The 57671-nt window shown below is 35.3% G+C and carries 31 protein-coding genes and 2 rRNA genes (2 of these 33 running past the window's edge); 16 read left to right on the top strand and 17 right to left on the bottom strand.

The window, feature by feature from the left end:
* The 5 genes from argS to QYS48_RS09695 form a co-directional block, all read left to right on the top strand.
* Positions 1-867, top strand: partial view of an arginine--tRNA ligase gene (gene argS / locus QYS48_RS09715; protein ID WP_308355735.1) — the 3' portion only. The gene continues 924 nt to the left of window position 1, outside the view; the window shows 867 of its 1791 coding nt (coding positions 925-1791); its start codon lies off the left edge, out of view; it ends in the stop codon at positions 865-867.
* Between the two features lie 101 nt (positions 868-968).
* Positions 969-1415, top strand: a complete 447-nt coding sequence (locus QYS48_RS09710; protein WP_302104042.1) for a glutathione peroxidase — start codon at positions 969-971, stop codon at positions 1413-1415.
* 1 nt (position 1416) lies between these two features.
* Positions 1417-2313, top strand: coding sequence for a 1,4-dihydroxy-2-naphthoate polyprenyltransferase (locus tag QYS48_RS09705; RefSeq protein ID WP_308355734.1), 897 nt, complete (start codon positions 1417-1419; stop codon positions 2311-2313).
* Between the two features lie 82 nt (positions 2314-2395).
* Positions 2396-3241, top strand: coding sequence for a universal stress protein (locus tag QYS48_RS09700; protein ID WP_308355733.1), 846 nt, complete (start codon positions 2396-2398; stop codon positions 3239-3241).
* A gap of 116 nt (positions 3242-3357) precedes the next feature.
* Positions 3358-4782, top strand: a complete 1425-nt coding sequence (locus QYS48_RS09695) for a hypothetical protein (RefSeq protein ID WP_308355732.1) — start codon at positions 3358-3360, stop codon at positions 4780-4782.
* Between the two features lie 37 nt (positions 4783-4819).
* On the opposite strand, the gene QYS48_RS09690 is transcribed toward QYS48_RS09695, so the two are convergent.
* From QYS48_RS09690 to QYS48_RS09680, 3 genes are all read right to left on the bottom strand, one after another.
* On the bottom strand, positions 4820-5629 hold the full coding sequence (locus QYS48_RS09690) for a hypothetical protein (protein WP_308355731.1): 810 nt from the start codon (positions 5627-5629) through the stop codon (positions 4820-4822).
* 107 nt (positions 5630-5736) lie between these two features.
* Positions 5737-6345, bottom strand: a complete 609-nt coding sequence (recR, locus tag QYS48_RS09685; protein ID WP_308355730.1) for a recombination mediator RecR — start codon at positions 6343-6345, stop codon at positions 5737-5739.
* Position 6346: 1 nt separating this feature from the next.
* Positions 6347-6643: an ATP-dependent Clp protease adaptor ClpS gene (locus QYS48_RS09680; protein ID WP_302122854.1), complete on the bottom strand. Its 297-nt coding sequence runs from the start codon at positions 6641-6643 to the stop codon at positions 6347-6349.
* 198 nt (positions 6644-6841) lie between these two features.
* On the opposite strand from QYS48_RS09680, the gene QYS48_RS09675 reads away from it, so the two are divergent.
* On the top strand, positions 6842-8302 hold the full coding sequence (locus tag QYS48_RS09675; protein ID WP_308355729.1) for a sodium:solute symporter: 1461 nt from the start codon (positions 6842-6844) through the stop codon (positions 8300-8302).
* On the opposite strand, the gene QYS48_RS09670 is transcribed toward QYS48_RS09675, so the two are convergent.
* A complete protein-coding gene (locus tag QYS48_RS09670) occupies positions 8282-8617 on the bottom strand; it encodes an MGMT family protein (protein ID WP_302102132.1) in 336 nt (111 codons plus the stop codon). The two genes, QYS48_RS09675 and QYS48_RS09670, sit on opposite strands and share 21 nt — an antisense overlap.
* A 45-nt stretch (positions 8618-8662) precedes the next feature.
* On the opposite strand from QYS48_RS09670, the gene QYS48_RS09665 reads away from it, so the two are divergent.
* From QYS48_RS09665 to QYS48_RS09620, 10 genes are all read left to right on the top strand, one after another.
* A complete protein-coding gene (locus tag QYS48_RS09665; RefSeq protein ID WP_308355728.1) occupies positions 8663-10912 on the top strand; it encodes a WG repeat-containing protein in 2250 nt (749 codons plus the stop codon).
* Positions 10913-11103: 191 nt separating this feature from the next.
* Positions 11104-12798 (top strand): HAMP domain-containing sensor histidine kinase, encoded by a 1695-nt coding sequence (locus tag QYS48_RS09660; protein WP_308355727.1) that lies wholly within the window; start codon positions 11104-11106, stop codon positions 12796-12798.
* A gap of 96 nt (positions 12799-12894) precedes the next feature.
* Positions 12895-14121, top strand: a complete 1227-nt coding sequence (locus QYS48_RS09655; protein WP_308355726.1) for a TlpA disulfide reductase family protein — start codon at positions 12895-12897, stop codon at positions 14119-14121.
* A complete protein-coding gene (locus QYS48_RS09650) occupies positions 14122-14757 on the top strand; it encodes a hypothetical protein (RefSeq protein WP_308355725.1) in 636 nt (211 codons plus the stop codon).
* Positions 14738-15430, top strand: a complete 693-nt coding sequence (locus tag QYS48_RS09645; RefSeq protein WP_308355724.1) for a DUF2490 domain-containing protein — start codon at positions 14738-14740, stop codon at positions 15428-15430. Before QYS48_RS09650 ends, QYS48_RS09645 begins: the two co-directional genes overlap by 20 nt.
* A 511-nt stretch (positions 15431-15941) precedes the next feature.
* Entirely contained in the window at positions 15942-17294 is a 1353-nt protein-coding gene (locus tag QYS48_RS09640; protein ID WP_308355723.1) for a M28 family peptidase, read from the top strand.
* A 163-nt stretch (positions 17295-17457) separates the two neighbouring features.
* On the top strand, positions 17458-18195 hold the full coding sequence (locus QYS48_RS09635) for a head GIN domain-containing protein (protein ID WP_302102144.1): 738 nt from the start codon (positions 17458-17460) through the stop codon (positions 18193-18195).
* 126 nt (positions 18196-18321) lie between these two features.
* Complete coding sequence (locus QYS48_RS09630) at positions 18322-18534, top strand: hypothetical protein (RefSeq protein WP_302102145.1); 213 nt, start codon at positions 18322-18324, stop codon at positions 18532-18534.
* A gap of 245 nt (positions 18535-18779) precedes the next feature.
* Complete coding sequence (locus QYS48_RS09625; RefSeq protein ID WP_308355722.1) at positions 18780-20441, top strand: proton-conducting transporter membrane subunit; 1662 nt, start codon at positions 18780-18782, stop codon at positions 20439-20441.
* Between the two features lie 46 nt (positions 20442-20487).
* Entirely contained in the window at positions 20488-22965 is a 2478-nt protein-coding gene (locus tag QYS48_RS09620; RefSeq protein WP_308355721.1) for a DUF2309 domain-containing protein, read from the top strand.
* Positions 22966-22984: 19 nt separating this feature from the next.
* Here the strand turns inward: QYS48_RS09620 and QYS48_RS09615 are convergent, their stop codons facing one another.
* The 13 genes from QYS48_RS09615 to QYS48_RS09555 all read right to left on the bottom strand — a co-directional run.
* Positions 22985-23287, bottom strand: a complete 303-nt coding sequence (locus QYS48_RS09615; protein ID WP_302102148.1) for a hypothetical protein — start codon at positions 23285-23287, stop codon at positions 22985-22987.
* Positions 23284-24225, bottom strand: a complete 942-nt coding sequence (locus QYS48_RS09610; RefSeq protein WP_308355720.1) for a hypothetical protein — start codon at positions 24223-24225, stop codon at positions 23284-23286. Before QYS48_RS09610 ends, QYS48_RS09615 begins: the two co-directional genes overlap by 4 nt.
* 148 nt (positions 24226-24373) lie before the next feature.
* Positions 24374-24799, bottom strand: a complete 426-nt coding sequence (locus QYS48_RS09605) for a hypothetical protein (protein WP_308355719.1) — start codon at positions 24797-24799, stop codon at positions 24374-24376.
* The gene (locus tag QYS48_RS09600; RefSeq protein WP_308355718.1) at positions 24796-28740 is read right to left on the bottom strand and encodes a fibronectin type III domain-containing protein; all 3945 of its coding nucleotides are present in this window, start codon (positions 28738-28740) and stop codon (positions 24796-24798) included. Before QYS48_RS09600 ends, QYS48_RS09605 begins: the two co-directional genes overlap by 4 nt.
* Positions 28741-29163: 423 nt before the next feature.
* Positions 29164-29709 carry a transposase gene (locus tag QYS48_RS09595; protein ID WP_308355717.1) on the bottom strand — a complete coding sequence of 182 codons (546 nt, stop codon included), beginning with the start codon at positions 29707-29709 and terminating at the stop codon, positions 29164-29166.
* Positions 29710-29866: 157 nt separating this feature from the next.
* Positions 29867-31591: a hypothetical protein gene (locus QYS48_RS09590; RefSeq protein WP_308355716.1), complete on the bottom strand. Its 1725-nt coding sequence runs from the start codon at positions 31589-31591 to the stop codon at positions 29867-29869.
* Positions 31575-33080 (bottom strand): PorP/SprF family type IX secretion system membrane protein, encoded by a 1506-nt coding sequence (locus QYS48_RS09585; protein WP_308355715.1) that lies wholly within the window; start codon positions 33078-33080, stop codon positions 31575-31577. Before QYS48_RS09585 ends, QYS48_RS09590 begins: the two co-directional genes overlap by 17 nt.
* Before the next feature lie 6 nt (positions 33081-33086).
* Positions 33087-40079 carry an FG-GAP-like repeat-containing protein gene (locus tag QYS48_RS09580; RefSeq protein WP_308355714.1) on the bottom strand — a complete coding sequence of 2331 codons (6993 nt, stop codon included), beginning with the start codon at positions 40077-40079 and terminating at the stop codon, positions 33087-33089.
* Positions 40079-48922 (bottom strand): T9SS type A sorting domain-containing protein, encoded by an 8844-nt coding sequence (locus QYS48_RS09575; protein ID WP_308355713.1) that lies wholly within the window; start codon positions 48920-48922, stop codon positions 40079-40081. The genes QYS48_RS09580 and QYS48_RS09575 overlap by 1 nt, the downstream gene beginning before the upstream one ends.
* A gap of 54 nt (positions 48923-48976) precedes the next feature.
* Positions 48977-50956, bottom strand: a complete 1980-nt coding sequence (locus tag QYS48_RS09570) for a hypothetical protein (RefSeq protein WP_308355712.1) — start codon at positions 50954-50956, stop codon at positions 48977-48979.
* A complete protein-coding gene (locus tag QYS48_RS09565) occupies positions 50953-55647 on the bottom strand; it encodes a hypothetical protein (RefSeq protein WP_308355711.1) in 4695 nt (1564 codons plus the stop codon). Before QYS48_RS09565 ends, QYS48_RS09570 begins: the two co-directional genes overlap by 4 nt.
* Before the next feature lie 212 nt (positions 55648-55859).
* Positions 55860-55971, bottom strand: a 5S ribosomal RNA gene (gene rrf / locus QYS48_RS09560).
* A 138-nt stretch (positions 55972-56109) separates the two neighbouring features.
* A 23S ribosomal RNA gene (locus QYS48_RS09555) occupies positions 56110-57671 on the bottom strand; it runs 1322 nt beyond the window's last position.

Raw genomic sequence — 57671 nt, 5'->3', positions numbered from 1 at the left:
ATTGATCTTACTGAGGATGGACTAGATGAAAAACTGCTATTAAGAAAAGACGGGACTTCTGTTTATATGACTCAAGATATTGGAACTGCAATTCTTAGATACAGAGAATTCCCTAAAATTGAGCAGCAAATCTATACAGTAGGAAACGAGCAGGAATATCACTTCAAAGTACTCTTCATTATTCTAGATAAATTAGGATACGAGTGGGCGAAAAGCTGTTACCATTTATCATACGGTATGGTTGATTTACCAACCGGTAAAATGAAGTCAAGAGAAGGAACAGTGGTGGATGCTGATGATTTGATGGAAGATATGTTTGCTACTGCCAAAAGCAGAACTGACGAGTTAGGTAAAATTGATGGCTTCAATAAAGAAGAAGCAGAAGAACTTTACAGACAGCTAGGTTTGGGGGCATTGAAGTATTACTTATTAAAGGTAGACCCTGTAAAAAGAATGATGTTCAATCCTGAAGAATCAATTGATTTTCAGGGAAATACCGGGCCTTTTATTCAATACGTTCACGCAAGAATCTGTGCCATCTTAAGAAAAGCCAATCAGCTAGAAGTAACGCCTGAGGTTAGCGAAAAAAGGGATTCATTAGAACCTACTGAAAGAAATGTATTACAACTTATAGTTGATTTTCCTGCAAAAGTTGATGAGGCCGCTAAAGAATATGCACCATCAATTATTGCAAACTATGTATATGAAGTAGCTAAAGCTTATAATAAATTCTATTCTGAAGTTTCAATTTTTAATGAATCAGATCAGGACGCTTTAGCTTTTAGAATTGCTTTCTCTAAAATTGTGGCTGAAACCATAGAAAAAGCAATGAATTTATTAGGAATAGAGGTTCCTCAAAAAATGTAGATTATTGATAAAAAGTTAATTTTAATGACATGAACAAAGCTTTCTATTTTCTGTTTCTTTTTGTGAGTCTGATTAGTTTAACATCATTAAAACAAAACAATATGTCGATATACGATTTTCAAATAGAATCTTTAGAAGGTGAAAAAATAGATTTCTCAAAATATAAAGGTAAGAAATTACTAATAGTAAATACAGCCAGTGAATGCGGGTATACTCCACAATATGCTGATTTACAAGAATTGCATGAAAACTTTGGAGATCAAATTGAAATTCTAGGCTTTCCGGCTAATAACTTCGGTGGTCAGGAACCAGGCTCAAATCAGGAAATAGCTCAATTTTGTGAAAAAAATTATGGAGTAAGCTTTCAAATGTTTGCAAAAATAAATGCAATTGGCCCTAAACAGCATCCACTATATAAACTTTTAAAAGAGAAAACTGGGAAAGAACCAAACTGGAATTTCTGTAAATATTTAGTTTCGGAAGATGGAGAAGAAATCAGTTTTTACCCGTCTTCAGTTAATCCTGGTGAGATAGCTGAAAAATTATAAAATGATTAAAAATTGGATAGAAGCATTTAGGTTAAGAACTCTTCCCTTAGCCTTGTCTTGTATTGGAATGGGTAGTTTTTTAGCTGCTTACTTTGGTGAATTCAACCTAGCCGTGTGTATACTAAGTTTAACTACCACCCTATTTTTACAAATCCTTTCAAATTTGGCTAATGATTATGGTGATAGTATTCATGGAGCCGATAGTGAGCATAGAGAAGGGCCTCAAAGAAGTGTGCAAAGAGGGAGTATTTCATCAAAAGCAATGTTTAATTCTATCATTGTTTTTGTCATCCTATCTTTTACCAGTGGTATACTACTTTTACATTACGCTGTTGGAATCGGTAGCACTACTTTTTATGTATTCTTAGGTTTTGGATTAGCCGCTATAGCTGCTGCTATTGCCTACACTAATGGAAAAAGACCTTATGGTTACAGCGGTTTAGGTGATATATCAGTATTAATATTTTTTGGGCTTTTAGGGGTTTGCGGAACTTATTTTTTACATGCTGAAAGTTTCGAACCTTTTATTCTTTTGCCAGCTATAAGTTGCGGATTCTTTGCAACTGGTGTTCTGAATGTAAACAACATTAGAGATATAAAATCAGATAAACTAGCAGGAAAAAACAGTATACCAGTAAGAATCGGTAAGCAAAAGGCACTTCGATACCATATTGCACTTATTTCTTTAGGATGTTTAAGTACTATTATATTTCTAGTTTTTCAGGACAAAATAAGAAGTATTTTTTTACTAGCTCCTGCATTTTTCTTTTTTGGGAAACATCTTCAAGAAATGATGCAAGCTGACAGTTCATCAAAATTTGACCCGCAATTAAAGCAATTGTCACTCAGCACCTTGTTATTCGTAGTTTTATTTGGATTATCGATATTAGGCTTATAATTCACATTTTATAGTGCTTTTCTCATCATTTTATAATAAGATTCGTATATTCAAATGAACAATAATTGAAAACTATATCACTATGAAAAAAATACTGGTACCAACCGACTTTTCAGATCAGGCTAAATATGCATTGAAGCTAGCTACTGAGATCGCAAAAAAGACAGATGCTGAACTTATTTTACTTCATGTAGTGGAAATACCAGGTCAACAATCATTCAATACAACTGGAGAAGCTAATCATGCTGATGGTATGGAAGGGGTGTATATTATGAAAATGATTGAATTGGGCAAAAAGAAACTTCATGCGCTAAAGGATGATGAAATTCTTGAAGGGTTAAATGTTCATGCTAAATTAGAAGCAGGTAATACATTCTATAATATTTCTTCAATCGTAAATGAACACAATCCAGACATGATTATTATGGGTACTAGTGGTAGCAGCGGTGTTGATGAAATACTTATTGGTTCCAATGCTGAGAAAGTAGTAAGAAATGCAAAATGCCCAGTACTTACATTAAAAGAAGAAATCAGCTTAGCTAGTATTGATAATATTGTATTTGCAAGCTCTTTGAAAAACGATGATAAAGAATTAGCGAATAAGCTCAAAGAAATTGCAAAGCTATCCTATGCTAAAATCCATTTATTAAAAGTAAATACTCCTAATAATTTTGAATCTAGTACTAATACTAACAAAAGAATGGATGAGTATATGAAAAATAATGGATTAGAAGCCGAAAAGCATATCCATAATGGTATTAATGAAGAGGAAGGTATTCTTGAGTTTGCAAAAGAAAATAATATCGATTTAATAGCAATGGGAACACATGGTAGAAAAGGTTTAATGCATTTATTAAGCGGCAGTATAGCTGAAGATGTGGTGAACCATTCAAAAAGACCTGTTCTTACTTTAAAACTAGGAGATTAATATTACGGTTGATTTCAATAAAATTAAGCCTCTTGATTACTCAAGAGGTTTTTTTATAACTAATTTTAAAAATTACTAATTCAACCTACTATCATTTATTCATTTTTAGAAAGATTATGAGGTTTACTCTACTCATTAGTTTTTATCTATTTTTTAGTATATCTACTTTTAGTCAGATAAATAACAGTTATGCAAATGAGCTTCATAAGAAAACAACTAATTACATTTCAAAGTCATTAAACTACTTAAAAAGTAGTCAACTAAAAGAAAACGATTCAATCTTTAAGTTTAAAGGTGAATGGGAAACACAAATGAGTATGAACTTTTGGTTTCCGATGTTAGGAAATGAAACTAGTGCTTATGACTCTAATTGCTTCTCAACGGCTACTATTCACAATATTCTAGCTGAAATTTATTTGAATTATCCAGAATATGAGCAAATTCCATTAATGCTAGATTTAGCTTTCCAGAGGATTTTAGCTTATAAAACAGGATATACTTTCAACTTCTGGAACGAACTACCTGATTTAAAAAGCTATAGAAAGAATAAAGAAATTGAGTATGTAAGGAGACCAAACAATTTTTCATTACCCGTTAGGTACATTCAAAAAGCAGCAAATGTAGCAGATGATGCAGATGATACAGCTGCCGGACTAATGGCTATTTATTATCAGAATAAAATAAATGATCAAAATATACCAGACAGCTTAAATGATATACATAAAATATTTGACCAATATATTGATTACAATAGGAATAACCGAAACTGGTATAACGTATGGCAAGGACAAGGAATAAACACTAAAGCCTATTTGACTTGGTTTGGAGAAGAACATTCTGAAACACGACCTTGGAATATACTTCGTGAATTTTTACATCAGATTTCTTTGTTAACCCCACTAAGTAAAATGTATCCTCATGCAGGCGAACCTTATATTCCATACGGAAGTAATGATATTGATATTGTGGTAAATATGAATATTTTAAGAATGTTTAGCCTATATGATAATAATGAAAGTTTAGTGAAACACTATTCCGCTGCATTTGTGGAAGATCAAATTTTGAAAGAAAAATTTGATTATAAAGCAGTGTATTATCCAAACCAATTTCATATTCCGTATTATGTTACTAAAGCTTATCATTCAGGAGTTAAAGAACTTGAGAAAAGCAGTAAAATTGTTGAGAAGTTTATTCTACAAGAATTTGAAGAAAACGGTCATTGGGTATCTAGAAGTGGTATTAACAAAGGAGACAGTTTGCAATCTACCATTTATGCAGTAAGTGCTCTTTTAAATTCTGGTGGTTTAAATTCTGCAAAATCTGAAAAGGCTATTGTAGCCGGATTAGATTCTATACTTTCAAAATCAATTGAAACTGACAATGAGATTCATTGGACAGGTGGAGTGTTTTTTTCTGGTGGAACTGTGGTGCGGGATGTTCTTCATTGGAAATCTGATGCAGTAACTACAGCATTAGTGCTTGAATTATTGGTTAATTTGAGAAACCATCTTGAAAATAAATACCCAGAATTAAAGGATTAAAAAGAGCCACCTAATTCAAATCAGGTGGCTCTTTTGATTATTTATTTGGTCTGTTTCTTACCATTGCTACTGAGCTTGATCCTCTACTACTATTAGAGGAGCTGGAGCTTCTTGAAGAATACCTGGCATTATTCGATCCAGCGTTATTACTTCTTGGCTTCACTGATGAACCTTTCCCATTTCTATTTGAAATGTTCGAATTTCTACTTCTAGAATTCATAACTACCTCATTTCTACTATGAGATGATCTGTTATTACCTCTATTATACTCTCTAGAGTTTCCCCTATTGTCATTTTTATACTTATTATGACCATGACCTCCTCTATTATTTGGATGACTTCTATAAACCTGTCTATTACCAGCACTACTTCTAGCAGCATAGGAATTATAATTTCTATTACTTCTATACGCTATGTGGTTATGACCTAGGTGGTTTACGTGTCCATGCCCATGACCTCTATGATTACAAGCTACTCTATAGTTTCTATAAAAATTACCGTGGAAACCACAATGACCTGTACAGATATGTTGAACTAAAGGATAATTTATAAAGTGGTTGATATCCAAAATCACAGCGTTTCTATTGAAAAACACTTCCACAAATCGGCCCCTTCTTTCTAACAATACATTGAAGAATAGATTTCTTCCTCTTCTTTCTCTATTGATATGAACGATCTGATGATAAGGATAATAGTAATCTATTTCATATAGTATTGCATTCGGAACTGCCCAATTATGTGCTGTACCAAAAGAAGCAACTATTTGAAAATTTTGAGACTTGGTAGAATTAGAGTAAAAGAAAATTCCTAATCCTAACATTAACGAAAGTAGTATGTGCTTCTTCATAACTTTAAATGTTTAGTGTTATGAAGAATTAACCAATGATTGTGCCAAAATCACAATACTTGAATTAATGCGCTGTATATCAGAAACTTATAAACATAGTAAAATAGCTATTCGTAAGCAGTTCTACTTACAATACTTCTTCCCAAAGTTATTTCATCAGCGTATTCTAATTCACCGCCAATTGGAATTCCCCTAGCTATAGTGCTAGTCTTTATTCCTAAAGGTTTAACTTTTTTACTGATGTAAAAAGCAGTGGTATCTCCTTCCATTGTAGGTGATAAACCAAAAATAATTTCTTTTACTTCGGTATCTTTATCAGAAACTCTTTCCATCAAACTATCAATGGTTAAATCTTCAGGGCCTACACCCTCAATAGGTGAAATGATACCACCTAAAACATGATACAAACCGTTGTATTGAGAAGTGTTTTCAATAGCCAAAACATCTCGAGTATCTTCTACTAAACAAATTATGGAAGTATCTCTTTTATGACTTTTACAAATGTTGCAAATTTCATCATCAGAGATATTGTGGCATTTTTCACAATATTTGATATTTTGACGCATGTCAATTAATGACTGTGCAATATCAGTAGTTAAGCTTTCTTCTTGTTTTAATAGGTGTAATACTAGTCTTAAAGCCGTTTTTTTTCCTATACCTGGAAGTTTTGAAAATTCATTAACCGCAGATTCAATCAGTTTTGAAGAAAACTCCATATTATTCTATCTCAGCATTGATTCCAGCATCCACAACTCCTTGTCTGTAAGGAATAAGGTCAACATATGATCCTTTTTTAACAGCACATTTGCCTTTATAGTGAACTAATAATGTACACTGTTCAGCTTGCTCAGGTGTGTGCTTGCAAACTTTGACAAGAGTATTAATGACATGCTCAAAAGTATTCACATCATCATTGTATACAACTAAATCATTAATGTCCTCATCTGAGGTAGTTTCTACTACCTCTTCTCTTTTATCTTCTTGAAATTGAAAATATCTTTTTAATTCACTCATCACGTCACAATAACTTTATAGAACAAATAATGTTACATCTTCAGAATTATCACTCACAAATTTACGAAAATTTAACCAAATTCGGATTTATTATTCTTAACTCGGTTTATAATAATTAATGAAAAGTTACATTAAAACGAGCATTCATTACTAATTTAGGCCTTAATTTATTAAAAAATTAACATTTAACTCCTTTGCATGAATCCAATATTGGTAATTTCTGTAATCGCAATATACTTCTTAGTATTGATGGGAATATCCTATTTCACATCTCAGAATAATGATAATTTAACTTTTTTCACAGCTAATCGTCAATCCCCTTGGTATCTAGTGGCTTTTGGTATGATTGGAGCTTCTTTATCTGGTGTTACCTTTATAAGCGTACCTGGTGAAGTTGGCAATACTGCCTTTGCCTATTTTCAAGTTGTATTGGGATATTTGGTGGGTTATTTTGTAATTGCTACTGTTTTATTACCACTCTACTACAAACTAAATCTGATCAGCATTTATACTTATCTGGAGCAAAGATTTGGCTTCTATTCTTATAAAAGCGGAGCCTTTTTCTTCCTATTATCAAGGATTGTAGGTTCATCGTTCCGATTATTTTTAGTTGCTGGAGTGTTACAATTAGCAATTTTCGATGCTTACGATTGGCCTTTTTCTATTACAGTAGCTGTAACCATTGCTTTAATCTGGCTATATACATTCAGAGGTGGGATAAAGACTATTGTTTGGACTGACACTTTACAAACTCTATTTATGATTTCAGCCGTTGCGATAAGTATTTATTTAATAAAAGATGCTTTAGATGTATCGTGGCTACAATTAAGTGATAAGATTTCCAATTCAGGCTATTCAAAGATTTTTATTTGGGATTGGCAAAGTGGTCAAAACTTCTTCAAGCAATTTATTAGCGGGGCTTTTATTGCCATTGTAATGACAGGATTAGATCAGGATATGATGCAAAAAAACTTAACCTGCAGAAGCTTGAAAGATGCTCAAAAAAATATGTTCTGGTTTTGTGTAGTGTTGGTGATTGTAAATTTTATGTTCCTGTCAATGGGTGCACTTTTGTATGTATATGCTGCTGAAATGAATATTTCAATACCAGCAAGAACGGATGACTTATATCCTTTATTAGCTTTGGAACATTTTCCATTAGTTGCAGGAATAGTTTTTTTATTAGGAATAACTGCTGCAGCCTATTCTAGTGCTGATTCTGCCTTAACGGCTTTAACTACTTCCTTTTGTGTTGACTTTCTAGGTTTGGGTAATAATGACAAACCAATTTCAAAGAAAATTAGAATTCGAGTTCACCTAGTTTTCTCAGTCATATTATTTTTAGTAATTCTTGGCTTTAAAGCAATTAACGATCAAAGTGTAATCACTGCAGTATTTGTGGCCGCTGGATATACTTACGGTCCTATTTTAGGATTATTTACATTTGGATTAATCACGAAATATAGTCTAAAAGATAAATGGGTTCCATTAGTGGCGGTCTTGTCTCCCATAATATCCTACATAATCAATTTAAACTCTGAAGCTTGGCTTTACGGCTACAAATTTGGTTTTGAAATTCTAGTAGTGAATGGTTTATTAACCTTCCTTGGGTTATTCTTAATACGAAAAAAAGATTCGCTACAGGCTCAATTCAATTGATGGATCCCAGAAAATTTTATTGAAATTTTTGATTTGGTCTTTTTCAACTTTAATACCTTCTGCTTCCAGAGCATTTTGCATAGCATTTGGAGTTTCAAAATGCATTTTGCCTGTTAATAATCCATTACGATTTACAACTCTGTGAGCAGGGATATCATCCATTGTATGGGAAGCATTCATAGCATAACCCACTACTCTTGAACTTTTTGCTGCTCCTAAATATTTAGCTATTGCCCCATATGATGTAACTCTGCCATGAGGGATTAATCGAACTACTTGATATACCTGATCGAAAAAATCTTTCTTTTCATTCATATTATGTGTTTCGTATTTATAGATTTATAATTTTGGAGTTTATTTATGACGAAATTACTCTATATTTTCTTAATCCCCTGGACTTTGTTTGCATACGCTAGCCAAGGGCAAGCTTATGCTGAATTCCCTTATGATAGCACTTTAGAAATTTTTTCTCAAAGTGGAAAAAAAGGAATTAAAAATAAAAAGGGTAGCATTATACTTAAACCAGAATATCAGGATTTCGGCTGGTCGAATGGTTATAAAAAAGCAATAGGAAATTCTTTAGGATACCAGCAAAATGATTTATGGGGTTTGATGGATAATGAACTCAACATTATCACCAAACCACAATTTAAAAGCTTAACACCTTTTACGAATGACCTTTTTATAACAGCAGAAAAAAGTAAATATTCAAAAGTTATTTTTTATGGCTTGATTAAGCCAAATGGTCGATCAAAAATTAAATCAATTTATAGAAATCTTTATCCTGCGGCTAATTATTTAATCGCAGCTAATAAGGATAAGCAAACTATTTATTTTGGTGTTTTAGATGCAGATGGTAAAACCGTAATTCCTTTTAAATATTTCCATATTGAATATTTAAATAAAAATAATTTTATAGTTACTAAAAATAACGGATCAAAAGAACTCATTAAGTTGAATCCGAAACCAGAGCTTTTACTTTCAAATATTGATAGTGTTTCAACATTTAAAGATGGGGTTGCCGTTGTATTCAAAAACGGAAAACAAGGTTTAATTAGGCAAGATGGGAAATTATTACTACCCATTGAATATAAAAAGATAGAATGGAATGAGGGAAAACAGATATATGTAACACCCTTAGATGAATGGACTGCTTACAAAAGCAATGGTATAAAACTGTCCAAATTCTATGCTGATTCCGTATTCTATCTCAATGATAGCCTATTAGTGAAAAACACTTCTTCATTTGCTCAAATATCAAATATTGTCAGAAATGAGAACCACCAAGTATTTCATGCTAAAATAAAGGGGGTATTCGGAGAGAAATTTATACTTGAGAAATCTAATCAAATATTTTTAGCCAAAGATAGTAGTGAAATTCACCTCAAGAAATTTAGTACTAAAACAAGCTGGACGGATGATTTATTTATCGCTCAAAGAAAAACCTATGAAGGTTATGAAAATGTCATCTATAACAAGTCAGGAAAATCAATTATAGCAGATTCTGCATATGCATTGGGACAATATTTAGCACTAAAAAAAGGTAACTACTGGGGGCTTTTTAATCATAATTTACAAGAAGTTATTGCCCCATTGTACAATCATATTAGTCAGAATGGGAATCACTTTATAGTTAATTTTAAAAATCAATACGGTGTTATTGACAAAGAAAACAACTGGATAATACCACCTTTATATAAATCAATTTATCCAATTGATGATTCGCATTATAAGTTAGTAGATAATTACTTAATGGAATTTATATCAGACGGTAGTCAAAAAAATGAAGCCGATCTTTATTATGATTTTTATGATGAATATGGCATTGAAATTAATACAGAAAATCAGTCACGGTTAATCTCAATTAATGGGGATCCTTTTACGAATTATAAAAACGGAGTTTATAATGGACACGGAAATTTAGGATTGCTATTGAAAAACAATAGCCAACACTTATTACTGAATAAATCTGGAGATGAATTATTTAGGATAAACGACTACGACACCATTATTTTCACAAATGATGAATACCTGATTATTCAAAAAAATAATCAATGGGGCTTTATAAATGAAGAAGGGATATTAAGAATTGCTAATCGATATGACTCTGTCAGACCATTTTTTAATAATCGATCAGCCATAAAAATTCGAAATTCATGGGGTTTTATTAATAAACAAGAAGAAATCGTAATTCAACCCTATTTTCAAAAAGTATCCGACTTTGAAAATGAAACTGCTTATGTTCTTTTTAATGGAAAATATGGAGTGATTGACCTGGAAGGAAATTATATCATTGAAGCTGAGTATGACGAAATCAAAAAAGAAAATGGGTTTTACCTTTTAAGAAAAGCTTCGAAATGGGGACTAGCTAATAAGAATGGTAAAATGCTGAGTTACCCAAGCTATGATGATATAACCGTTGAGGAAAATCATTTAAGAGTTAAAAAATATAATACAATTAGAATTTTAAACTTGGCTGGAAATAATCTGATTGATGAGCAGTACGAATCCATTTATTATGATCAGGATCAGAATATCTTTTTGGCTAAGAAGAAATCAAAAAGAGAACAAGTTTATCTTACTGATATCCTTAGTGGAAAATACCCTTGAGTCATTCAATCTAATATTTTGGAATAATTTTCACTGAAACTTACACATACTTTATCATTATATGATTTTCTAAAACAAGCAATTATAAAAATATTGATAATTGTTTTTTTCGATAAAATGTGATTTTTAGCGTATATTTACTTTGTTTTTAAAGATGAAAAAAAATAATTTCATTTTTATAATCGGTTTATATGGCCTACAAATTAGAAAATACCGCAGAAATAGCATCTGAGCTTTCAAGTGACTTGTTGTTTAGAATTATGAAGGAAAGTTCATTGGTTGAGACAGATGGCATTCCCTTGAAATCATTAAACAATTTGCTTCAATTTATTTCTGAGGAGTTTTGTGCCAATGAACATTGGGTAGTTGAAGAAAGTAAAAAGGATAATTGCTTAAAATGGGATTTACAAAACCCACTAGTAAAGGAAATTATCCCTTTTAATAAAGAATTGAAAGAAAGAAAAAAGAGCCCTTTTTTCACACTTGAAATTTCAAAACCCTTTCTTTTTTATAAGCATCACCTCATTTTTCCTATTAACTTAAAAAATAAGGAAATCTATATTGGCTTTTCTGCAAGAAAAGAGTTTGAGCTTTCTTCTGAAGATAATAAATCATTTTTTGTTATTTCTGAAAGATTAAAAGAGTTAATCCTTTTGGTAAATAACGAAAGAAGTGAAAAATCTAGAAGCCAGAAATTGGAGACTATTCTTGATCGTTTACCTCAAGCTATTGTTTTCACAGAAAATAATAATGGAGACACCTGGCTTAATAAAGAAGCCTTAGAAGTATTTAATTTAGAAAAGAATCAAAAAAATATCTCGTCTGATTTATTTTCTAAAAAGCTGGCCGATTTAAAGGTTAAAGTAACCAATAGGGAAGAGGTTGAGCTTGTAGGAAATAATATGATCAGTTTAAATGCACTTCCTTCTAGCTTTGGTGAAGATTGGATCTGGAAATTCGAAAACTCAGTTTTAAAAGTTATCAGAAAAAATGCCTATATCGCTGGTAAAGAAGGCGAATTATGGGTATTCGATAATGTAAGTGAATTATATTTTGCCAATGAAAGATTAAACTCATTGTTCAGAAAACTAAATGTAGCTTACAATGAGATTAATGCCAACTTAACTGAATTCCAATCTAAGTCAAGTTCTAAAAGCATAACAGATCTTGAAGCTGAAGAATCAAGAATTATTCAGCAATATGACAATAATGATATATTAGGAAAGGTAACACATGATTTAAGAACACCTTTTGCAAAAGTTTATACTATAGTTCAATTACTGCTTACTGATAATCAAGAAAATTTAAGCGAACAACAAGTTGAAAGAATTAATTTGATCAAGCAAGTAGTAGCTGATGGACTACAAATTGTGAAAGGATTCTTAGATACAGGCAATATGGTATTGGATGAGAAAAAATTCAACCCAGAAATTATTGACCTGCAAGCATTTGTTGATGACAGCTTAATGCCTTACGAGCTTCTTTCTGCTAAGAAAAACATCATCTTTATAACTCAATTATTAGATCAAAACCTGGAAATAAAAGTAGACAGAACTTATTTAAAGCGAATAATTGATAATCTGATATCAAATGCCATTAAGTTCTCTCCTAACGAAACTCAAATAAACTACACTATCTTTAGAGAAGGTGATGAAATCATTTTCTCGGTTAAAGATCAAGGACCAGGACTATCTGATGATGATAAAAGCAGACTTTTCAAAAAATACCAACAACTCTCTGCCAAGCCAATCGGCACTGATGAATCTACCGGCTTAGGTCTATACATAGTAAAAACCATGGTGGATAAAATGGGGGGTAGAATTTGGGTAGAAAGTGAGAAAGGAAAAGGAGCAAATTTCAAAGTTGCTTTAAAATCAAATCTTTAATCCACAAATAAAAGTTTTAGTTTTTTCTTAGTCTCCTGAGCTAAAGTCAGTTATTTTAGCATCAGTTTTATTTCATTTTCTTCTAATAAATTCAATATGAAAAATATTTTCATTATTCTTTTTGTATTTGCATTCACTATTTCTTGTAGTCCTGAAAAGGAAAAAATAAACCTTTCTGGTAATTGGATTGGTGAAATTAGTATGCAAGGAAAAACAATGCCTTTTGAAATGGAGATTCAAGAAAAGGATAGTGCTAAAATTATCGCATACATCATAAATGGAGAGGAAAGAATTGTGTTGGATGAAATAGAAAAACAAAATGACTCTTTACATATCACACTTCATATTTTCGATATCACTCTTGACCTAAACATTGGAAATAATGTATTAAATGGAACTTATACAAAACATTATGAAGAAGATTATGTGCTTCCTATCAGTTTTCATAAAGGCAATGAAAGATTTAAATCTAATTCAGATAAACAGCCAAAAGATTTTTCCGGAAAATGGGAAGTTACTTTTATAGAACCTAAAGAACAAGATACGACAGAGGCGGTGGGAATATTTAAACAAGATGGTAAGCATATTAAAGGTACTTTTCTAACGCCTTTAGGGGATTATAGATATCTGGTTGGAATTGCTGAAGGTAATAAAATGAAGCTTAGTACATTTGACGGTAATCATGCATTTTTATTTGAAGCGGAAATGAAAGAAGACAGTACTCTGAATGGTGATTTTTATTCAGGAAAAGATTGGTATGAAAGCTGGACTGGCTTTAGAAATAGTAATGCTAAACTACCCAGCCCAGATTCATTAACCTACCTAAAAAAAGGCTATGATAACATCTATTTTAGCTTCCCTAACCTAGAAGGAGAAAGAGTTAGTCTGACAGATGAAAAGTATCAAAACAAGGTAGTAATTGTTCAATTATTTGGTACATGGTGTCCTAACTGTATGGATGAAACTAAGTTTTTAACGAAATGGTATGATAAAAATAAGGATAGAGGAGTTGAAATTATTGGCTTAGCTTATGAAGCAAAAGATGATTTTAACTATGCGAAAAGTAGAGTTGAAAGAATGATAAAAAAATATGATGTAAAGTATGATTTCCTAATTGCAGGCACTAACGATAAGGAAGAAGCCTCAAAAACACTCCCTATGCTCAATAGAGTTATATCATTCCCAACCATGATTATCTTAAATAAAGATGGTGACTTAGTTAGTATTCATACAGGGTTTAATGGACCGGGAACCGGGAAATATTACGATGAATTTGTTGAAAAATTCAATAGAAAGATGGATCGTTTATTAGATAAAGACTAAATGAAGATTTATTTTAAATATATAACAATACTTAGCTTTTTATTTTCGCTGTCTTCCCTCGGATTTAGTCAAATTTCGATTGGTGAAAAATATGAAACAGAAGAAAGAATAAAAGAAGAAGACTTTCCAAAAGAAGCCCTTCAACTAATCAAGCAAATCATAAAAAATGGAGAGCGATTAAATTTTTATAAAGAAGGTGACTCTATTACCTACTTTTATGAAGTTAAAACTATTTACAAAGAAGAAAAGCTAAGCATTAAATTCACGAAAGAAGGAAGCCTTATTGATATTGAAATCTTAAAAGATTTCGATGAGCTCCCATTGGAAATACAGCATAGTATTAAATCGTATTTTCAATCAAACTATAAAAAGCATCATTTAAGAAGAATACAAATTCAATATAACAGAGAGGAAGAATACGAAAACGGTAGGCTTGAAATTGACGATGATAAGGAATTTCTTGAAGAGTTTTTAGAAATGGATGGAGATGATTTAACAATTAAATATGAATTAGAAGCAGAGGTCGTAAAAAAGGATAAGAAAAGAGGCTTTTTTGAATTCCTTTTTAATGATCTGGGAGAGATCGAGGAAATTAAAAGAATAATTAAAAGGCAAGATGACAACGTACTTTATTAGAAGTCTATTCCTAGTTTTTATTTTCTATTCCTTTCTTGGTCAAGCGCAAAACATTCCCTCTCTGCGCTGGGAACCTGGTTTTTCTTTCACCCAAAAAATAGATTCTCGCTGGAGTTACAATTTATCGCTCTCGGGCAGGCAACGACTTACTGAATTTGGAGAAGGAGAAAAGAATTTTCGTACAGACCGCTGGGAAGTTAAGTCATTTGGTACCTATACCCTTTTAGGTGGAAAGAAATTGAGTTTAGGTTATATGTATAGAACCATTGATCCTTTCGAACAGGAAAGCGGTTGGGAACATCGAATAACGCAACAATTTGCTTTTATCACTAATTTTGGAGGCTATCGTTTAGGAAATAAATTTCGCATTGAACAACGCATTCGATCGACTAGCTATGAAACAAGGTTGCGCTATGCCATTAGTAATGACTTTCCTCTTCAAGGAGAAAGTCTCGATCCGAAGGAGTTTTATCTTATCGGAAAGAATGAATTAGTATATTCTTTCAACCGAAGGAAAGACGAATTAGAAAATAGATTTTCTGTAGGGATCGGACGTTTACTCAAAAGAGGGCAAAAATTCCAATTTGTGATACAGAGTAGATATAGTGACTTAATAAGTGAAACGACCGATCACCTCATTCATTTTGAAACCACCTATTACTTCAATTTGTAAATTATCAGTGATCCTAGCATCTCTCCCAAAATTAAATCGACTTGTGGAAAACTTTCCTGATTGTCCTCTTGTTTGGAAAATCAAAGCTGTAATTTTGCAGTATCCTCAGGGTATTAAACAAATTTTGGTGAACCTAACAAGTATGACAATACCGGGTGAAGCAAGCTTGTAAAGCCAGGCCTCATCCCGACTTTAGTCGGGACCTCGTTTGCCGTTTAACGGCATTCAGGATAACAGTGGAAGGCTGATCAGGTACGCAGCCCAAATCCTGTAATAATCGGGGTTCACGCAATTTCTTTAATGCTCTGAGGTTTTTTTAGTTTGAAGTCAGATGTCAGAAGTTTGAAGTAGGCTTTCTGAATATACCCATCTTATAACTATATTTCACTTCCTATTTCTATCATTTATATTACAATTCTTCTCCACTCATCAAAGATGATTAACCATCCTTAACAATTTCCTTACTTTTTAATTTGGTTAATGATATATTCATAAAAAAATAAAAAATAAGATGAAGAAATATATACTCTCTTTAGTACTATTTGCTATATGCTTTTTTGCTTACAGTCAAGTACCTCAAGAAATCGATGCCAGGCATTATGACATTATAGAGGCTGTCTCAGCAGAAAGAATTGAAAGTGACATTAGAACACTCGCTGGTTTCGGTACTCGAAATACTTTTTCAGATACCGTATCCAATACACGAGGAATTGGTGCAGCTCGAAGATGGGTGAAAGCTGAATTTGATAAAATTTCAGAAGAATGTGGGGGATGCCTAGAGGTATTCTACCAAAAGGATTACGTTACCAAAGAAGGCAATAGCCGAGTTCCCAAAGACGCTTGGGTAGTGAATGTTGTAGCCATCCAAAAAGGTACTGATTATCCTAACAACCATGTATTAATGTCAGGTGATATTGATTCCAGAGCAAGTAATACTATGGACTATGAAACGGATGCTCCTGGCGCAAACGATAATGCTTCTGGAATGGCCGGAACTATAGAAGCAGCCCGAGTGCTCTCTAAATATAAATTTAAAAATAGCATTGTATACGTTGGTCTGTCAGGTGAAGAGCAAGGCTTATTTGGTGGATCTGGTTTAGCGGAATACGCCAAAGAAAATGAATGGAATATCATTGGTATCTTAAACAATGATATGATTGGCAATATTGAAGGCGTTGATGGAGTTATTGATAACAGGACCTTCAGAATATTCTCAGAGCCTGTACCTCAAACAGAAACGGAGAGACAAAGAACCTTAAGAAGGTATTACGGTGGAGAGGTTGATGGAATTTCAAGACAATTAGCTCGCTATGTTCACAAGCAAACTCAAACTTATATGCCAGAAATGAATCCAATGATGATCTACCGTTTGGATCGTTTTGGAAGAGGTGGTCACCACAGACCATTTAATGATTTAGGTTTTGCAGGCATAAGAATCATGGAAGCACATGAAAATTACAACAGACAGCATCAGGACATCAGAGTAGAAGATGGAATTGAATATGGTGATGTTGTAGAAGGTGTTAATTTTAAGTACGCTAAAAAGTTAACTGCAGTAAATGCCATTTCCTTGGCTGGTTTAGCATGGGCACCTCCTGCACCACAGAATGTTGGAATTGGTGGAGTTGTAGAACCCTCTGCAAAATTAGCCTGGGATGCAACAGATGACGACAATATTGTAGGCTATAAAATTTATTGGAGACTTACTACCTCCCCTACCTGGGATAACTTCAGATATGTTGGTAAAGTAAACGAGTATACTTTAGAGGGAATCGTAATTGACAATTTCTATTTTGGAGTTGCTGCTGTAGATAAAAATGGAAATGAATCAGTAGTGGTATTCCCTGAGCGAGTTATTAGATAATCATTAGTTATCACATGAAAACATTAAAGGCTTACCTAACAGTAAGCCTTTTTTATTGAATATAATCCATGTTTTATCTATGAAATAATTGAATTTACCAATATTACCTACATCTGTTAACGATATCCTGTTTTCATTCGTTAGTTGAGTATCACCAAATTTAATGATGATGAAAAAATTAGGTTTTAGTATTTTACTATTGTTAATGATGTTAAGTACAACATCATATTCACAGGTTAATAATTATAATATAAACCTGGTAGAATTTAATAGCATAAGTGTTAATTCGGCTTACACTGTGTATGTAAAACAATCCAACAAAGAAGAAATAAAAATTAAAGCAGAAAAAGAAATTTATGAAATATCAGAATTCATAGTAAAAGAGGGTGTTCTGCATATTAATATAAAGAAGGATGAATCCAAGGCTAGCAAAAGTATTTGGCAGAAAATTGATAACATAAAACTACTCCCCACATTAAAGGTATATGTTTCTATTAAAGACGTGAAATCCTTATCTGTAAATGGCAATGGTAAATTGATTACTGAAAATTCGATTGCGGCAGACGATTTAAAAGTATTAGTTGCAGGACCTGGATCAATGGATATTGATATTAAAAGTAAAAATTTAAGTGCGAAGCTTGCTGGTTCTGGAAATCTCGAAATTTCGGGCTATTCTAACAGCTTATCGGTTGAGAATAGTGGTTCTGGAAATATTAATGCTTATAATTTTGAAGTTAAAACTGCCAAATCATCACTCTATGGTTCAGGATCAATAGAAATTAATGTATCTGAAAGTTTGGATGCTAAAATTTATGGCAGCGGTCATACATTCGTGAAAGGAGCAACAAAAGAAATTAAATCTCAGGAATATGGAGAAGGTGAAGTAGAAAGAAAAAACTAATTCAAGATGTAATCAATAATTTAATAGTTCCGCTTTTAGAATTATTATTTGTAACATAAAATGTATAAACAGGGTATAATATAAATATAACATCAACCTATTTTTTAAATTAAACTGTTAATCAATATGTCAACTATAAAAGAAAAAACATTAAGAGAGCTTCAAACAAAAGTTCACGATCTTGAAGATTTTATTGCTAAAAACGGTATAGGTTCAAGTTATTTATCGCGAGCTGAAAAAATTCAAAGAAACTTGAATATTGGATTGTTTATAGGCGGTGTTGCTCTAGTTGGTGGAATTATTGCCTACCAAATTCTCAAATCGGAAGATGAAGAATAAGTAAATAAAGTGTAAAATCTTATAAACCTAGTATTATCTATAAATGCTAGGTTTTTTTATTCCACAACATTTCAGAATTAAAATGAATCATCTATCATAATTATTTTTAATGATAGATATAACTTATTTTTATACAATGTATATTTACTATAAACATTAATTTATCATTTTTTTGGTCACCTTTGTTAACTAGGCATATGTTTTATTAGAATAAAAGATTTCTGATTAGCATAAAAACAAAGGATATGAATCAACAGTTAATCGCATTTCTCGCGTATTTATCTCCCTCACTTTTTGTAATAACAGCACTCACTTCCTGGTACCAAGCGGGTTTAAGACCTACAGCAGTAAAAAAACTAGGGATGATCTCATCTTTTTTTGGCATCTTAAGTTCTTTAATTCTTGCTTATGCGGTTTATCAACAAGACTTAATAGAAATCAGCACCTTTTCCATTTATGGTTTAGGGTTAAGCTTACGCTTGGATACTGTAAGTATGTTAATGTTCAGCATGATTGCCATCTTGAGCTTTGTGATCATGCGATACAGCTTAAACTACCTTGATGGTGACCACAGACAAGGCACATTTTTAGGAAGATTAGCTGCAACCATAGTATCTGTACAATTTTTAGTTTTATCAGGTAATCTTGCCGTTTTATTAGCTTCATGGATTTTGACCAGCTTATGCTTACATAGATTATTAGTATTCTATAAAAAGAGACCTGGGGCAATTATAGCGGCAAAAAAGAAATCAATAGTCGCCCGATTAGCAGATATTTCTTTATTAATAGGCTTTGTATTATTATATCAAATATTCGGTACAGGAAACTTAGAAATTATATTCCAAAATGTAAGAGAAGGAATATCACCATTATTGGCAACTGCAACAATATTTATAGCATTAGCAGCTTTATTAAAATCAGCTCAGTTTCCAACTCATGGCTGGTTATTAGAAGTGATGGAAACCCCTACTCCCGTTTCATCCTTATTGCACGCAGGATTATTAAACGCAGGACCGTTTTTGATAATCCGTTTAGCATTCATTATGGAAGCAACAAGTACCGCTTCAACCCTATTAATTATTCTAGGAGCGTTTACGGCTATTTACGGATCCGTAGTGTATTTAACTCAAACTTCAATCAAAACTGCACTTGGGTATTCCAGCATCGCACATATGGGCTTTAGTTTGATGGTTTGCGGATTAGGGGTATATCCTGCAGCAATGCTACATTTAATTGCACACTCTTTTTATAAAGCACATTCATTTTTATCATCAGGTTCAGTTATTGATTTAATAAGAGCCGCGAAAGTAACAGGTGCAAAAAGAATAGGAAATCCTTTTAAAATCATCTTAGGAATTCTTTTAGCAATTGCTATGTATTCAAGCTTTGCCTATTTATGGGGCGTAGATATTCAGAATGAATTTCAATTATTCGTAATAGGGGGCATTATTGTCTTAGGATTATCACGATTATTTAGTTTTGCTCTGGATTCAAATGCGAGCATTAAATTATGGTTCCAAGCTTTAGTATTATCAGCAGTCGTTGCTCTTGCATTTTTTAGTCTTGAATCAATATTTCATTTCTTTTTAATGGGTAATGTACCTGAATTAACAATACCCTCTCTATCAGAAGTCATCTTGATGTCCACCGTGTTAACTTTATTTGGCTTAGTGGTATTTATACAGATATTCTCTCCTATTCTAAATCAGAAATCTTCTTTTCAAGCATTGGCGGTCCACATTAGAAATGGATTATATATAAATGTAGTTTTTGATAGAATAGTTAGAGCACACTACCACAAGGAGGATTCCAATTCAAGAATAGTTTTAGAAGAAGCAGAAATCGGGAAATATATTCTTGACTCAAAAGAAAATAACAATGAAGAGCAAGAAGAAAGGCTTGCGTAAACTCTGATAAAAAGCAATTACAACCATAGGTTTTAAAAAGAAAGACATGGCTAATTTTTCACCGGATCAGTTAAGCAAAGAACAAGTAAAATTATTAGAGGTTATTAGAGCTGCTTGTAAAAAAATAGCTCCCGTATGGCCGCTAGAAAGATTTGTGGCGGTTAATCCATATTTGGGTTTTACTCACAGAACATTTGATAATGTTGCTCAAGAATTAGCTATTGCTGGTGATATTCAGATGACGCTCCCAAGCAGTTTTTATAAAGAAAAGCTAGAAATAGGTGAAATCAGCCTTGAAGATATTGAGCAGGTTTTAAAGCAGAAAAATAAAAATATTTCCGCTTCCAGCTTCTTAAACAGGCTTCAGGAGGATCAATATGAAATCCCTTCTGCTCCCACTGTCAATAAATTAGCTTCTGTTATTACCGATAAAGATTGGAGTAGATTTATGGTGGACAGAATTTCCAGCTGGGCTAGTACATATTTTGATAATGGACAAGCCTCTTGGAATACCGCCAATCGTGATTTAAATGTATTCGCCTCATGGAAATTGGATTCTGGAATTGATAAAAGTCCTGAATTAAGCGGTTTAAAACACTTCAGAAAAAACGTTAAAAGCCTTCCCGATAACCCAGTTAAAGTAATTGAATATGCACTTAATGAATTGGACATTCCCAAAGAAGGAATTGACCTATATCTACACAGTGTTTTACTAACAGTTGGTGGCTGGTCTGCCTATGCAGCCAGAATTGACTGGGATAATGAATTATACGGAGGGACTGATGGTGTATTAATTGAGTTTCTAGCCGTTTTAATGAGCTATGAATTATGTCTAAAAAAAAGCATTAATAATGCAAAATTGGAGGATGCCTGGAATGAAGCTTTAAAATTCTACCATCTTATTAATACAGAAAGTGAACTAGACCTTCATATCAATGATAAATTGATTTTACAGGAGGCCTTTGATGTTGCTAATCAAAGAAAATTAATCGACAAATTTGAAAAACACGAAAAGCTAAATGCTAAAAAAGAGCGGGCACTAGCTCAAGCTGTTTTTTGTATAGATGTTCGTTCTGAGGTCTTTAGAAGAAATTTAGAGGCCGCAAATTCAAAAATAGAAACCATAGGTTTTGCTGGTTTCTTTGCTTTCCCAATAAAATATAAGCCTATAGGTCATCAGGATGGAGAGGCACAATGCCCTGTTCTTTTACAAACCGGTCCTACGATTAAAGAAGAATTAAAGGATAAAGAGCAACATCAAAAAACATTAGAAAATAGAAAGCTAAAAAGACAGATTCACCAGATGTGGAAGTATTTCAAATCTGGAGCTGTTACTTGTTTTAGTTATGTAAGTCCAATGGGTTTATCTTACCTTCCAAAATTAATTACCGATTCATTTGGAATCACAAGACCTGTTCCTCATCCAGATGAAGTAGGTTTATCAAAATCTTCTATACAAAATAAGCGAGTAAGCTTGGTAGCAAAATCTGAAAATGGTGAAGATTTTGGCATTCCTGTTAAGGATCAAATAGAAATGGCCAAGAATGCACTTTCGGCTATGTCTTTATCGGAGGATTTCGGAAAGTTTGTTCTTATCACAGGACATGGAGCTAGTATGGTCAATAATCCTCATGCAACGGGTTATGATTGTGGCGCATGTGGTGGGCACAGTGGAGAATCAAATGCTAAAGTTGCAGCAGCAGTTCTAAACAATAAGGAAGTTCGAGAAGGATTAAATGAACAGGGGATCCAAATTCCTTTTGACACCACATTTTTAGCTTGTTTGCATGATACTACCACAGATGAGGTTAGCATTTTTAATGAGTATGATGTACCGCAATCACAGGCTGGCTTATTAAAAGAAGTAAAGAATGCCTTAAATAAAGCTGGAGAGGCAACTCGAATCGAAAGAGCTGTTCGATTTGCAGATCATAATTCCAAAGATCCTGACAAATCAATTTTTTATAGAAGTAAGGATTGGGCACAATTACGTCCTGAATGGGGATTAGCAGGCTGCTCGGCCTTTGTAGTAGCCCCACGAACGCATACCACTGGTCTTGACTTAGAAGGTAAATCTTTTCTGCACTCTTATGACTGGAAAAAGGATAAAAACTTTTCCATACTAGAGTTAATTATGACCGCCCCTATGGTAGTCACTAGTTGGATTAACCTCCAGTACTATGGTTCCACAGTGGATAACCTACATTTTGGCTCTGGAAACAAAACCTTGCATAATGTAACGGCTGGCGTTGGTGTTTTTGAAGGCTATGGCGGTGATTTAAGAGTAGGTTTACCTATACAATCCATTCATGATGGAGAAAACTTTCAGCATGAACCGCTTCGACTTAATGTTGTAATTGAAGCGCCCATTTTAGCTATCAATAACATATTGGAAAAACATGAATCGGTTAGAGATTTAGTAGATAACGGCTGGATTAAGTTACTCGCCATGAATGAGGGCAAAATCACCCACAGTTATAATGGCGCTCTGAACTGGGAAGAAATCGATAAAGCAGCTGCTTAAAAATTTTAGAAACGACATTTTAATAAGTATCCTGAATAATCTGATAATTTGAATTTTCATTAAACCAAGCTCTTAATTCAGTTAAAGCAGTTTCATAATTTTCCACCATTAAAGAGCCAAAATCATCTGTTGGAATTGGGAAATTTTGTATAGCAGGAGCTACGGCTTCCATGATGCGATAAGCACAGCTTATTTTCTTATTGCTTGAAGGATTGGCAGCACTACAATTTGTTGCATCATTTTGAATTTCCTTCACTAGAAAATCAAATGCCTCTTTATTACGTGTATAGGCCAATAATAATAGAGAAAGGTCATAAATCAATTGATTAATGTATATACAGATCTATTAGCATTTAGCCATTCTCTGGAAGTTTTCAAAGCCTCTTCATAATTTTCGGTATCTAAATCACCAGTCGCCTCATCAACAGCTACAGGGAAATCCTGAATAATAGGGGCAATCATCTCCAGAATACGATAAGCACAGGTGATCTTACGATTGCTGTCAGGATCTGGAGAAGAACAGTTTTGTTCATCACTATAAACGAGTTCTACCAGTACATCCACTGCTTCTTTCTGGCGGGTAAAGGCCAAAGAGGGATAAATTTCATACACTGCATCCTCGCTTTCGGGCAACTCACTGGCTTTACGCACTATGAAATTCAGAGCAGGTTCTTCTCCTAAACGTGCAAGTGCGATATGTGCCTGCCAGCGTTCCATCTGGCTAAGCTCATTAGACTGCGTTCGTAAATCATCAATAATGAGATCTATTGAGCTGTCTTCATTAATATAAGCCAGCGTCAGCACCAGCTCTTCATAATAAAAAGGTCTTGGATTAAGCTTTTGTATCAACAGCTTTCTCATATCCTCTGTATACATTTCCGCTTCGAAGGATCTCAGCCTGTCCGCCACAAAGCCTTGTATGCCATTATCTTCGTCATTAAGGCCCCGTAAAAATAACTCCATGCCTTGTTGTACAGTGACATCTGCAGTACTATCCTGGACACTATCAACAGCCAAACTTATCTGAAAAAGCAAATCATAGCTTTTCAAGCGAACGCTCCTGCTGCTGTCTTGCGTATAAGCCTGCAATGGTGTAATTACAGAAATCATAGCTTCATTTTCGTAGTTGCTCCAATCTATAGCTGAAGTACTTTCATTTTGCCTAGCATTAGTGATTTGTTGCTCAATGGATTGAGTGAGGTTTTGGGCTTGGGTGAGGGTGGTGGTAAAAAGTAGTATTAAGGTGATTTTATATTTCATATTAATTTATATTTCATTTTATCATATGGCTTTATTTTTTGATTAAGACATTAATCCCATTGCTGTAGTACTTAATTAATATCTTCACGATGCTTCAATGCTACCACAATTTTACAAAGTGATTAAAACAGATTGAGGTAAAAAAACACTATTCATCTTGTTTATCATCCTCCTTAATTTTTTTATTAATAAACTCTACCATCTCAGCAATTTCATCTAAATCACATCCAATGCACCCAAATGATTTTTTAGAATCATTTAGATGATGAAATACAATAAGAGTTCCTGCTGCTGTAACAAATTCAGTATAAACAGATTTCAGGTCTTTTAAAAATATTTCATTTATGTTCCCTGTAATAGGGTGGGTAATTCTCACTTTTATATCATTATATTCTATATCATTGAGACCACCTAAATATGAAATTATAGTTATGATAATTATAGTTAAGTACGAAATTATGAATAGCAAATAATTTTCAATTTCTCTAACATAAAAAACAAAAGCAAAAAGAATCGTTGTTATTAAACAAACATAAAATATTTTGTTAAAGAGTGTCCTATTAATTTTTTTCATGGAATTAAATCTATTATTGTATTTTTGATTGTGACAGAACTGTTTCCAAGTGCAATTGCTCTTAAAAATGTCCTTATTTGTGATTCGTTAACTGTTCCAATTTGAGCTAATCTATTATAAATTTTTTGAGCGTTTTCATAACTCCCACCTCTAATGTCTAAATAAATGGATAAAAGATCATATATCACGACACCCTCTGAACCCACAGTTGAAACCAAATAACCTTCAATAGGGTCATAAACTCTATTAGGGTCATAAATTTTATTATCTAATGCAATGTATTCATCATAATTCCCTTTAATAGAAGAAGCAGTTACGAATATGCTAGCTCCTGCCGCAAACCTAGATACCGTTATCCAAGCACTAGAACCACCACTTCCAGGGAAAAGAAGAACAGAAATCACAATAGAACTTCCTGATATAAACGCTTCTTTTATTACAGCAGACTTTCTGTTTTCAATTGCTTCCTTCAAGGCAATCTTGGCATCTAGCTTTCTTAAGAACTCTTCATGGGCTGCTTGCCAAAGATCATCTCTTATCGCATAATATACAAGGCTCGCTTCACCATGCTCAAATGTGTGATTTTTCCAGTAATTTCTAAAATCGCTTCTCAACTGCTCCTTTTGACTTGAACTTAGCTCAGACACTTCTTCGATACCTTTAGAATACATGTATTCCGACCAATGCATTAGGTAGAATTGCTTGAATTTTTCTATTTCTGAGGCAATTTGGGATTCAGTACCTGTAGCCTTTGCACTCCTAAAATCAATAAGAATTCCCGTGTCATTTTTAAACTTTTCGTAATCAAAAGTACCGTCTTCATATGATAAATAATTGCTATGCCTTGGATCAATATATTGCTGTGGCTCTCTATCATACCATGGATACTTATATTCTGACAATGGAATATCTACTAATGTGGTGAAATATCCACCTGATGATGATTTGGATTTGATTCTCAACTTCACTGGTAAATCATTTTGATGAATTTCACTACCATCATTAAAACTTCCATCCCACATAATAGTAATAATACCATCAGTAGAATTGATGACTCTCATATCCCAAATCTTCACCTCTCGAGAGATGGCATTATTGATGACTTCAATAGTAAATTCTACGTCCTGATTTTTATAAGCTTCCTCAATTTTTAGGTCAATTTCAAGTGGTATTGAATTAGGGGCAAAAACTAATTCATCTGCATTTTCTAATTCATACTCAGGGCAATTAGAGCAATCATAAGCCCCATCCGCATCATCCTGAAAAAGAGCCACCATAGCTTCTGGGTCCTGAATTAGATCCCACTGTGCCTTATGCAAAAAAGAACCCTCTGAATAATCCATCAAGTTGTCTGTGCTTCCAGAAGCATTTGCGTGATGTTCCAGCCTGAAAGCTCCGTGTCCCAATTCATGGGCTAACACATTTACCCACTGCTCTGCCGAAAGGTTTTTCATGTTTTCAGCAAATAGAAATCCACTTTGTCTCTTCCGTGGCATGAAAGCCTGCTTGGAGGACTCTTCCGTCTGCCCTGGTACTACAAAGAGGTAATAGGTTTTATTGTCTATGGTATTTTCATTACCGAACGCTCTTTTTACTCTACGCATGTGCGAAGTATAATTTGATAACATTCCGCTAACTCCGTTATCGAAAGTATCACCAAAGTCATATTGAACTCCGCTGTGCATACTTACCTCCCAGCGAGTAACCGCCTGTGCGTAAATATTATTAAGCTCCATTTGCAGATTGGAAAGCTTGCTGATATCAGCGCCATTTACTGGAATTACCACTACTTTCTCTACCAGTTCATTGTAGCTAACAGTATTTAAAATGCCAGTTACTACTTCTTGTTCTTCTTCATCCTCAGATTCCACCAACATGAAAGCTTCTATTCTGTCTTCCATTTGATGAGCTCCACCAGTAATGCTTAAGCTGTGGCGTGCCGTTTCAGCAGCATCGGTTTTAGTTACCATAAGAGTGTTGCTTCTATAACCAATATTTTCACCATTTTCCTCAGCCCCATCCCATGTGCTGCTAACTCGATCCATTCTGCCTGCTGCCAATGCTTTCCAACCAATGGAATAGCTGTTTTCCAATACTTCCTGCACCTGATACTGCGCATAGCCATAATTTGGTCTTGGTAAATCCAGACCATACTGCATTTGATCATCTGGTTCGAAGTGAACACTTATCAACTCTTCCTGTGCGATTGTTTCTTCCGGTGAATTTTTACTCCCACCACCTGAATCAGGCGAATGCGGCCCGCTTACATTCCCTTCATCATCCACTATATAGGTATTCCCACTTCCATCTTCAATTACAATATCCCCATCTTCATTTTCATCGGCTGTTTCAGGGTCTATTTCGGTTTCATTTCCTTCCTCATCAATTACAGTTATGGTGCCCGTGTCTTCATCCACTATTACCTCTTCAATATCACCTTCTATCTCAATATCTGGTTCTGGTAAATCATCAAAGCTATCTTCTTCATCCTCATTTCCGCTGTCTCCCTCTCCACTTTCATCTAAACCAGGTTCATCCTGATCTAAATCTATGATAAAGGCATTAGGGTTGTAAATACTTTCTATATCCCCTGCAATAAGCTGCTTATCCGTATTAACTTTGATATTTAGAAGATTAGCTTCTATTCTGGCGCTATTGAATAAAGGTACCTCTATTAATCCCAGCCCAGTATAGGTATCGCCCATCTGGTTCAGTTCTGTAATCACTACCTCAAAGCCTGCAGCAGTGATTCGGTCTCCTATTTGAAGCTGGGCAATCACCTCTTGGTTTTCTATGGTTGGAAGATTTGGATCCGCCCCGCACTCAAAATCTACTTCCTCTGCTTCCAGTGTTCTTAAGCTAATGGTGTTTTCAATCGCTCCTTCTATAGCTCCACAGCTTGGCAGCACCCGCATTTCGTATTCTGTATTGGCATTTAGATCATAAATGACTTGAGTTTCAAGGTTTGTACCATAATTGAACCAGTCTTCAGTTCCCTTTTCCCTAATCTGAGCAATATAGCGCATATGATTCCATTCGCCTTCCCAGCTCATTTTAATGCGATCAGTTCCCAAAGCTTCTGCTCCCAAATTAGTAATTGGTAAACAGGCATCCCCGTATTGAAAAGCTTTCACTTCGCTTTTCCCCTGATTCTTAAAAAGGTCGCGACCCGTTAGATTAACCGCCTGCACCTGCCATGCGTAGCTTCTCCCCGGTATGAGCATCACATCATTCAAGCCATAGAAATAGCTTGTGTTCATCACTGTTTTTTCAACTAGCGGTTGAGTAGTTCTGGCTACTTCATTGGGATTTCTACCCTCAGGCCATATTTCCCATATTCTTAATTTGTATTCAGTTTCAAAAGCACTATTGGGAGAAGCAGTATGTCTTGGTGTCCATTGAAATTGTATTTGCTGAGGGTCTTGTAAACGAAGTTTATCCTCAAAAGGTAAGTTCAATAAAGGTGGATCATTCAAAACTATCCAGGCCATAGAAGTGCCTACATTACTGACTCTATTTCCTCTTTGAAAATCGAGTACTTCGATTCTGAACTGATAGAAGCCTTCAGGTAATTTCTGCGTAGAAGCCAGCTGCGCTCTGTTAATGCCGCTCACTTCCATATTATTAAGATTTAAATATTGGCTGAGTAAGGTGGCATCTACTTGATAGGGTATTCCTGGTTCTAATCGGATTCCGCCCGTACTGAAGCCCTGTCGGGTTCTCAATCTAATTCCAGCTCCTTCAATGGTAATTCTTAGTTTTGCCTGATAATCAGTCTGAGTAAAATCACGCAGCAACAGCTGAATATTCCATTTATTTAAGGAAGCATCACTATAATCTGATAAATACAAACTATAAGGAGGCACTAAATTGGAAGTGACCTGCACAGGATTTGCAGATACTTGGGCCTGAGTTTGAGTAGCGCCAAAAAAACTTAACAAACAGATGAATGAAAGAATTGCTAATGTTCTACAAGTATAGCTGTTTTTAAAGCCATAGCAGGAAATCCGCCAAAGCGTTTTAAACAATATGTTGTGTTCTGGTCTCAATGTATAATTGCTTTCTTTAGTTCTTTTTTATTTAATTAGGCACGAGCTAAGAAGCTCGCGCCAGCTCGTATTAGCTAAGAAGATCGCGCCAGCTTGTATTAGCTAAAAAGCTCGGGCCAACCTGTATTAGCAAAAAGGCTCGCTCTATCCTGTTTTAACTAAGAAGTTCGTGCTAGCCGATATTAGATCCAAGCTGTATTGGGCTCATATATTCTTGTCAATTTGTTTTAGTATTTAATTTCATTTTATTCTTAAAAATTTTCATTCTGGTGCGAGCTTCTTGTTCGCTGGTGCGAGTTTCTTAGCTAGTACCCACTACAAAAAAGATATTTCTAATAAACCCTTACCTCCACTATAATCAATTGCACTACTGTACCTCCAATCTTTTGCCTCTTCTACAAAACCTGCTTTCACAGGATTCATATGTATATAATTTAATTTTTGATCCATTACTTCTGAACTCCATAATTCAATAGGATGATTATGCTGTTGCCAGAATTGTCTCTTCTTAAAGTTAGAGTTCTTTGCAGCAGCCCTTTCCATCATCCACAACATCCATTCTTTTCTACTTTCAGCAGTATTTTCAGCTATCAGTTTTTGTAAGCTATTCGAGGTGTACTGTTTAAATGATTTTAATAGTTCACCCGGATTATTATTTAATGCCCTAAATATTAAATGCAGATGATTCGTCATGATGCAGTAGGCGAAAATCTCCATTCCTTTTTCTTTTACGCAAAATTTCAAACTCTTTATAACCTCATTAAAATAAATTTCCCGAATGAATACATCAATCCAATTGACAGTTGCAAAACTGACAAAGTAGAGGCCTTCATTATTAAGGAATTTATATTTCCTACTCATTTTTTAACACTATTTTTTATTTCAAGCACGAGCTAAGAAGCTCGCGCTAGCACTGTAATTCAAGCCAGCCCTGAAACGCTGGTACGGGCTTCTTAGCTTGTACTATTAACCACACTCCCCTGAAACGCTGGTGCGAGCTTCCCAGCTCGTACTCGATTCAAAACTGATAACTATAAGTCAATGTCCCATTATATTCAGCACTTACTGAATTATTATTTAAATCATTACCAACTGATTTTCTATTGATAAAGGCATTAGTAAAACTAAAATTGTGCCTTTCTTTCAAACTGTAAGTAGCACTAAGTCGTGCATTGAAAATGGTGTTTTGTAAATTACTATTACTGTAACTGTTGTTAAATGCGGTGGAAATACTCAATCTTAATTGCTTTTCCATCAATGATTTACTGGCTGACAAAACTGGCCCAAGGGTGATATTTTGCATTTCGAGCGACTCTTGCAAACTGACATTCATAGATGCAGAAAGATTAAGTTCCAAAGGCTTCCATTGGTTTACATATCCAAAATTCCCATTATAAAACATTGAGCCCACATTCTGCCCTTCCCCACCTTGTTCATCTGTAGTTTGTTGAGCCGATAAATTTGCAGTTAAAGAAGCTGTTTTTTCTTCTGTTGCTTTTAGAAGATAATTTGCATTGAAATTCAGGTTTTGGGAAATCTGAGTGAAATTCAAGGTGTCAGTCGGCTGCACCAAAGGATTAGGATTATTAATATCTTCAAATTGTGATCGGATATTCGTATAAGTCTGAAAATTTGAATAGCTGGTACTTAGCGATAATTTTTCTGATGCCGTATAATTTAGATTCACTGCCCCTACCCATCGCATCATCTGATTCACTTTTTGATCTTCTAGATTATCTCTTTGAACCCCTAGATTAGTACTTATGCTGAGCTTTCCTTTAAATAATTGAGTTGCACCATTTACGGTATAGTTTTCTAAATCACTATTAAAATAATAAGCCCCATGGGTTTTGTACTCCGGATCTACTCTCTCATAACCCAAACCAATCGTATAGCCATTTCCTCCATAATTCAGGTTGGACTTAAAGGCGTGATAATAGGAAGTTGAAAGACGATGCGTAAATAATTCGTTACTTGTAGGAAAAGGGGCAAATATTTCCCTATTGGAACTTTCAGATTGAACATTTCTACTGAGCGCAGACTGAGCATATTCAAAAGATAAAGCAAGTCTGCTAAATAAAGTCGTACTCCCATTTAAACCAATTACCATGTTTTCCTCGGGCAATACTTCCGAATCTTCAGGGATAAACTCCAAGGAATTAGGATCATCTTCAGATTTAAATAAAATCAAATTTAGCTGATAGCCTTCTCCTTGATACCCTACATTAGTTCCATATCCAAAACGTTTGTACATAGGTTCATTTCCTGCTGCGGTATCAACAGGAATCGCTTTTTGTAAACGACCGGCCATAGCACTCACACTCCATGGTCCATCAGGTCTAAGTTCTACCCCTCCACCCAAAAACAAATGTCCACTTAAGGTATAAGGACTAAAGCTCATACTGGTGTAGCCAGCATGAAGCGTAATCCACTTATACGTTGGGCTTAATCCGTATTGATTAAAGGGCTGCTGGAAGCCAAACTGCTGATTTGAAAAGTTGAAAGTCAAAGGAATACTCAGACCGTAAATGGAGAAGTTCAAGTTCCCATTCAAAAAATAATTGTAGGGATCTCTTCTTTGTTCACCGCCAAAGGAAGTATTGAAAAGTTGGGAAACAGAAACGCCACCATTTACTTTGATAGCCTCTCCTTTTCCTATTTGGGAAAGATCCTGCGACTTCAATTGAAAAACAGAAATAGCGAGTATTAATATCGTGATATGGTACTTATTCTTTAGTAGCATATATTAAGAATTCTACCCTTCTGTTTTTAGCTCTGTTGGCTTCGTTATTATTCTCTACTAAAGGCTCAGTTGCACCCTTTCCATCATAACTTAAACGTACTGCCTCTATGCCAATACTTTCTAAATAATCTCTAACACCCTTTGCTCTTTTTTCTGAAATCTCCTGATTAGCCTCTTCCGTTCCTATATTATCCGTATGCCCTGTAATTTTCAATTTCAGTGCCGGATTAGCTTCTAACATTACTGCTATATCATCTAAATATGATTTAGCCTCTTTATTAAGCGTGGTTTCATTAAATCCATAATTGAAATTCTTTCTTAATTCAAATGAGAAGTCTCTGCTAACAGATGTCTTATACTCCTTTTCAATCACTTTAACTGGTTGGTCCTGGAAATTATCTTCTTCAAATTTCCTAGTTGTTCCGAGTTCAAACTCATCAGTAACCTCTGGCTCATCCTTAACAAAGTTTAATCTCTTAAATATGCTCACTGAAAATTCTGTTGATGCCATTTGTGCTTCATTTTCAAGATGAAGATCAACTGCAAAGCCTACTGAAAAATTTTGTTGTTGAATTTGAGTTCCTAAACTTATTCTATCGCCCTCAAAATATCTTGCAAATACATCTAAGCTACCAGCCGTAAAAGGATCAAATGAACTTTTGTCTTCAAATTGGTAGCTCCACCTTGGCCCTAGACCCCAGAAAACATCCTCCATACTTCTATGTGCCAAGCCTTCGATATAGAAATTGTGATGATTCAGTTTAAAAAACTGAAACCCTCCGAAAGCACTTAAACGCATAGGCACTACATCATCACCTTCTATAAAGGTTCTATTAGGTTGATTAAGATTGAAGGCTGAAATACCAAAATAATTCCTTCTGATTCCTGCCTCATCCTGATCATACCAAAATAAGCCAGTGCCTATCGAAAAATAGGTTTGTTGTTGGGTTTGAAATTCTTCTCCTAATGAAGCGGTTTCATCAAAGCCCTGATTATTCATCCATTGGCTTCCTGTTGTAAAACTAGCTGAATTGAATCCCGATTGATTTACTCCCAATTCTGCTCCTAAGCTCAAGAAATTATTTGGTAAAATTTCAAGATTATAAGCAAAAGCAGGTTTTATGCTATAAAAACTATAGGGTAATCCTTCGGCAACTTTTTCATTTTGAGCTAGTAAACTAAATCCACCCCATCTCTTAGCTTTCGATTGATTTAAAAGTGCATATTGAAATTGTAATTGTGTACTATTAATGCTCATCCCATTATTATAGCGTTGAATTCTATAAATGGCATTAGCTCCAATTAGATTTTGCGAAGCTGATACAGCAGGATTTAAGGCAATTTCTCCATTGCCATAATTTGAAAATTGGGTGTTCTGTGCTAAAATATTGTTTGTACCTAAAAGAAATAAGCCAATAATGAACACTAAGCTTAATTTGCTTGAATTAGATAATTTCTTAATCAGGGGATTTTTGTAATAATTTCTCATGTACATCTACCTCATTAAATTGATTAAGCCTGACTGCTGACCATTATAACTGATAGGGCGATCATCAAAATACTTCCCCTTAATACTCCATACATAAACACCAGATTCCACTAAATTCCCTTGGTATTTGCCATCCCAACCTACGCTGTAAGCCTCTTCCACAGAAGTGGTACGATACAGTAATTTTCCACCTCTGGTAAATACTCTAAATTCTATTTCCTTAATCCCCGCTCCATACACTTTAAAAAAGTCATTTTGGCCGTCAGCATTTGGGGTGAAAAGGTTAGGAATAAATAATTGATTTTCTACGTATATCGTCATTTCTCTAGAAGAAATACAGCCAACTGAATCTAATACTTCAACTGTATAAGTGGTAGTCCGAACTGGATTAGCAATAGGATTTGCAATCGTGGCATCTGATAATCCTCGCTCTGGCAGCCATTGATAAAACTGTCCTCCCGATGCTTGTAATTGAATAGCATCACCTGCCCCTATGGTAGTGTCGGCCGTCAAAATAATTTCAGGAGGGGTTTGAACCCTTACGGTTACTTCTGCTGTATCTGCTTTACAGTTGCCTGCCCATGATATCAATTGATAGGTTGTGCTTTTCTTTGGTTTTGCAATCGGGTTAGCACTATCAGGGTCATTTAATGATTCTGCAGGGCTCCATTCGTATTGATAATTAAATTGACTTCCTGAAGCTGTTGGATTTCCACCCAAAATGGTTTCATCACCCAAACAAATCACTCTATCATCGCCTGCATCAAGCATTAAAGGTTTATCAATCGCAACAAATACTGAATCAGTATACAGACATCCATTAGAATTTTCCACTTCCAAATAAAACCAAGTATCTTCTGTTGGCATCACCTCTGGGTTTGCAATGGAATCATTTGAAACAAATTTAGAGGGTGACCAACTCAATTTCCAATTATCATCCAAACCTGAAGGGTTTAAGCTTGCTACCTCATTTTTACAAATTAGAATTGAATCTCCTGCATCGAATTCGGGCAGACTTATCGCTGAAATTTGTATGCTATCAGTGTACACACAACCATTGCTATTCCATTGCTCCGCCCACCAATTTTGATCCTGAGTCACTTGAAAAGTAATTGTAGATGAGGTATCTAATAACTGTTGTCCCAAATCATTGAACCAATTAATAGAGTCTGCTGGCTTATCAATGCTTAAACTTATTGAATCGCCCGTGCAAATTGCTTGATCCTCGCCTAAACTAAACTCAGGCAAGTCATTTACTTCTACAATAACTGTATCCTTAATGAAACATTGGTTTATGTCACCAACCGATAAAATGAAGGTATCAGTCTCTTTTGCAACAAATGAAATGGAGGTCGTATCATTTGCTAGTGTTCCATTTTTCACTGACTCCCATTCCATAAACTCGTACTTTTCTGAATTTGAAATGAAAACTGAATCACCCTCACAGACTATTATTTTTTCAGGTAAATCAACTAAAGGAAGAGGGTTAACCCTTACTTGAATGGTATCGAAAGTCACGCATTGCAGAGAGTCAAATGTTTGAATAGAAACAGCTAAGCTACTATCTGCCACAAATGAAATAGATTTAGTGTGCGTGTTCGTTAATGAATCATTTAAATACCAGTTAATGCTGTCCTGTAAATTATCAACAATGATATTGACTAATTCCCCCTGACAATACTCTACATCTTCACCTAAAGAATACTGAAAAGGCTCATTAGCAACAATGGCAATAGAGTCATACTCCACACATCCGTTTACACCAAATACTTCCGCTATGATGGTATCTGTTTTAAGTACGTCATATTCTAAGAAGCGACTACCTTTCTCAATTAACCCATCAGCTTTTGAATACCAGTTAGTGGCAGCGAATCCTGTTCCCGTGTTTAAGAGGATATTACCGCCCTTACAAATAGTGGTATCATTTCCTATCGTAAAATCTGGCAAAGCTAATTTTGAAATGGCCAGGGTATCAAAATTAATACAGCCATTCAGATCTGCAGCTTCAACATAAATGACATCATCCCTGGTTACTTCCCAAGTAAGGGAAGCAGTTGTTTCTTCAAGGACTCCTTCAGCAGCACTGCTCCATTGAATGGAGGACCATTCACCAGCAAGTTCAATAGTGGCTGTACTTTGATCACATACTTGTAAATCGGGTCCTAATTCAACTAAAGGTAAAGGATTAATATTTACGACTACAGTATCAATGATGCTACACCCGCTGGTATTGGTTTTGCTTATAAAGAGTGTATCTCTTTCGTTGTAAACATCCGTATAAGTATTAACACCATTAGCAACAACACCCTTATTAAGGGACACCCATTCTATAGAGCTGAAGCTTCCCTCTACCTTCCATTCTAGTTCTTCACCCTTGCAGATGGTGGTATCAATTAGTGCCACAGCATTTGGCAGTTCCAACTTCCGTATAAAGACAGAATCCTGAATTATGCAATTGGCTGCATTTATGAATTCCACCAGTAGCGTATCACTGTAGTTCACTTCCCATTCAAGGTAATTACTATTTTCTTCCAGAAGTCCGTCATTGAAGCTATACCAGTTAATCTTATGGTCCGGCATTTCAAGATTATAAATGAGAATTTCTCCCTCACAGACAAACTCTTCTTCTGGCAGCGGACTTTCCGGCAATTCCAACATTTCCACCGCTATAGTATCCGTCACAGTGCATCCCAGCTGCTTTATCACTTCTACTACAAGGGTATCGCTAGCTGTTATTTCCCATTGAAAATCATTCTGATTAAGTATGGATGTTCCTTCCTGAAGCAGATACCAGTTGACTTCATCACCAATACTTCCTGCAGAAAATAACAGTTCCTCATATTTACAAACTGCTGTATCTGCACCTAAGTCTGGTTCTTTACAGATTACAAAGCTTTCCTCCGTGGAGAAGACTGAAGAGTTTCCACTTGCATCTACCGACTGTACAGACCAGAAGTATTCTCCTTCAGCTAATTCATTTATCTTAAACTCATTTTGTAGAAGGTAAAAATCCTGACTTTTATATAATTTACCATTTACTAAATTGGCTAGTGGGGAGCCAAAATCGACTGCTGAATTGGTAGAACCAATTCGTAAATTATAGGAAATACTGCTATTAGTAGTAAGGTCATCTGCAGATTTATTCCAGCTAACTCGAACTGAATCATCTTTTGAAAAACTTGCTAAACCATCCGGAATGGAAGGTGCAGCATTCATAGTTTCATTTTGGTTGAAAAGAATTCTACAAATCACCGAACTAGCAGGATCTATATCAGAAAAACCTGCATAGAATATATCCTGACTCCCATTTTTGTCAAAATCAGCTACTGCTGCATCACCATTAGAAATACCTTGTAGTACTGCACTATTTTCACTGTAGGTGCCTCCTTCTTTTAAATATAAATAGCCTTGAAAATTGCTATTGTTATCTAAACCAAATAATGAAATATCCAGATCTCCGTCATTATCTGCATCTATAACTTCTATAGTAGCTGAAGTTAGGGTTGATAATACATTTGGAATTTCAGTAAATTGACCTGATGCATTTTCAAAGATTTTAGTAAATGGAACGAAACTATTATCTCTACCACTTATGATTAAATCTTGCTTTCCATCAGCGGTTAAATCTGCTGTTTTAAACTCCTGGATCAGATAATCATTAAAAACGCTATTCGCTTGATTGCTTATAGAATGACCTGCATTATTTAGAAATATTTTAGAGGTAAAGAAGCCATCAGCTTTCTCACCCGAGATAATGATATCTCTATAATGATCATCATTGATATCTAAAACACCCCAGCTTCCTCTATAAAGCTGTGGGAACGCAATATCGCTTTTGTAAAAGTCATTGCCATCATTTAACCAAAGACCAGTTTCTATGCCATCATTAGCATCCAGCCCCATTATTAAAAGATCCGAAAACCCATTTTGGTCAAAATCAATCACTGAAAGTTGGGCCGAATACAACTCAGGTAAACTATATTGATTACTCAACGTAAAACCGGCTCCATCTCCTACTAATATTAATGTTTCAGGAGCTGAAGAAGCATTTTTACCTGTGTAAATGATATCTGTTGTATTGTCATTGTTTATATCAATTAATTGAAATGCACTTTTCTCTAAACCATTAATTGGCAATCCTACAGCAGAAAAGCTTTGGTTACCATTATTTCTATACATATTGAATATTTGGTTTCCATTTTTAGCTGCACCATTAATCAATAAGTCTGGTAATCCATCCTGATTATAATCTAACCATTCAGATTGTACATTCCCTAATGCAGGAATACCAAAAGTAGTTTGCTCATTAAAAGATTGAGCAATAGAAATAGTGTCAAAATAAACGCAACCTTTATCATTAAATGCTTCTGCTATTATAGTGTCGGATTTAAGTACCCGGTAATCCAAAGACTGACTTCCTGTTTCTATTGGTCCATCCAATTTAGAATACCAGTTGACAGAAGCAAAGTCAGCAGGTGTACTTAAAAGAATATTACTTCCTTTGAAAAGGGTGGTATCATTACCAATGTTAAATTCTGGCAAGTCTATTTTCACAATGGATAAGGTGTCATAATTAACACATCCGTATGAGTCAGCCGCTTCAACATATATTTTATCATTCTCTGCTACTTCCCAGTTCAAAGTGTTACTACTTTCATTTAATACTCCCTTATTCTTACTAGTCCATTGAATATAAGACCAATCGCCTGGAAGTTCAATTATGGTGGAGCTTTGATCACAAATTTCCAAATCTGGACCCAAATCAACTGTGGGTAGCGGATTCAGATGAATGGCCACCGTATCGATTGCAGTACATAGGTTAGCATTTAATTTTTCGATAAAAAGGGTGTCAGGAGAATCGTAAACAGCAGTATAAGTGTTCACATCTTTTGCTACTATATTTCCACTTGCATCTTTCCAATTTACAGCGTTAAAACTACCAGTAATATTCCATTCTAGCTCTTCTCCCATACAGATTACGGTATCAACAAGTGGAACAGCTTCTGGTAAGTCTAATTTTTTAATGATAACGGAATCTAAAATGCTACAATTATTTTCATTAATAATTTCCGCAATAAGTGTATCATTTTCTATTACTTTGAAATCGATTGCACTGGTATTTTGAAATAATAAACCTTGATTTGCCGAATACCAGTTGATGGTATGATTAGGCATAGCTAACTCATAACTCAAATCTTCTCCTTCACACACTTCGGCATTTTCATCTAATGGACTAAGTGGTAATTCCAACATCTCAATAGCCACAGTATCATATACCGTACATCCCAAAGGCAAAGGCTTTACAATCTCCACTATCAACTTATCTGTGGATAATACTTCCAATGTAAAGGTGTTTTGATCTGACAGCTCTAAGCCATCCCTTTGAAAATACCATTTCACTTGATCAGTAGCGCTACCTGCAGTAAAAGTTATTTCTTCTCCCTTACATAGAGCGGTATCTGCTCCTAAATCAGGAATATGACAAATGGTGAAGTTTTCTTCAGTAGAAAAATTTGAGGTATTCCCAGAAGCATCTATAGCTTGAACTGACCAAAAATATTCTCCCTCGGGTAATTGATTTACTTTAAATTCATTTTGTAAAAGATTAAAATCTTTCATGCGAAGTAATTGACCATTTGATAGAATCGCTTCTGGAGAGCCAAACTCACTGCCATCAGCATTAGATCCAATACTTAGGTTATAAGAAATACTACTACTTGCAGTCCGGTCATCAGCAGAGAAGCTCCAGCTCAATTTTACCGAATCATCCTTAGAGAAGCTTACTAAATCTTTCGGAATACTTGGCGCTGCATTTGTTACAGAAATATCGTTGACAAGCATTCGACTGCTAGGCGAAGCATTACCAGAGCCACTATCGCTTAGCCCCGAATAAAATACATCCTGCTTGCCATTCTGATTAAAATCAGCCACTACAGCGGCACCATTTAACATACCTAGTGAAATCGGATCAGCAGATCTAAAGTCACTTTCGTTTTCGATAAAATAAAGTCTAGTATAATCCGTATCAAAACCAAATAATAAAATGTCAAGATCGCCATCGTTATCTGAATCTATCAGCTCAATAGTAGCTAACGTTAAAGCAGGTGGTTCATACTCATTCTTTGTAAAGTTACCGGATGCATTTTCAAAAATCTGAGCAAAAGGAGTTGAATTACTTTCTGTTCCACTTTTCCCACTTATTACTAAATCTTCTTTTCCATCACTATTTAAATCTGCAGTTTTGATTTCCTGAATTAAATAATCATCAAAAATACTGTTGGCCTGATTGCTGACAGATTTTCCTGAATTATTTAATAGTATTCTAGTAGTGAAAATACCATCACTCTTCTTTCCAGAGATAATAATATCTCTGTATTGGTCATCATCAATATCTAATACGGCCCAGCTTCCCCCGTAAACTTGCGGCAAATTGATATCGCTTTTCGTAAAGTCATTTCCGTTATTTAACCAAAGGCTGGTTTCAATCTCGCCACTTGTATTTAAGCCCATAATTAAGAGATCAGAAAAGCCATTTTGATCAAAATCTATTTCCGCCAGCTTGGCTGAGTGGATTGCCGGCAAATTGAACTGACCACTGTTGGAAAATCCTGTTCCATCCCCTAATAAAACAGTGGTTTCTGCTATACCAGAACTATTTTCCCCTGTATAAACAATATCGGTAGCATTATCATTATTGATGTCAATCAATTGAAAAGCTGCCTTGGACAGGCTGCTTACCGGTAAACTTAAAGTTAAAAACTGTGGAACACCCCTGAAGTCCAAACCATCATTTTTGTAAATACCAAATACCTGATTTCCATTTTCATCCGTTCCATTGATTAACATATCCGGTAGTCCGTCCTGATTATAATCCAGCCATTCGGATTGTACATTGCCCAAGGCAGGAATCCCAAAATCCTCTCGCTCCCTGAAGGACTGTGAAAATATTTTTTCAGATGTGAAAAGCAGAATGAAAACTATTAATAATATACTACGCATTATTTCACTATAAATTTCTTGGTAATCGTTTTTCCTTCGGATTCAGCCATCACTAAATACACTCCTTCAGCTAAGTTTTGATCATCAAAATCAAAAACATAGTGTTTACTATTTTTCCCTGAAATTGAAGTGATTATTCTTCCCTTATTCAAATCAAAAATATGGATCTTGATATTTTGCTGCTGGTTCAATTCACTTTCAACCCTAAATCGGCCATAATTTGGATTTGGAAAAACATTCACCTCAAGATTCATATTAGTTCCTAGCTGTTCTTGCATCTGTCTTTGCATTTCAGCAACCTCAGGAGACATGACCTTAATAGTTTTGCGTATATAATCCTGACAAAGACTTATATGTGCTGTCATTCCCATTTCGTAATCAGCAGCTTGTGTAAAGATCACTTCTTGATAGCCATCTTCCTGAGAAACAACATATAGATCTGGATTATCACCATTATCCCAGAAGGTAGAATCAGGCACTGGCCAACTTACATCTACTATAATCACGGTATCCCCTACAATCGCATCTGAGGTTAACAAGAAATCAGTATCAATTAAATTATCGTCTTTATAAACTTCGAAAGTATACTCATCTGTACAACCATCTTCATTAACTGTATTCAGAGTGTAGGTTCCTTCTTGATTTATTTCTACTTCCTGGGTAACTTCTGAGAAGCCATTATTAGAGGTCCACTGGAATTCTGTCCATTTATCACCTCCATCTAAAATCAAGGTACCACTACCACATAAATATACTTCTTCAGGGAGGCCTTCAATATTAATTTCATCAGGGTCTTCTAGTGTGATTTGATCATCATAAGAACATCTATTTCCATCATAAATAGTATAATTATGAACACCTGCCATTAAATCATTCCTTATAAATAATGTGTCTCCATCATGCCATTCAATAGAATAATTCCCTACGCCTCCTGTAGGAACTATTTCAGCATATCCAGTTGGTTCTTGGTAGCAAATTGGATTTTCTGTATTTTCTTCAGCTACTCTTAGTATACTTGGTTGATTTAGACTAATGGTTGTAGAAAATTCACATCCTTTTGCATCTACTATTGCAACAGAATAATTTCCTGCTGTCAAACTATCCAAAGAATTAGTTGAAGTACCATCTTGCCATTCAATTTCATATGGCTGATTTCCACCAGTAATTTCTATGCTTAACTGCCCATCTGTACCGCCATTACAGGATGGCTGTTGCTTACTAACTGTTATATCCAATGGAGATGGTTCCGGAACTAAGATCTGCTCAGTATTTACACACCCATTTGAATCCGTGACAGTTACGAAGTAAAATCCAGCAGCAAGATTTTCTCGATTTTCAGAGGTTTCATTATCATTCCAGTTTATGGTATAGCTCCCAGACCCTCCTGAAATATCTAAATCGATAGCGCCATCCAAATCTCCAAAACAACTTACAGGACTTACTAAGTAGTTAATGGAAATAGTATCTGGTTGAGTTATTACGAATTCTCTTATTAGTGAACATCCATTGTCATCTTGAATCCTAAGTGCATAGGTTCCATCCACCAAGTTCGTCCTGTTTTTATTTACAGAACCATCTTCCCAAAAATATTGATAATTACCGCTTCCACCCTCTACATCAAAGGTTATACTCCCATTCGCTTGTCCAAAACAAAGTGGATTTTGAATAACTTCATTTACAATCTCAATTGGATTAGGATTTTCAACTCTAATAGTGTCCTGGATAGAGCAATTTTGATTATCAATAATGGTATAAACGTATTGACCAGAAGTCAAATTCTCTCGAATAACTCCTATATTACCGTCCTGCCATTCCACTAATGGATTGCTTGCATTTAGAATTCTATTGATTTCAATCCTTCCATCTGATCCTCCAGCGCATGATGGCGCTATTACCGTATATTCAACATCAATTTCCTGCTGCTCAGGTATTATTATTTCAAATTCTCTTTCACAACCGTTGGCATCCTGAATTGAAACCAGATGAGAACCAGCCTCTAAATCACTTCTGGACTCCTGAGTATTTCCGTCATCCCATAGAATATTATATTGACCAGAACCACCCGCAACATTTAGGTTTGCATAAGCTGTTTCTTCTCCTCTACATACTGGAGGACCACTTTCTAGTTGAATAGCAATTGGCTCAGGCCCAGTTAAGGTAAGCTCTTCAAAAGCGAAGCAGCTACTTCCATCAAAAACTTGAACACTGTAATTTCCTATTGCCAAACTATCTGCCGTTCTAGTGGTATCTCCATTCGACCATAAATAGGTATAGTTACCTTTCCCTCCTCCTGCATTTACCGTTAAACTGCCGTCAAAAGAATCATAACACTGTGGTTCTATCTGCTCAAATGAAGCAATGAATACAGGGTTTTGAGATTGAAGATTAAACGTTTTGGAAGTAGCACATTCATTAGCATCTGTTACCAATACAGTATAATTCCCTGCTTTTAAATTAACGGCCTCTGCTTGTGTCTGCTCCCCATTATCATCCCATAAATAGGTGTAAGGCGGCAAACCTCCACTAACATTAATCTTGATAGATCCATCATTACTATTTGGGCAACTAGTTGAAACGATAGACTGCGTTTGGATAACAATATCGCTATCTACATTATCCAGAGTGAAAAATAAAGTATCTGTTCTGCACAAATCTTGATTTTCTCCATAAACCCAATAGTTGCCGGCAGATAAACTGTCCGCTATATGCGTGCTACCTAACTCAAAACTGGACCATATGTAATTCAGTTTAGGAATTTCAGTTAACCTGATTTCTCCATTTGAGTTTCCGCAAGACGACATTTTAATGGATTCGACTTCTAACTCTGGTCTTTGGAAAGCTGCTAACTCTATTCGAATTTCTTCACTACAACCATCTGCATTTTGTATCACTGCAGTATATATTCCTGCAGCTAAGCCTTCTCTTTTATTTGCAACAATGGAAGAAGTAGGCCAAAAGACCTCAAAATTTTGATCAAAGTTTACGAATTGAACCTCTATAGAACCATCATTGTCATTACAGCTAGGATCTGATTTTATAATATCATACTCAGGGAATGCGTCCGGATTATCTAACAAACTTATTGAATCTACTGCCTTGCATCCCAGCTCATCTTCTACTGATAGGTAATAGAATCCTGCAGCTAAGTTGGATATAGCATCTGTGCCTTCTTCGCCTGTTGACCACGAATAGCTATAGTTTCCAGATCCTCCAGATACTATTGCCTTAAGGGAACCATTGGCATTTTCACAACTTGGTTTTTCTACTTCAAACTCTAAGGATAAATCAGACTTATCAGGAATATTGAAAGAAAACTCATGAGTACAACCAGCGGAGTCTACAAGATTCAATGAATACATCACACCTGCAGTCAATCCATTTGCAGCATAATTATCAATAGGACTTAAAGTTTCTGGCCAAATCACCTCAAAAGGTGAAATTAGGTTATCGTATTCAAATCTTATGTAGCCGTTGGCGATGTCGCAATCTGCCTCCCTATACTCAGCAATAGTAAGCTCAACCGGAAGAGGCTCATTTATTTCTAGAGAAATGCTTTGAGAGCAATTCAAAGCATCCACTACTGCAATTTCATAAGTACCAGGGCTTAAAGATGAATTTAAATCTTCTCCTTCCACTCCATTCCAATAAATTGAGTAGGGAGGCGTAGCTTCTGAAATACTTACTTTGGCAAAACCATTATTTAAATTGCAGTAAGAGTCCTTTAAGCTATCGATAACTATTTCGATCGGACTTACCTCTGGCATATAAATGGAGGAGGTTACTGCGCAACCCAGAGAATCTTCAACACTTACCCTGTATTCTCCTTCACCCAAAGCAGCTGGATCAATACCTCCTAGCCAGTTGATATTGTAAGGAGGAGTTCCACCTTTTATCTCTACATCAAGCCCTCCGTTGTTTTGCCCGCAAGTAGCCGCTTCTAACACAATAGGATTTATCTGTAATTTAGAAGGCTCAGTAATCGTCACAGAAAGGGTGTCGGAAATGCAATTCCCTTTTTTGCTCCAGATCCTATACAGCCCAGCAGCTAAACCTTGAAATAAAACAGATTCCTTTTCCTGGGCTTCCAATCCTAATGTACCAGTCAGATCATTCCAAAGGTAGTAATCCATGATTTCATACTGACCACTGAAGCCTATAGAGCCAGTTGACTCGCCATTGCAACTTACATTAGTTATTGCTATATTATCTATGGCTGGTCTCTGGTAATTTATTTCAAATGATTCTGAAACTTCACAGCCTTCCGCATCCCAAATCCTTATTTGATGCTCTCCATAGTCTAAATTTTCGTAGATAGATAGTGATTCGAATTCATCTATTTGTATTGAATCGGGGAGCAAATTATCAATCTGAACTTTATACTTGTTTGCTTTCCATCCACCTGACAAATTAATTTGCACTTTAAGTGGATCAGTGGTCTCGCAATTATAGTCTTGGGCGTAAATAGTATCAATAGCAAAAGGCTTGCTTGGCTGTAAAATTCCTACTGTTAAAGATTTTTGACTACAAGCAATAGTATCATAAGTAACCTTTGCAGTATAACTTCCTCTACTTAGATTTTCAAGGCGATCCGATGTTTCATTTTCAAGCAGATTGCCGTTTTTATACCATTCGAATTTGAAAATATCCGTATTTGTATTTTCTCCATAAGATGCATTGATCTTAATACTTCCATCCGATCCTCCAAAACAACTTACCTGCTTAACCTCAGAAGTTAGCATAACAGAATCTGTTTTTGCGATGGTAACAGTATCAATAATCAGGCAACTGCTCTGATATGAATTTTTGTAATAATTTTCATCTTTCAACCATATCTCATAGAACTGGCCTCCCACTAATTCTGTAAATTGGTAATCATTAACAGCTGAATCTAATTGGACCCAACTCTGTCCTTTATTTATAGACAAAGAATGTCTTCCATCACCTCCAGTAGTCGTAACCTTTATGGCCGCATCTGTCGTATTGCTACACTTTGACTCTATTGGTTGTAAGTTTACTATTGATAGGGGATCTTCTCTTTCCTTAAGCAATATATCTCGGCTAAATTCACAGCCTACTGTGTCCGTAATTTTTACCCTATATTGTCCAGAAAAAAGAGATACAAAACTATGTTGATTCGTATTGGCATCAATTAAAGAATCAATTTGAGTCTGGTTAGAATCATATAATCTAAATGAATAGCTACCATCAGACCTACCGCCAGTTGCTCTAACATGAATCTTACCCGTACTATCACCCAGACACAATGGAAAGTCATAATATAAGGTGTCCGTTTGGAGTTGAGGGATATTTTCGATTTCTAAAACTGAATTCTTGACCGTACAAACCGTATTGTAATTAAAAGAATTAGCATCGTACACTTCTACTTTATAAAAACCTGCTGAATCAATAAATGTCGCTGATGTTCCCTTAATACTATCTAGCAATTTAGTTCCCTCCTGATTATAAAACATTATGATATATTCATCATTTGGAAAAGGGATTCCGCCTGAGGGGGTAATAGTCAGTTCACCATCTTCTGAATAAAAACAGCTTGGTTCCCGCATTTCATGTTCAAAATCAACGGAGTCTGTCGGTTCGATTAAATCAAAATTCTCGGTTTTAGTGATATACTGAAAATCAACTGAGTAATCATATTTATCAGTAACTTGTACATAATAATTACCTGCTGCAACATTGCGAAAAATGGCTGTATCTTCAGTGGAATGTATAGTTTGTGAGAAGTAAGTAGTCTCCCCTGATTTCAATTCTACAAAATGAGGATACAATCCCCCTGAGGTTTGAACTTTTACTGTATCAGTACCATTTTTGCATGCAATATTAACACCACCAGCATAAGAGGTATTTAAAGTGATTTCTATTTTTAGCGTGTCAGGGGCATTTAAGCGGAAAGTAGAGTCCTTCAAACAACCCAGTCTATCAACGATCTCAAACCTGTAATTTTTCTGAGCCTGTAATAGACTATCAAATGCATAAATATCATCTGCACCTTTTTCGACACTCTCCGTAATCAAAGTTTCTTCATCTGCATCGTATAAGTAATAATTATAATTTTGACTACTCCCATCTAAAAGCATTCCACCCACCGCTTTCATAAAGACAGTTCCATTGGTATCTTTTGCATGCTTAAGATGGTAGTCATTATCTTCTTTATCTTTATACCATACTTTGACTTTAGTTTCTGTTTTATCAATTTTAAATTCGTCTTCTACCTGATTCAAAATGAACAAATTTGAATCATCTGCTGTAGAAAGAGTACAACCATCTCCATCTGTACCTGTAATTTCATAAGTTGTAGAAGTAGAGTTAAAAACGTTGGCATTGCGGAGTACAATATTGTCGGAATAAACTGTGTAATCCTTATCCTTTTCTAATGTTTCACCGTCTTTAGTAATAGTGAAATCTTTACTTACTTTTCCACTGCTTGAGTCAAAATTTAAAGGCCAGGTAATGTCGATTTGATCATCTTTACACTGCACATAATAATCATCTTCTAATTTAATACCACCTGTTGGAGCAGCAGCTTCCGATGAAACCATTTGAGGTTGGTCGGGAACATTGAAGCTAAATTCATCTGAATAAATAGTACAATTTCCATCGTTAACCTGAATAACGTAAGTGGCATTGTTTTGAGGGTCTATTCCAGATATTGTAGGTGAAGTAGTATCTCTATTTTCCCAAAAGACATTCTCATCGTTAAAATCTGGACAATCGTTACTAAAGTTACCAGTACACGTATTGGGTAACTTCACTAATTTATAGCTAAAGTTATTTTCTGAGATCGCTCCCCCGCTAGAAGTAAAGCTAATGGAACCAAAACCATCAAAACATGTAGGATCTACTGGAGTATCAATAATTACGGTTAGCGGATTAGTGATATCTGGAATAGTGTTTGTAAATGATCTTGAACACTCGTTTGCATCTTTTACTGTTAGACGTACCTCGTCACCTTCACCGAAACCGCTTATTGTTAAGCCACTTATTGTAAAATCTTCTTTATCAACTGATTGACCATTTAGCATGACTGCATCAATTTCATACTCTGATGGGCTTGCTACAGTACCACCTTCCAGAAACAATTGAATACTACCATCTTCTAAGCCAGGGCAAGAAGGTGGCTGTAAAATAGGGGGTTCTCTGTAAGTTATCACTGGTGGATATGGAATATCTATCTCATTGCTTAGAATGTAATTGCCTTCATTAGCCCATGAAGTACATTGATCATACTTCACTAGAACCCTGTATACTCCTCCATTTAACCTTGTAAAAGTAACAGTTTGATTACTAGCTCCCGATTTTGGACTTTGCCAGTCAAACCAGTTATTATTAGAAGTTTTCTTCTGTAATTTATAATCTAATTGATCTCCTTCTTGCCTTTTTGCAGTTAGCTCTATAGCAGCACTATAATTGTACCAACATAGAATTGGTTGTGATGTTATAGAAGGTTGGAAAGAATCATCAATATCCACATCACTTTGGTTTGTAATAAGAATATTACTTGCAGAATATTCTAAATCACAATCACTATATCTGACTTGTAATCTATATGTGCCAGGGCCAACAGAGTGGCTCAAATTTGCACCGCTTGCTTGATCGTACCATGTTTTAACAGATTTAGAACTATTATTACTCACATCTTGTATTGTAATCTTATTAATGTCTTTATTATCATTTCTACTTACTTTTACATTTATATTTGTTGTAGAATTATAACAAATTAACGTGTCTTGATCTGCAGAAAATTCTTCAATACTTATATCAGGTATAGGTCCCACTGTAAATTGCTCAGTTCTTCCACAAGGATAATCTGATATAGGATTTCCATCTTTATCATCTATATTAAAATCTATCTGAACCGTCCATTTACCTGGTACCAGCCGCAATTCTTCAGTTTTTTCGACATTCGGGTTCTCAGGATCAGAAACAGTCACTGTTAAGCTTCTATCAAAATCAAAGTATGCTTTACCTCCTGATATTCTTGAGGGTAGGACAGTTGTTGTATAAGCTTTTTTATTTGCTAATTCACTTACACTGCCGTGAGCATTTATAAATGAACAGTAAAGATAATTTATATTAGAAGAAGTTACAGAATAAGTAAGCGATCCAAGGGGATTGTCGCAGCTTGGATCTTGCACATCTCCCTCTATTGAACCTGTGGGAGTTTTATAAAAATCTCTACTTATTACTGTTGAATTGGTTACCGAAGTACAATTAGTATAACGACTTTCGATAAGAAAATCAACATTTACATGTAAATTGGTATAAATAGGGCTAATTGATTTTACAGTACTTGCAGTCCAGTCTTTAATTGTTGTATAGGAAGCAGTGCCCACCTTGTACCTAACCCTTGACTGAATATCATAAGTACTACTAGGTGGTGTCTCTGTGATATCTATTGTACCATCATTCGAACAAATAATCCCACTGGCTCCATTGTCATCCTCATCGCCACTAAAACTTAAGGTACTTAATTCAGGTGAAACTTCTGCATCTCCTCCAAATGTTGGTATAATTGAAGCTGAAATTTCTATCGACTCTGGAGTACAGTTCCCTACAAAAGCTTGAAATGCTGATAGTTCTAACTCATAATTGGATTCACCTGAATTCCAAAATACACTTACTACCTTTAAGTCATTTCCAGTGACCACATTAGCACCATTAGAAAATTTACCTCCTGTTGCCGTCCACGTATATTTGAAAACACATCCATTTGTTTCATTACTATTGACAACGTATGTAGTATAGGTATTGTAACAGGCTACACTTCCATTTATGCTAGTACCTCTTAAATTTGCATTGGTGAGATCTTCACCCGCAATACTCAAATGACTAAATACAATTAGTATTAAAAAACAAACAAAAAGATTAAACCTATACATTTAGATTATTATCACTTTAAAATTCTCTTTTTTCTTATTCCCTTTGGTAATTTTTATTTCGCCAGCATCCATTTTTGCTTCTCTGATCAGGTTTAATTGCAGATCGCTTTTATAATATACCTTAACCTTTTGTTCTTTTCTATTAGCATTATTACTCCAAATAATACTAAAAGAGTCTTCATTTTCTAAAATTTGATATTCAAAATTTGATGAGTTTTTAAAAATTACATTTATAGACGTAGCTTTCGATACTCCTTCATTTCCAGAATCGTCCAAAGCAATCAATCTATATTTATAGCTTCCCTCAGATTTTACCCTATCTATAATCTTAGACTTATCAGAATCTAAGGCTTTTACCAATTCATATAATGAGTTATCAATACTTCGATACAATAAGTATTTATATACATCTACACTTGCACTTTTAATGAAATCAATTTTCACTGTATCAGCTACTTGATAAATTTTGTTTATGATTGGGGCAGAAGGTGGAATTATATCCGGTAACTCTACTTCGAAAGCTTCACTTAAATCAGAAGTATTCCCATTTTTATCAAAAGCAGTTATATAATAATAACGTTCGTTGTTGATTAATTCTAAATTCTCAATCACAGTTAAAACTGTATCTAAATTTTTCGCATCATATAGCATTGAAGGCTCTGAATACTTTGTTTGGGCCTTGTAGATTCTGTATCCTGCTATATCTTCCTCTTCATTAGAATGCCAAGAAATAGTAAGACTACTATCCTTAGTAATATATTCTGCAAATTCAGGGGTTGCCGGAGGAATACTATCAATCAATTGAAAAATATCAGGATAAGAATAGTTAATCCTATTTCCAGTGCTAACCCCCACTCTATAATATTTCTTTGCATTAGGTCTAAAATCTTCAAAAGTAAAATTGGTATTCAAACTATCTATTTGAACCAATTCATAATTCCCTTCTGATTCATCGGACTTCTCCAAAAATGAGGCTTTAATATATTGGGTTTCACCAGAGGCTGACCATTTTATCACATTAGCTCCCTCTTTTGTATAGTATATTGTATCAATTTTAGGAATAGGAGCTCTAAATTTAGGTAATCTCTCAATACTGAGAGTATCGGAGGAGGGACTAATTTGCCCGAATGAATTTCTACCAAAAATTCTGTAGGATACTTTCCCTTGATATTGGGCTGTATCGATAAAAGTATTAAACAGATTGTCTTTACTAGGTCCTTTCTTAAAATTTATAATAGGTAATGAATTAATTTTCTTAAAATTATCTTCCTCATATGCTCTTTCAATGATATAAGTTGAAAAAATATGACTGTAAGGAGCATTTAGCCATCGAATAATTACCTTTCCATCTTTTTGAGTAATGGCTTCAACTTTAGGTTTTGGCAATGGATCATAATCTTTAGGACCAAAATAAACAGATGCCGTATCTGTACTTAGAATACTATCCGGTACATTGGCATATACTCTATACAAATAGCGTTCGTTTTCCTTTACTTTATAATCTTCAAAATACAATCCCAAATAATCTGCTACTTCCACAGACTGATCCGCAGCAAATAATGAGAAGGAAAAACGCGATTGCAGTTCTTTGGATTTATTAACGATAGAAAAAAATCCATTTTGGGCATCATTTAAATTGATCCCATCACCATATATAGATTGAGCTGCAATTGCTGCATAATCATTTACTTGCACAATATCTTCCCATTCACCTAAAGGCCTGGGCTTACAATCACTTATTAAAATCTCTTTATTTAATGGTAGATCTAAAAGCTCACCATTTCTTTCGTAGTAATATTTTTCTACGGTATAGCCATACCTATTTGCCAGTTGCCATAATGGTGCCTGATCAGCAGCCCACCTTAGCTGAATTTTATGGCCCAGTGAATCATAGCTTAGACTTAATTGCACAGATGCTTGTTTTTGGGCTACCACCTTCACACTAAAAAGTAAGAATATTATGATATAGATCTTTCTCATTCTGCTTCTCCTACGTTACTTGTAAAATATAGGATAAAATTACTTTGTCCGCTTATCCCGCCCGGTAAAATATACTTAAAGTTAGTCGGATATGAACCTTTTCTAATGATTGGAAAAACTGAAGTTATAAAATTCTCTATCCTTGCCGTTCTTGATCTAGTCGCATAGTAAGTAGTTGCTTCATCTCGCAACTCCGTATATTGCTTCTCCACATAATCAGCAGCAAAATACTTTACAGCAAAATATTTATATTCCTTAAAAAAAGTTTGATCAAAATTGGTAGACTGATTGACTCTTAGGTCTGTATCCGGTTGAGATATGTAAAAAGCTGTTTTTGGAGGCACTCCATAGGTTAAATTTTCCTCTATCCTTATTTTCTCTACATTTCCAATTGGAAAATAAGGGTACCCGTTGTATACTAGCGGACCCAAATGATTTTGATACCAAATGTTGTTTTCAAAATCTGCTTCTATGTAAATTAAAGGATCTACATTTGCCCCCCCATTTATTTCATAATCCCCAAAACGCTCAAATCCAGCATTAAAATCTATAGACAACTGATGTACTCCATGACGTAATCTAAATCTTGAACCTGTCGACTTGTCATAGTCATCTGAAAAGAATTTTTCTCCCAAAGTATTATACTTACTTGTTCTGAAATAAAGAGAAAAAATTTCTTCCTCGGTCAAAGCCTCTATGCTTCCTTCTGCTTCTTGAGTTTCGACCTCAAAAGTAAGGTCTTTCCCGTCCATCTCTGTCTTAGTGGAAGTTTTCACCTGCTTGACATTACTATCTACTTTTACATTTTCTGTACTAGGCACTCTAAGCAATTGAAAATGATAGATCTTATCATTATCTAAAGGGTCTAAATCGAATCGTACTTCTTGTGTGTTGTCATTATAAGTAAAGTCTGTTCTTACAGAATTTCCAGATTTATCTGTGAAAGCAGCTTTCAAATCCCATCTCCCTTCTTTTTCAAATGGTCGAGTTAATCCTGCATCAGTTAATTTAATATAGCCCTGATTATATTCATTTTGATAGAAGTTCACCATCCCTTCTATAGGATAAGAGTATTCCACTAAGTCTTTAGGAATATAATCAGGCTGCAGACCAGAAGTAAAAGTATAATCCATAGATTCTGTCACTGTCTTTCCGTTTTCTTTGTAATCTGTCCAAACACCATTTTTCTTTTCTTCAAAGTGAATTTTTACTTTTAAATCTAATTGACTTTCAGAAGGCAATATGCGTTTCGGATCAAGGACGAATACATTTTTTTCACTATTAAAACTTATATTAGCATCCATTTCAGTAGCTCCATCCATCAGTTTGAAATAATCTAATTTGACCCGGTAATACTTTGGATTTCTTTCAAAATCCAATACTTTAAACTCTTTTTCAACCGGAATATTAAATACTGCCTGCGGTGAGGTAAATACATCCACTTCTGTGGTTCCACTTGCAGGTGTCAATTCAGCAATTATGTTCATTTCCTTTAAAGGACTATCACCTAGCGAAACTTTTTCGCATTTTTCCCCTATTTCAAGCTCAAAATCAAAATTACCTTCTACTAATCCATCTAGTACACTAAAGGTACCTGCTGCATTTCCTTTCATCCAAAAAGGATTGGGCCCCTCAACTTGCATTAATGCAGCTAACGCTCCATAAAATATTTCAACTCTTTTATCTATAAATTTCAATTTTATATCCATACCAATGGTAGCCCACAAACCAAAGTATGCCTGGCCAGATGCGTACCATCCGTTTATTCCAATTATATCTTGCTCACCTTTACATTTTGCTTGTATATGAGACAGATTAATGTCAAAGCCTGCGGTTGCTGCAAACCTACCGTAAAACATTAGATATTCCTTTTGTCCAGTATCAACTGTGAAATTTGCTCCAAAGGCAAAACCCTTCCCTGATCTCAAGGCCAGGTTATCAATATTTTCAGCTTCTAGAGTTTCACTATGAGCTTTTTCATCTTTATCTAAAATTCTCCAGATTTCTGGTGGTGGTGGAGGTAGAGGAGGTATCTCATGACCTATCATAAAATATGTATCCGCTTTAGCCAGACCTAAAAATTGAATACCAATCGGATTAGTAGGTTTTCCTATATGGATATACCAATAATTCTCTTCAAAATGAATGATTGATCTCCCAGCTAAATAGCCTGGATTGCTACCCGTTACAACTCCTCCCGCAGCATTAACATAAACATCAATAACTCCGTGAAAGCTATTATTAACATTGTCAAATAAAAGTCGAACATCTCCTCGAAAAGCGGAACCTGGTTCTGAAGTTATAGCTTCTTGATTAGAAACTTTTGAAGCCAAATCTTTAATTACATCGGGTCCTGTATTGAATTGGCCAGTCATCATCTCTACTGAACCATTAAATGCAATTTGATTTATTCCTCCCTTAGAATTAAAAGCTATTCCAAATTCTGCTTTTCCATTAGCTGTGCTTTCAGCATTTTGTATACTAAAAGTTACAGAAGCCTTAATACCCAGATGAACATTGTCGTCAGGGATATATATGATATTAGAAACAGATCGACCAAGTTGAGAGCCAATATTCTCATTTAATCCTTGTTGTCTCATATGATAAAATGCTCCACCTCCTAAACCATTTATAGCGAAAGGTGCAACCACTGGTAATCCGTTTGGCCACTCGGCCATTGCATCGACATACCAATATCTAAATCCATCAACAGATCCAAAAAGAGCAGTAGCTTGTACTGTAATCGGACTATCATCTGAACCAAATTCAGCCAATACAGATCCCTTAAAGCCATTCCCATAAGTATTATCACCTTCATAGAATACCAAAGATCCATCAAATGAGAATCCAGGTCTATCCACTTTTATTGCGATACCATCTAATTCGAGGCGATCATATTCATAAGTAATTCTTTCTTCAATTTGATTTTGATTAGCCCAAATAGTAAAAGCAGATTTTGCACCAAAACCATTATCTGCTGCTTTAACCAGATTCACGGTTAACTCCGTTTGAATTCCTACTCTTCTATTTTCAGAATCTATTTCTAACGCAACTTTTTCTATACCAATCGAAAATCCACCAACAGTATTGCCATCAGAATTATTTTCAAATCCGAAATACTGAGCATCTAAATACGGAGCTTCGGTTTGTAATACTAAAGACTGAAATACCAATCCATTAACTTCAGCCACTTTCTTACCTGAAGAAGTTGTCGGCTTCAAATTCATACTCCCATGTAATACCGCTCTAGGTTTAAATTTACCTTCAATACCTTTTAATTCAATAAGCGAGTTTGGCTCTAAGTTTAAATCAGCTTGAAATACATTGAACTTAGCTGTAGATTGTAATCGTGCTATCAAATCATAATTACCGTTTACATTAAAAGTACCTGAATAAGCCAGTGGTTCATCTGTTTCTAAAGATGGCACTTCAATTTCTCCAGAAAGATTTCCTGAAATAAATTCACTTTTGTAAAATTCTACGTTAATATCGTTAACCGATAACTTCCAGGAATCTGCATTTCCATCATTTAAATCTAAAATATTCTTAGCTCCTATTACACCTGTAAATCCTAATTCATCAATAATTAGATCATAGGCATAAAATGATGTCCTTTGATCACTGCCTTTTTTGTTAAATTCATTAGGCAAGAAAACATTTACCTCTCTAAAATAGAATCCTCTCCACAAAGATTGAAGTCCATTATTGAAATAAGGTGAATCATAATCAGCTGGAAACACTATTCCACTAGCATTTTGATTATCAGAAAAGTCAAAAATAGCATTAGATACTTCAAAAGACCATCCCTTGAGACTAGCTAACTGAAATCTCGGTAGGGAAAGATCCACTACTATATCATTCCAACTTGAAACTTTAGTCGTAAAACGTGAAGTTACCCTATCATTGGACAAAGTGCCGTCAGGGTTCTCTAATTTTAAAAAGTCTCTTGAAAATGTAATCCCTGCATCAATCGAAAGCTCCTTAAAACCATAACAATCAAACTCTGCATAAGTATTACCTGGTTTCAATGCATCTCCTCCAAAAAGTGTTAAAAGCACCTTATTATTGTCAGGATCTGAGTCAAAATCAATATTATTATTTCCTAGTAATTCAACTCTACCAGTACCCGTAATTCCGCCAGAAGCAGAAAATTCGATACCTCTACCCATAAAGGCTAGGATTTTATCTGAGGGTAACTTAATAGTCAGAAAGGCATCTATGTAAGCATTATTTTCAGTCAATCTTACTTTAGTAAACATCACTGTATAAGAAAGTCCTCCAATTGTTTTCTTTATCCCAACTGGTAGCTGAAAGGACTGACCTAAGGTTAAGTAGTCTATAAATCGATTATCTTCCTCAATTTTATTGTAAGTCTTAAAGGCTTCTTCTCTAAAATAATTAATAGAGTCTTCATTCATTTCTGAATCAAAAAATAGGCCTTCATTTGGAAGAACATCAAATTTTGAAGTAATAGATTGGTTGATTTTTTGATCATTAAATTGTCTTACGCGTTTGAAATTTTCAAATAAGACAGGTTTTATTTTACTTTTAGGAATTGCTACACTATCTACTCTTAAATTAGTAATAGTTCTTGCTTCTACTCTTTTTAACTTTAATAAGTTATTTCGATCAATTCCATGAACTGAAATGGTAGAAAGGAGGAATACAAATATAAAAAGATAATTCTTCAATAACTCTAGGTCTCGGCTGCAGTAACTTCTAAAATAATTAAAACCAAAAATAGTTAGCAAATTAAATCTAACAAAACAAAATGTTGGATTTCTTTTGTTTTATTACATTGATATCACACGAAAACATTTAATCTATTAGCCATTTTGAACTAGAATAAAATAAAGGCATAAAAAAAGCCTGATAGTTTTAAAGCTATCAGGCTTATAATAAAAGTTGGCAACGACTTACTCTCCCACCTTTTACGGCAGTACCATCAGCGCTGGTGGGCTTAACTTCTCTGTTCGGAATGGGAAGAGGTGTACCCCACCGCTATAGTCACCATAAACTCTTGAATGGGTTTATGATCATTTATCCCGACTAATCGGGACAGCAGTATCAGTAATTTCTTTAGTATTCCTCTCTTTTGAAGAATAGTTAACATGTTTTAGTGAAAGAGCACTAAAGTAAACATAAGACTGTTGAACGGAAAGCTACGGATAATTAGTACTGCTCGGCTATGACATTACTGCCTTTACACCTGCAGCCTATCAACCCCATCATCTATAGGGTTCCTTTAAAGAAGTCTCATCTTGAGGCGAGTTTCGCGCTTAGATGCTTTCAGCGCTTATCTCTTCCAAACATAGCTACCCAGCAATGCACCTGGCGGCACAACTGGTACACCAGCGGTTTGTCCAATCCGGTCCTCTCGTACTAAGATCAGGTCCTCTCAAACTTCTAGCGCCCACAACAGATAGAGACCGAACTGTCTCACGACGTTCTGAACCCAGCTCGCGTGCCACTTTAATGGGCGAACAGCCCAACCCTTGGGACCTTCTCCAGCCCCAGGATGTGACGAGCCGACATCGAGGTGCCAAACCTCCCCGTCGATGTGAGCTCTTGGGGGAGATCAGCCTGTTATCCCCAGAGTACCTTTTATCCTTTGAGCGATGGCCCTTCCATGCGGAACCACCGGATCACTATATCCGTCTTTCGACCCTGATCGACTTGTAGGTCTCACAGTCAAGCTCCCTTATGCTATTGCGCTCTGCGCACGGTTACCAAGCGTGCTGAGGGAACCTTTGAAAGCCTCCGTTACTCTTTTGGAGGCGACCACCCCAGTCAAACTACCCACCACACAATGTCTCCCGCTACGCGGGATTAGGCATCAGATAAAATAAGGGTGGTATTTCAACAACGACTCCACCATGCCTGGCGACACAGCTTCGAAGTCTCCCACCTATCCTACACATATTTTACCCAATGTCAATGTGAAGCTATAGTAAAGGTTCATGGGGTCTTTTCGTCCCGTTGCGGGTAAGCGGCATCTTCACCGCTACTACAATTTCACCGAGCTCGTGGCCGAGACAGTGCCCAGATCGTTACACCATTCGTGCAGGTCGGAACTTACCCGACAAGGAATTTCGCTACCTTAGGACCGTTATAGTTACGGCCGCCGTTTACTGGGGCTTCAGTTCAACGCTTCGCACCGAAGTACTAACGTCCCCCCTTAACCTTCCAGCACCGGGCAGGTGTCAGGCCTTATACATCATCTTTCGATTTCGCAAAGCCATGTGTTTTTGTTAAACAGTCGCCTGGGCCTCTTCACTGCGGCCTCGTTATCACTAACGAGGCGCCCCTTCTCCCGAAGTTACAGGGCCATTTTGCCTAGTTCCTTAGCCACGGATCACTCGAGCACCTTAGGATTCTCTCCTTGACTACCTGTGTCGGTTTACGGTACAGGTACCTTATACATATGTTTAGAGGATTTTCTTGGAAGTCTGATTAGGTCCACTATCCACGCTGCCGAAGCGTTGTGGTACTATCAAGTTCAGCTAGTCGTGCGGATTTACCTACACAACCAATACCTACACTCTTTAACGTACTATTCCGTCAGTACGCGGGACTTTCACTACTCCGTCTCCCCATCACTCTATAAGGTAGTACAGAAATATTAATCTGTTGTCCATCGACTACCCCTTTCGGGTTCGCCTTAGGTCCTGACTAACCCTCAGCTGATTAGCATTGCTGAGGAAACCTTAGTCTA

The organism is Marivirga arenosa (assembly GCF_030503895.2).
Classification (GTDB): domain Bacteria; phylum Bacteroidota; class Bacteroidia; order Cytophagales; family Cyclobacteriaceae; genus Marivirga; species Marivirga arenosa.
Note: the sequence above shows the minus strand (reverse complement) of the source record. Positions and strands in the feature narration are given on the sequence as shown.

Excerpts from the sequence above, each read along its gene's own strand:
- QYS48_RS09710 (WP_302104042.1), top strand. The coding sequence starts at position 969 with ATGTCGATATACGATTTTCAAATAGAATCTTTAGAAGGTGAAAAAATA.
- QYS48_RS09705 (WP_308355734.1), top strand. The coding sequence starts at position 1,417 with ATGATTAAAAATTGGATAGAAGCATTTAGGTTAAGAACTCTTCCCTTA.
- QYS48_RS09700 (WP_308355733.1), top strand. The coding sequence starts at position 2,396 with ATGAAAAAAATACTGGTACCAACCGACTTTTCAGATCAGGCTAAATAT.
- QYS48_RS09695 (WP_308355732.1), top strand. The coding sequence starts at position 3,358 with ATGAGGTTTACTCTACTCATTAGTTTTTATCTATTTTTTAGTATATCT.
- QYS48_RS09690 (WP_308355731.1), bottom strand. The coding sequence starts at position 5,629 with ATGAAGAAGCACATACTACTTTCGTTAATGTTAGGATTAGGAATTTTC.
- recR (WP_308355730.1), bottom strand. The coding sequence starts at position 6,345 with ATGGAGTTTTCTTCAAAACTGATTGAATCTGCGGTTAATGAATTTTCA.
- QYS48_RS09680 (WP_302122854.1), bottom strand. The coding sequence starts at position 6,643 with ATGAGTGAATTAAAAAGATATTTTCAATTTCAAGAAGATAAAAGAGAA.
- QYS48_RS09675 (WP_308355729.1), top strand. The coding sequence starts at position 6,842 with ATGAATCCAATATTGGTAATTTCTGTAATCGCAATATACTTCTTAGTA.
- QYS48_RS09670 (WP_302102132.1), bottom strand. The coding sequence starts at position 8,617 with ATGAATGAAAAGAAAGATTTTTTCGATCAGGTATATCAAGTAGTTCGA.
- QYS48_RS09665 (WP_308355728.1), top strand. The coding sequence starts at position 8,663 with ATGACGAAATTACTCTATATTTTCTTAATCCCCTGGACTTTGTTTGCA.
- QYS48_RS09660 (WP_308355727.1), top strand. The coding sequence starts at position 11,104 with ATGGCCTACAAATTAGAAAATACCGCAGAAATAGCATCTGAGCTTTCA.
- QYS48_RS09655 (WP_308355726.1), top strand. The coding sequence starts at position 12,895 with ATGAAAAATATTTTCATTATTCTTTTTGTATTTGCATTCACTATTTCT.
- QYS48_RS09650 (WP_308355725.1), top strand. The coding sequence starts at position 14,122 with ATGAAGATTTATTTTAAATATATAACAATACTTAGCTTTTTATTTTCG.
- QYS48_RS09645 (WP_308355724.1), top strand. The coding sequence starts at position 14,738 with ATGACAACGTACTTTATTAGAAGTCTATTCCTAGTTTTTATTTTCTAT.
- QYS48_RS09640 (WP_308355723.1), top strand. The coding sequence starts at position 15,942 with ATGAAGAAATATATACTCTCTTTAGTACTATTTGCTATATGCTTTTTT.
- QYS48_RS09635 (WP_302102144.1), top strand. The coding sequence starts at position 17,458 with ATGATGATGAAAAAATTAGGTTTTAGTATTTTACTATTGTTAATGATG.
- QYS48_RS09630 (WP_302102145.1), top strand. The coding sequence starts at position 18,322 with ATGTCAACTATAAAAGAAAAAACATTAAGAGAGCTTCAAACAAAAGTT.
- QYS48_RS09625 (WP_308355722.1), top strand. The coding sequence starts at position 18,780 with ATGAATCAACAGTTAATCGCATTTCTCGCGTATTTATCTCCCTCACTT.
- QYS48_RS09620 (WP_308355721.1), top strand. The coding sequence starts at position 20,488 with ATGGCTAATTTTTCACCGGATCAGTTAAGCAAAGAACAAGTAAAATTA.
- QYS48_RS09610 (WP_308355720.1), bottom strand. The coding sequence starts at position 24,225 with ATGAAATATAAAATCACCTTAATACTACTTTTTACCACCACCCTCACC.
- QYS48_RS09605 (WP_308355719.1), bottom strand. The coding sequence starts at position 24,799 with ATGAAAAAAATTAATAGGACACTCTTTAACAAAATATTTTATGTTTGT.
- QYS48_RS09595 (WP_308355717.1), bottom strand. The coding sequence starts at position 29,709 with ATGAGTAGGAAATATAAATTCCTTAATAATGAAGGCCTCTACTTTGTC.
- QYS48_RS09590 (WP_308355716.1), bottom strand. The coding sequence starts at position 31,591 with ATGCTACTAAAGAATAAGTACCATATCACGATATTAATACTCGCTATT.
- QYS48_RS09585 (WP_308355715.1), bottom strand. The coding sequence starts at position 33,080 with ATGAGAAATTATTACAAAAATCCCCTGATTAAGAAATTATCTAATTCA.
- QYS48_RS09580 (WP_308355714.1), bottom strand. The coding sequence starts at position 40,079 with ATGCGTAGTATATTATTAATAGTTTTCATTCTGCTTTTCACATCTGAA.
- QYS48_RS09570 (WP_308355712.1), bottom strand. The coding sequence starts at position 50,956 with ATGAGAAAGATCTATATCATAATATTCTTACTTTTTAGTGTGAAGGTG.